We start from the raw sequence: 57,671 nt of genomic DNA, 5'->3' as shown, positions 1-57,671 counted from the left end.
TAACAGCTTTCAAAGTATTGGAAAGTTCCAGCGTAAGACCCTTATCAGAGATTGTTTTAATGTTGGTTTCGTCTCCTTTATACTTAACCTTTAAATTTCCCAGTTTTTGAGAATAGCTGAAAATATCAAAATTTCCGCGGCAAAGGATCGTAATATCAGAGAATTTAAAGCCATTATCCAGACATTCCTGGATATCTTTTTGCATTCTTTCCGAAGTATCAGTATAAAACTCTTCATTCGTAAGATTTTCGATCAGATTTACTTTTACGCGTCCATCCATTTTGGATTTTGGATTTTGCTCAGCATCTGCCCCGAAAATATTCTTATGCTCTTCCAGCAATCCTTCAGAATGAAAACGATACAATTCATTATTGAACTGTACAATATTTCGGGCACTTCTCCAGTTGTCTTTTAATACCAGAAGATCAGCCTCTTTAGGAGAGAACTCTTTTTTGTTGATAATATCCAGCATCAACTTACTTTCTCCACCACGGAAGCGGTAAATACTCTGCTTGGGATCACCCACCAATGTGAATGAAGTATATTCCGAAGAAACACTGTGATCTCTCAGCGGAACAAAATTCTGCCACTGCAGTTCTGATGTATCCTGAAACTCATCAAAAAAATAATGCTGAAACTGTGAACCTACTTTTTCATAAATAAAAGCCGAAGGTTCATTTTTAAGATTTTCATTAATCAGGATATTAAACTTAGAAAGAAGAACAAGATCATTTTCCTCCTCAATTTTTTGAAGCTCATCCTGAATATCTTTATTAACCTTTAAAGGAAGAAGAGCAGATAAAACTTTCTCTTTCTTCTGAGTCTCAATGTACAGAATAATAAGTTTCATCCTATTGTCAAGAAGCTGATCAAGAATCTCCAAAATATCGGACTCTTTATGCTTTGATTTTGAAGAAGCTCCTTTCCTGTAATTGTTAATCACAGATTCTTCCTGGGTGGTTGGAAAAGGAAAACCGGCCCTTTTCTGTTGATAAAAATCGATGACCTTAGTAAAGAAACCTCCGATTCCGTTTTTACCCTGGGCAAAATCTTCAATTTCTATATTTCTTGATTTGAATAATTCAATGGAGTGGGCTGCCAGTTCAGCAGATTGCTTTTTGTTCTGTACGATTTCTCTACGGAGTGTATTCTTTATATTCTCATAATTGGCATCATCAAAACTTTTGTTGCTTTTCAGATGTTCGTAGTGAATATCTTTTACAAATTCCTTAGCCGAATCATAAAGGTTTTTATTAAGATTAATCCTTTCATTGTTTTCAAGACTGTAGTCTACATAATCCATGAAAGAATTGGAAATCTTTTCATTCTCACCGATCTGATCCAGCATTTTATCAACCGCTTCTATCAGAAATGGTTCAGCTTCAATTTCAAGATTGAAATTTTTGGCCAGTCCCAGTTCATAAGAAAAGCTTCTTACCAGCCTTGAATTAAAACGGTCAATCGTTCCGATATTCAATGTGGAATAATTGTGGAGAACATAGTCAAGCAATTTTTTTGAACGGTGGTGAAGTTCATCAATGGTAATTTTTAAACCCTGTTCTTCAAATGCTTTCTGGATATTTTTCAGATCTGTATTCTCTGTATACTCTTTAGATGAAAAATTTCCCAGCCATGATAAAATTCTTTCCTTCATCTCGTTGGCCGCTTTATTGGTAAAAGTCAGGGCGAGAATATTCCTGATTGACTGCTGTTGATTAGGATAGCGGAGACAGATCATCAGAAGCCTTTGTACCAGGGCATAGGTTTTCCCGGATCCGGCAGAAGCATTGATGACTGTGTAAGAATTTTGCATTGTTAAAGGAGAATTGAGACTGCAAGTTAGCTAAAATTTAAAAAAAACTTTAACAATTTAATCAGGCTATTTAACACTTTACCAGGCAAAAATCAAAAAGAAATATTAAAACGCGTTAACTGTGGTTAAACTTATGGGATAAATTAAAAATAATTTTAGCTTTGCTTTATAAAAAATAGCCCGTGAAACTTAAACTATACTTTTTCTTATCCTTTATTCTTTTTATCCATACCCATGCCCAAAGCTATATATTTGGTAAGATTACTTCCGAAAACGGTACTGAAATGCAGGATGTGAATGTAGTTAATATCAGAACGGACGAGATCGTAGTTTCCAACCGGGACGGCCATTTTATGATTTCCGGAAGACAGGGAGATGAATTACGTTTTATAAAAGCAGGTTATGAACGTCTGACAAGAAAAGTTACTCAGGAAAATACCCAGTCTCCTATGAATATAAGTATGGTTCGCCAAACCATAGAGATTCCTGAAGTAGAAGTGAAACAAGGGCTTACCGGAAACCTGAAAATTGATTCAAAACTTTATAATAAACCTAAAAAGGTAGAAAAATTAATCAAAGACATTGATCAGTATATTGCTCAGAAATCAGATCCTAGAATACTGGCCGCAAAACCTGGAGAATTTGTACAGCCTAAAGGGCAGGGATTCTTTATAGGAAAAGCGAAAGACAAATGGGATGATGTAGATCTAATGAAATACATCAGGGCAAGCCTGGGGGACGATTACTTTACCAATCTTAAAATAGAGAAACCTCTGATAGATCATTTTATTTATTATGTTTTTGCAGGCGGCTTCGAAAGAAAGAAAATTCTGAAATACGGATTCTGCAGCGATGCGGATCTGAACAGGTTTCAACGTTTTGTTCTGACAAGGATTTCTTCTTACCGTGCTCCACAAACTCAAAGATAAATGGAAAAAAGATATATCAATAGATTTTTATTTCTCGTACTTTTTTGTATCACTTCAGGATTGTGGGGACAGCAGAAAATATCAGGGAAAGTTATTACAGGAGATGAACTGGATTTTGCTCCTGTACTCATCGTTAATATTTCAGGAAACAAAAGCATATTAAGTGATATGTCCGGAAAATTTGAGATCGAAGCCAAAGAAAATGATGAAATCAGATTTGTCAAAGAAGGATATTACCGGGTTGATAAAAAAATTACGAATGAAGATCTCAGCTCTCCCTTAAATATCATTTTGAAAAAAATGGAGATACAGATCCCTGAAGTGAAAATTAAGTACAGACCTACCGGAAATCTGGCAAAAGATAACCAGCATTTGAATGAATCCAGAAAACTTCAGTCCTTAAAATCAGATATGGAGGAATATATGAGAAGCCCGCTGAATCAACCCTTACCCAATAATACGCTGTCAAAAACTTTTACAGGACATGATTTTAATGTGGGGCAGGTTAATGTGTTCGGTGTATTTAATGCTGTATCAGGTTTAGTAAAGAAAGCAACAAAGCCTAAAATTACTAAAGCAAATTACAATGAAACCCAGGATTTCCTGCGCAGAGTAAGAAATGAAATAAACCTGAGCTTCCTGAAAAAATACGGAATGGATGAGGAACAGATTGATACATTTCTGCTGTATGCCGATAAAACCCGTTCATTGGCAAAAAGATACCGTAAGGATTTTAGTATCGATGTCGTTGAATACGAGCTTAAAATTGCCTTCGGGGAATACAGTAAAACGAACAAATTAGAAGGAACTCAAGATAATACTTATAAAAATTAGAAGTTGGCTTATATCACTGAAAATACTGAAACATTCGGGCAAAGAAAAATTCTTCTCTTCCTGATGCTTCTGTGCAGTACTTTCTTTTTTTCTCAGCAGACTGTGACGGGACGAATAGTGGAAGATAATGGAGAGAATTTGAGTAAAGTAATTGTTATCAATATGTCTACTGACAAGAAGGTATATTCTGATGCAGAAGGAATATTTTCTATTGAAGCCAGGCCTAATGATGAACTGAGATTTGTAAAAGAAGATTTCAACAGAACATCCAGAAGAGTTCTCACTAATGGTACCAATTTACCCCTGTTTATTACTCTTTATCAGATTCCGAAAGATGTGGGTGAAGTGAAGATTGTTAAAAAACTTACCGGAGATCTGGAAGCGGATTCCCGGATTGTAGCCAAAGTAGATAAAGGAGAGCAGGTGAGAGATGCTGTAGGTCTTCCGCAGCCGGTAGGAAAAATGAGAGAAAAACCAGCTGAAGTGAAAAGTGTTCTTTTGCCAATACTCTTAGGAAATCTGAATGTTCAGGGAGTTTATGATCTGATAAGCGGTAAAGCCAGAAGACAGAAAAGACAATATAGATATGACGACCTTCAGGAACATGTTGCCTGGATTCGGGACAGGATAGATGATGATTATTTTATAAAAGCCGGAATTCCAGCCGACAGAATTTCAGAATTTATTCAGTTTTCATTCTTAGCAAAACCTCAGGTGAGAACCTATGTGAAAGCAAAAAATCTTTCAGGCGTAATGTTGAGATTGGAAGAAACAGTGCCGCTTTTTATAGTAAGATTGAAAGAAAATCAAAAGTAGTTTAAATGTTAAATAAATCTTAAAATATTGGAATAGAAATTGATACAGTCTAATGGTAACAACCCAAATTCACAAGTTTTATGAATAAAAATATTTTTGCAGTGGCTATAGCCGCCTTAGGTTTTGTGATTGGTCTTGCATTTTTAGGAAATGCTATAAAGAACAGGAATAAATCTGAAAACACAATTTCCGTAACAGGGCTCGGTACAAAACAGTTTACATCAGACCTGATCACCTGGTCCGGAAGTTTTTCCAAAAATAATGTAGATCTGAAATCTGCCTACGACGAACTGGCGACAGACAGAAAAGTAATCAATGACTATCTGCTTTCAAAAGGGATACAGCAGAAGGAGATTGTATTTTCTTCCGTGGATATTCAAAAACAATTCAGAAGCTATAATGATGCTAACGGAAACTATGTACAGGGAGAATTCTCCGGTTATAATCTTACCCAAAAAGTTTCTATTGAAAGCAAAGAAGTGGGCAAAATAGAAAATCTTTCCAGAAATATTACCGAAATTATCAACCGTGGGATTGAATTCACTTCTTCTTCACCGGCTTATTTTTATACTAAATTGGCTACCGTGAAGCAGGAAATGATTGCGAGTGCAACAAAAGATGCCAAAGAACGCGCTGAAAAAATTGCGGAAAATTCGGGAAGTGATCTGGGAAATCTGAAGAAAGCTACAATGGGAGTGATTCAGATTACAGCACCCAATTCTAATGAAGACTATTCTTATGGCGGAACTTTCAATACTTCATCCAAAGAAAAAGAAGCCAGTATTACGATCAAACTGGAGTATGAAGTAAATTAATATAAAATATCAGTAAAAGAAAAGCGCCGGAAAACTATTCCGGCGTTTTATATTTTAATGATAAATGATATCAAGAATCTCTTTTTTAGCATCCTCCACATTTTCAGGAGTATAATTGGCTAACAGCCATAAATTCAAAGATTTTTTTCCTTCACCATAACTAGGCTGTATATGATTGGTATCAATAAGCGTGAAATTATTTCTCTGATAAAAAGAATAACGTCTTGATGCATCTTCACTCAATTCTGCAGGCTCAATTTCCAGGATAATATGGGGGTAATTTTCTGATAGATGATTCATAATATGAGAACCCAGTTTTTTACTTCGAAATGATTCAAATACTTCGAAATGCTCTACAAAAACAAAAGAACTCAGCTCCCAAAGAATGAGGTAGCCAATAGCTTCTGATTCATGGATAACCGACATGAATTTTACATAGGGATTTGAAAATAAACTTTCAAACTGATCTTTGTCTCTTTGCTCGTCTACAGGAAAAGTGGTGGTATAAGAAGTATAGATTTCCTGAACTCTATGATCTTCAGCAGAAGTAATGGGTGAAAATTCCATAATTTATAAATCAAAGACACTGGGTCTTCTGGTGATAAAAATATCTTTAATCCAAAGTGTAAATGCCAATCCCAGATAGATCAGAAAGAAAAATCCAGCGGTTGCAAAAGTAGAGTAGATGAAGAAAATTCTCAATTTAGAAACAGGAATTCCCAGCTTGGCACCTGTTCTAGTTAGTACACCAAACCATTCTCTTTCCATTTTATGACGGATATTACTCAGCATTTTTAAGATTGTTATTTAACAGTTTTGAATCCAATACTGCAAGTTAAGGATTTTTTTTGACAACGATTTTTGGGTAATTTGAACTTTTCAATACATTCATTCTTTTAAAAGTTTGAACCCAATAGCGCAGGACAAACAGTTCTTCGGCTCACAACAGGTCTTGTGATGATAAATAAGGCTTTGGCTTTGTAAAGCATTATTCACTTCCAAACCCAGCTTTTCCCAGTTTTTAATAACCGTATTTTTTTCAGCAGAAATAGTGCTGTAACGTTCAATGATTTCATCGGCAATTTCTTCGTGGTGATCTTTTTGATAGGCATATTGTAATGGAAGTACAGTGTTTAGAATGAGAAGATCAATAAAATCTTTACTCAATGTTTTAGGCTGTACTTTGGAAATACTTCCGAAATTAAAATGAAAATTCCAGTACTCAGAGGCTTTTACAGATTTGAAAATGTCATACAGCTGCTCTGTGCTTTTCGCTTCCATAATTTTTGAGAATAAATTCTGATGTTTGTAAAGGTCTGTTAATTGTGACAATCGGATGGTAGGGAAATTGGGAGGTCTTAATCTTAAAAATTTAGGATGAAACTTTAAATCAGAAACTGGAAATTTGGCTTTAATGAATTCAAATTCTCTTTTCCATATTTTCATCTGCCCGTCCTGTGGATCATCCAGCCATCCCGAAATTCCGAACAATAAGGCTTCAAGCTGAAGGGGATTCTGACGGATTTTATTAATAATCCTGTACTCTACACTTTCTGCAATCTGCCGGAAAATAAGGGCATTTACTTTTAAGCCAAATGAATAGGCAAAACTGTGAAATAAAACAGCCTCGAAATTATTTTTGTATTGATGTAAACTCTGCTCAATCTCCAAGGATTTTTCATCCAGTTTTTTCAGAATATTTTCTTCATGGAAGTTGAACGGTATTTTTTTTGGATCAAAAATATTTTCACAGGCAATAAATTGATCTCCGTTATTGAGTTTTTCATATCTCCAAAGAATATTTTTATCGATATAGTTTTGCAGCTCCAATGTCGGAACCCGTTTTTCGGTAAGGTCATGAATTTCTATGTCGTGCTGAAAAACAACATGAAGAATGATATTCTGATAATTGGGATCTATGGAATGATGGTGGAAAATCCAGTCTGAGGAACGGACATGCAGTTCTATGTTTCCTGCGAGAAGTAAGCCGTTGATTTTGATTTTAGCGTCCAGAAAATCGGGACCAGCGTTTTTATTCCATTTTCCGAAATGGATGATCTCAACGGAATTTCCTTCAATATCTTTGAAGTCAAAATGTTTGAAAACCTTATAGTTCCAAAGATATTGAAGTAGTTTTTCCGTCATAAGTGTGACGTAAATATAATAGAAATATTATACTTTCGTCAGCTCCTTATTAAAATTTTCTATGGTCGTTCTATACATTTTCTCATAGATAGGAAGAATGTTTTTCAAATCGAATTTTATGGCCTGATCTTTCGCATTTTGCTTCATTTTGGCTAAAAGTTCATCATTGCTCAACAGCTTGATCGTGTAGTTGCTCATGGCTTCTACATTTCCGATTTCAGCAAGATATCCGGTTTCTCCCTGAATATTCACTTCAGGAATTCCTCCTGCATTGGAACTGATTACCGGTGTATAAGCTGCCATCGCTTCCAAAGCTGCCAGACCAAAACTTTCCTGCTCCGATGGAAGAAGAAACACATCCGAAAGCTGTAAGATTTTATACAAATCATTTACCTTTCCTAAAAGACGTATTTTGGAAATAAGCTCCGGGTTTTCTTCTAAAAACTGATTTACTTTTTCCATATCCGGACCTTCACCAATGATGATCAGTTTGGATTTAACCTTTTTCTCCACGTTTTTAAAGATCTGAAGCACCTCGTCCACACGTTTTACAGGACGAAGATTGGATACGTGGATCAGGATTTTTTCATCAGGATTGGCAAACTGCGTTCTCTGGCACTCAGAGCAGTCATCAAATTCAGAATTGTCAATAAAATTGGTAATCACCTGAATTTCCTTTTTGATGTTGAAGAACTGAAGGGTATCTTTTTTCAGGCTTTCAGAAACTGAAGTAATAGCGTCAGACTGATTGATTGAAAACTCTACAGCATGTTTATAACTAGGGTGCTGACCAACAAGGGTAATATCTGTCCCGTGCAATGTTGTTACCAACGGAATATCATTATTGTCTTCTTTAAGCATTTGTTTGGCTGTAAAAGCAGCATATGCATAAGGAATGGCATAATGTGCGTGAAGAAGATCCAGTTTATAAAGATTGACAACCCTGTAAATCATTGAGCTTAGCGCAATATCATAAGGCTGATACTGGAAAAGCGGATAGGTCTGAACATTTACTCTATGAAAGAAAATATTCGGGTTGGTGATATCTAATCTTGCGGGAAGTGCAGAACTGATGAAATGTACTTCATATCCTTTATTGGCAAGAGACATTCCTAATTCTGTTGCTACAATTCCGCTTCCCCCATAAGTGGGATAGCAAAGTATGCCTATTTTCATTAGATTATTGTTGTTTTTGATGTTGTATTATTTGATAGTTGTTGAGGTATTGGTAGTAAGTTCTATACCCATTCCCGGTTTTAGCTGGTCATTTACCAGTACAGGAAGTTTTCCCCATATTTTTGTTTTTCCGTTTAATGCATCAGCTGTCGCATTCATTGAATCATCATTGTTTTCATAAGAAACAAGAACTGTTGAAACTTTTGAAATATCAATATCTTTTAATGCATAAGCACTTCCGAATACATTGAGAATTACATTTTGATTTCTTGTAAGATCGGAAAGTATTTTTTTCGATTCTGCGGATATTTTGTAAGGTTTGTAAGCGGTTGAGTTGTCTTTATGGAAACCTACAATAATGGTAGAGCCTGCCGGAATCGTAGTAATTTCTCCTGCTTTTTTGATCACCACATTATTTCCTAATCTGTTGGCGAAAGTCTGATAAGGAGCTTCTTCAAGAGGAACATAATATATCTGTTTTCCTGTAAGAGGCAGTAATTTCTTTTCATCCTTTAATAAAGTCAATGCGTTGGAATAAAGGTTTTGTACCAATTGGATGTGAGAATCATTATTCAAATCAGCATTGATGTTTTCAGGATTTTTTGGGGTGTATTGAGTTAATCCAAGGAAATATTTGGTCAACAGAATTTTCTTCACGCTTTCTTCTACTCTTGATTGAGGAATTTCTCCTTTATCAATGGCTTTCTGGATGAGTTTTTTCCCTTCAGAAACCCCTTGAGAGAAAAGCATAATATCATTTCCTGCTTTAAAAGCCATGGCATCCAGTTCACCTGGTTTGTATTTATTCGCTACAGCGCCCATATTTAAGGCATCAGTAATGATTAAACCTTTATAACCCAGCTTATCTTTTAGTAATCCTGTAATGATATTTTTAGAAACAGAAGCCGGAATTCCTTTTCCTGATTCTAAGCTCGGGACATATAAATGAGCTACCATTACGCCGCCGATTCCTTTATTCATCAACGCTTTAAATGGTGCCAGTTCTACAGTATTAAGCCTGTCAATAGTGTGGGAAACTACAGGGAGATCAAGGTGAGAATCTGTGCTGGTATCACCATGTCCTGGAAAGTGTTTAATCGCTGCCAGTATATTATTGTCCTGAAGACCATTAGAGTAGGATAGGGCAGAGCTGATTACATTATTTACTTCAGATCCAAAACTTCTGTTACCGATAATCGGATTATTAGGATTGGTGTTTACATCCACTACGGGGGCAAAATCCCAATTGATTCCCATTCTGTGGCAATCTTCTGCAATTTTCGCAGCCATCTGATAGACCAGGTTTTTATCCTGGATGGCTCCTAATGTCATTGCCCATGGAAATTTATGAGCCGTGGCAATTCTCTGGTATAGTCCCCATTCTGCATCCATCCCGATCATCAAAGGAACTTTTGATTTTTGCTGAAATTCATTCACCAGATTGATTTCTCTTGCTGCGTCATCCTGCATTAAAATAAGACCGCCTATTTTATCATTGGCAACAATAGTTCTTACCTGGCTGATATAATCTTCTCCTTTATTGGTATACAGTGCTACAATAAAAAGCTGTCCTAGTTTTTCATCCTGAGAAAGATTCTTGTAGGTTTTATCAACCCATTGCTGAGCTTTTTTCAAATCTTCTTTGGACGCATTTTTGGGCTGATACTGGGCCTTAATCGTAGGGCTTATCAATGCAACAATAAAGAGTGAAGTATATAATAATTTCTTCATGACTTTTTGAATAAGAACAAAAATACAATTAAAAAAATGAGGAAAACAAAGTTTTTGAGATTTTTGGTATATGATTTGAATACGCAATATAAATAATAACTAAACTTTACTAAAAATGAAAAAAATACTTCTCTTTTTATTCCTGGGGGCTGTAGGTTTTACCGCTTATAGCTGTGACAATAGTGATGATGTTGTGGTAGCAAAAGATTATGATACAATAAATCAGTCATTTGATATTAGCCCTAATTTTACAAGAGTTACTGATAATCTTTACAGATGGAGTGATGACTTTAACAGTCCATTAGTACAGTCTGATATGGTGCTTATTTATATGCAGAATGGGACTGACGGAGATTCTCCTGTATGGAAACTTCTTCCTTATACATCGTATGTGGGGAACGCCAATAATGATGCTGTAGATTATATTTTTGATTTCAGCAAGTATGCTGCTACTATTAATATTAACTCTACCAATACATTTAGCTTAACAGCTAACCCAACGTACTATCAGAATAAAAAATTCAGAGTTCTTATCCTTCCTGCAAATGGAACAGGTACAGGTGGTGCGAAAGCTGCTAAAGGTTCTGCTGTAGATTACAACGATTACAAAAGCGTAATTAAATATTACAATATTGACGAGTCTAAAATAAAGACTAAATAATTTAGAATATCTTTTCAGTTTTTTATAATTAAAAAAGCTCCGGGAGAAATATCTCTCGGGGCTTTTGATTTATAAACGTGGATAATGATCACATCATTTGAGTCATGGGTATCGCTGGCGAGAGGATTTCTTGTTAAGAATATTTAGAATGATATTTTATATACAGAAGCTTTTAGGCTAAAGTATGAACTAGATAAATGGCAAAAAAAGCCTCAGAATATTCTGAAGCTTTTCTTTCTATTTTATTTAGTTATCATTGTCATCCAGAAGATGTCCAAAGAAGTCTTTTTTTGTCTGCAGATATCCTTTGCTTATTTCATTGGCCGGAATCTGTAATGGTACTCTTGAATTAAGGTGAATATTGCTGTCTACAACATATTTTACCTTTTCAGGATTATTGGTAAGAAGGTTGATATCTTTTACCTCCAATAGATTAAGGATTTCAATGGCTACGCCAAAGTTTCTGTCATCTGCGGGAAGTCCCAGTTCAAGGTTAGCCTGTACAGTGTCCAGTCCTTTTTCCTGTAGTGAGTATGCCTTCAGTTTGTTGATGATCCCGATGTTTCTTCCTTCCTGTCGAAGGTAGATGATAATTCCACCGTTTTCATGGATATATTTCATTGCAGCATCCAATTGTTGGCCGCATTCACATTTTTTTGAATGGAAAACTTCTCCGGTAATACATTCTGAATGGAAACGAACATTGACTGGTTTTGAGAAATCTGTATTTTCAGCAACGATGGCCATATGAGGCATCCAGTCGTTTTCGTTTTCGGAGAAAGCTATCATTCGGAAAGTGCCGTGCTCTGTGGGAACATTGGCTTCCGCCTGAATTTTAATCATTGATCGTTCAATTAGTTTTTAACTTCCTGGCAAAGTATCTTCAATAACAGAAATATTGGTTTTTAAACGTACAAGATATCTGTTAAGAACTTCATCGTCGTCTCTGTCAAGATTCTGCCTTAGCTTTTGAATTTTTTTGTATGATTTTTCGAAGCTTTTAAGGGCTCTGCTCTTTCCTGCAGAATTGCTGGCATCAATAGCATATAAATAATTCTGAAGGCTGTATTTCAAGCTGGTAATCTCATCATTTAATCCGTTGTTTTTAAACTTGGGAAAAGTAGAGATCATATTTGAAATTTCAGAAGCATTTACATTCTGTTTAATATTGATATTAAAATTCTTCTTTGAGCTTCTGTCTGAATCAGACCCTTTAGCATCACTATAAAAATTATTTGACAACGGAGAAAGATTAAGCTTTTCCGTTGCGCAGGAAGATGTTAATATGATAAGTACTCCAAAGAAAAATAGTCGTTTCATTTCTGTTGCCCTTTTTGATAAAGGATTGGGTTAAGACTTTCATCGTTGTACATTTTCATTTGTTTGTACACTTTCATCTTAACGTTACCGTTTTCAATATCAGTAAGCAACTGATCTATAGAAGTTGATAGGTCTTCTTTCTGAGTAAGCAGAACATCCAGTTTAGCCTGGCAGTTGTTTCTGTGTTCTTCAGAAGCGGATTCTCTATTAGCTTCTAACGACATATGATAAACCTTTAATGCAAGAATTGATAGCCTGTCTACTGCCCAAGCGGGAGTTTCCGTATTTATTTTTGCTTCAGGTTTAGGAGTTATATTTTCAAACGTATTAAGAAACCAGCCGTCAATATATTCTACCAGATCAGTTCTTTTCTGATTGGAGGCGTCTATTGTTCTCTTCAGTTGAAGAGCCTCTGCCGGATCAATATTTTCATCTCTAATTATATCTTCCAAATGCCATTGAACGGTATCAATCCAGTTCTTTGCATACAAAATCCGTTCCAAACTATCTTTTTCGAACGGGTTATTAATTAGAGTGTTAACGTCATCAGACACGTGATAGTCTTCAATAGCTTGATTGAAGACTTTCCATGCAGTCTCAGTAAATTTCATTAATTCTACGGAATTTTAGTTGCTGGAAGAATTGTTATTATTGGAAGCCGATTTATTGTTTTCAGAACCAGGTTTATCTTCTTCTTTTACTGCATCTTTAAATTCCTTGATTCCTGAACCTACTCCTCTCATTAATTCCGGAATTTTCTTTCCTCCAAAAAGTAATACTAGAAGTATTGCTACGATAAGGATGTGCTGCCAAGATAAGGCAAGTATTGTTAGTGTATTCATCTCTTAAAATTTTTGTAAAGTTACACTTTTTTTAATATGAAATCCAACCTAATGGATCAACTGGTGTACTTCCGTTCCATACTTGGAAATCAAGTGTATAAGCGCCATCAAAATCCTGAGCTATTGTACCTACCGGAGTTCCTGATGAAACCTGCTGTCCTTTGGAAACGCTTACATTTCCTAAGTTGGAATAAATGGTAAAATAACCTCCGTGTTTGATGATTACGGTCTTTGTTCCGTCATTGTTGGCCAGTACTGAAGATACTGATCCCGGGAACACAGATTTTGCACGTGTACCTGAAGGAACGGAAATTTTGATACCGTTATTTTCTTCAGTAATATTTTTGAAAACAGGGTGTGGCTGTCTTCCGAAACGGTGAGTGATTTGTCCGGCTCTATCTGCAGGATAACCAAGTCTTCCTCTGTTATCTGCAAAACTGTTTCCTGTAGCAGTGGAAACTCCGTAGCTTGTCATTGCTTTAGCTTCAGCCGCTTTTTTCTCTTCTTCCTTTCTCTTGGTAAGGGCGGCTTCTGCGGCTCTTGCTGCTGTCAATTTATCTGCTGCTTCTTTTGCTTTTGCATTGGCTTCATCTGAAGCTTTTTTAGCGGCTAATCGTCTGGATTCATCTCTTGCACTCGCTTCTGCTTTTGCTGCTTCCTCGTTACGTTTTCTTTCTTCTTCAGCTCTTTTTGCTGCCAGATCTGCTGCTCTCTTAGCTTCTGCTTCTGCCAGTCTTCTTTCTCTTTCAAGGGCTTCTGCTCTTGCTTTAGCTTCAGCTTCGATTCTTGCTTTTTCTCTTTCAGCAGCTAATTTCGCTAAACGAATTTTTTCTGCTTCCGCTTTTTTCCTTGCTTCTTCTTCCGCTTTAGCAATTCTGATTTCCTCCGCAATAATAGCTCTGATCTGTCCTTCCAATGCTTTAGACTGAACTTGTTTTTGTTTAAGTTCAGCAGTCAGCTTAGATTCATTTTTCTTAAATTCTGCTACTAATTGTTCTTTTTGAGTTCTTTCAGTATTGATGGTTGCCAGATCTTTCTGTTGATTTACCAAAAGGGATTCCTTCGCTTTTACAGAGTTTTGTTTTTGTGCGATGGTCTTTTTGATGAGGTTGGCCGCGTCTGTGATTTCAGCCGCTTTTTTATCCTGGTAGTCTGAGTATTGTTTCAGATATTGAACTCTTCGTATGGCTTCTCCTAAATTTTTAGCAGAAAGTATGAAAGTTACTTTGTTCTGTACTCCTTTGTTTTTATAAGCATTCACCAAAACTTCAGCATAGTTTTTTCTCAAAACAGCCAGTTCTTTATTCTGACGGTTGATTTCCAGCTGACGTAAATAGATATCATCCTCGATGAATCTTTTTTCTTTCTGTGTATTATTATAAACCTTTTCTCTTAAAACCAACTTTTGGTTGACGTTAGAAAGATAGGCTACAGAAAGTTTAGATTCACTTCTGGTCTTGGCTAAATCGGTATTTATTTGTGCAATTTGTTTTTTAAGTTCGGCATTCTGCTTCTGCAGCTGTTCTTTGGTCTGCTGTCCCTGGTGCAGTCCGAACATCAAAACACCTATTAAAAAGCTAAATTTTCTAATCATTTAATCTCAATTTTCTTATAACTGGATGGTACAGAATAAGGTGTTTCCATCCTCGAAAAGTCAAATTTCGTGTTTTCCAGTAAAATCTGACTAGATTTTGAGCCTTTTATAATTATTTTAACATTTTTCGGAAGGCGGATTCCTTCGTATTCATTCCAGTCACTATAAGAAACATCCAGTTCGTCTGATGACAGAATATCCTTTAAATTGACAGATAGTAAATCGTAATTGGTATCGTATTGGATAGCAATCTTATATTCCCTGTTTTTTTCATCGGTTACAATTTTCTGGTTGATCGTGGAAACAATATTGAACCCTTGTGCATTTTGAGTCAGGTTAAACTGCTTGTCGTTGATTTTTACAAAGGTTCTTCCCAGTAAAATTTTTTCCAGAGATTTATAATCAATGAAATTAACATTCAGTAGATTATTAAGATAGTCAAAATCAGAGTCGATATAAGTTTTATTGATTTTATCCTGTCCTTTGATTCCTTCCGGAGTGGCAATACCTCTTGCCGCATTGATGAACAAGGCCCGGAGGTTCATCCATACCTTTTTGTCATTTTCAATATAGATGGTTGCATCCAGTGTAGGAACATAGCTTCCTGTTTCTACTTTTACCTTGCTGTCTATTTTGATCTGTTCAAATTTTGGAGGGATCAATACATGCTCATAAAAGGTGTATTTGTCTTTCACCGGTTCATTCACATCTTTTGGATCTCCATTATCTTTTGTAGTATTAATGCTGTCCCGTGTATGATCTGTATCATTTTGAGCAGTGTTACGGGTCTTACAGGACGATAAGGCAAGAAGCAATAAAAGAAAAGGGATCCAATTTTTCATGTATTTATCTTTAATTAAAAAAATACGGTGCAATATTAACGCCAAACCACACAAAACATATTGTGTGGCTTGATGATGTGTTGTTTATGTTAAATGTTTTCTATTCTTATTTAGATAAAAAATCTAAAACTGAATAATCACCTAAAGAAATTTCTCTGGCAACTCCGAAGTACTGTGCAGAATTACCGATCATAGAATTGGAAAGATTTCCATGATTGATTTTTGTGTTTTCCTGGATCAGAGAGTTTTCAATATTAGAGTTTATAACAGTGGTATTGTTTCCTAAAGAAACACCGGGACCTACTTTTGAATTAGAAACTTTTACATTTTCCCCAATAAAGCAAGGCTGAATAATCAGAGAATTTTCAATTACAGCAGAAGCCGGATAATGCATCATTTCCTCTCTTTCATATTCAAGGATTTTACTGTTGGTTTCTACGGTAGCATTTTTGTTACCGCAATCCATCCAGTCGTTTACTTTTCCAAGCGTAAACTTAGCTCCTTTTGCTCTAAGATTTTCAAGGGCTGTTGTCAATTGATATTCACCTCCGTTTTTAATATCATTATCCATGATATAGTTGATCTCTTCCATCAGTTTCTCAGCACTGTTGAAGTAATAAATACCGATAATGGCAAGATCTGAAACGTAAGTCGTTGGTTTTTCAACAAAGTCGGTAATGAAACCGTAATTATCCAATTTTACTACTCCGAAAGCAGATGGATCTTCCACACTTTTCACCCAGATTACACCATCGGAATTTTTATCCAACTGGAAATCTGCACGGAAAAGGGTATCTGCAAAAGCAATAACAATATCTCCCTGCATAGACTGTTCAGCACATTTGATGGCATGAGCGGTTCCAAGAGGATCGTTCTGATAATATATACTTCCTTTTGCTCCCAGCTTTTCAGCAATCTGAATAAGGGATTTTTCGATCTCAGGGCCAAAATCTCCGATGATAAAAGCTACCTCTTCAATATTTTCTCCTGCAACTTTAGCAATATCTTCCACCAACCTCTGTACGATAGGTTTTCCTGCAATAGGAATAAGAGGTTTTGGAACTGTCAGTGTATGTGGACGTAATCTGGAACCACGTCCAGCCATAGGGACAATAATTTTCATAAATTATATGTATAAAAGATGTTTTATTCGTTGTTTTTAATATTTAGGTTAAAGGTAATAATTAAAATCTTTGATAGACTATGATTAATATCTTTTTAAATATTTGTTTAAATTGGAAATAGGTTTGTTTACAAGCAAAATAAAGACCAAAGTTTAATTCTTTCTGATTCTCGATAGAATAAGGTTTTTTTCAGAATAAATCAACATTCCGGTAAAGACCAAAAAGAGAAGATTACTTGTTATAATATTATAGTTAAGGTATTTTACAATGATGAAACTAAAAACGCCAAGCAGGATCAGGAAAAAGGATATTTTCTTCATTCTGTAAGGAATAGGATAGTATTTCTGACCTAGCAGATAAGAGACGATCATCATAATAACATACGCTCCGAAAGTAGCCCATGCAGAACCGATCATGCTGTGATAGTAATTTAAAGCTAAAAGGTTAAGAGCAATGTTGATTCCAGCACCAAGCCATGAAATAACCGTTCCCATACTGGTTCTGTCTGTTACTTTATACCATGTTGAAAAGTTATAATAGATTCCAAAACAAAGGTTGGCAATAACAATAATCGGGATGATATCTATAGCGATCCAATACGATTTATTAGGAATAAAAACGGCTTTCAGCCACGATACATTTGCAATAATTCCTAAGGCAACAGCACAGGCGAAAAAAGCAAAATATTCCGCTACTTTGGCATACGTTTTTTTAGCATCACCTTTATCCATTTGTTTAAAGAAGAAAGGTTCAATACCCATTCGGTAAGCGGTAACAAACAATGTCATCAATACAGCAAGCTTATAGCAGCCTCCATAAGCACCAGCTTCTTCGTCTGAAATATGATTTCTCTGAATGGATTTATCAAAATTTTCATTGACCATGAAAGCCAGACCTGCCAGCATAAGAGGAAAAGAATATTTGATCATGCGTCTGAACAATGAAGTGACAAACTGGAATCTTACTTTTAATATAATTGGAAATAATAATAGAAAGCCCAATGCACTTCCTGCAAGATTGCTGAAGAACGGGTAGTCTACATTTTGATCCAATCCCATACTTTTTGATAGGCTTTCCGGGATCCAAAAGAAGAGTGCAGCTGTGAAAACAGCCTGAAATATGGACTGAACAATTCGTACAGCAGAATATTTGATAGGTTTATTATGAAAACGCAGCCATGCAAAAGGAATCACCAATAGATTGTCGAAAAATGCAATCAGCGCAAACCATTTGATATACTCAGGGTTATCATGATATCCGGCATAATCTGCAATAGGCTGATTAAATAAATAACACAAAGCAAGGAAAAGAGTGGAAGTAGAAAATAAAAACCAGAACGAGGTATTGAAAGTTTTTTTCTCGTTATCTTCTTCAGCTGAAAATCTGAAATAGGCGGTTTCAAAACCAAAAGAAAGAATAATATTAACAAATGAGATCCACGCATAAAGCTGTGTGAAAATTGCAAAACCTTCATTGGGAATCTTATAGATCAAAAGCGGATTAAGGATGAATAGAATGATTCTTGGTGCTATTGCCCCTACTCCGTAGATGATTGTCTGTCCTAATAGTTTCTTATACAAAGTCGAATTTTTTTGCAAATGTAAAACTTTAAGTATTCGTTTTGCGATTTTGGGGTGAATTAAAACTTAAAATATTAATTTTACAGGGAAATAAATTGAAATGAAAGTTCTTATAAAAAATGTAAATATTGTTAACGAAGGAAAAGTCTTTGAAAGTGATATCCTGATAGAAAATGATTTGATAGCTAAAATAGCTGGCGGTATTTCTGAAGATGCCGATCAGATTATTGATGGTTCAGGAAAGTACCTTCTTCCCGGAGTAATAGACGATCAGGTGCATTTCCGAGAGCCAGGGCTTACTCATAAAGGAGATATTGAAAGTGAATCAAGGTCTGCCATTGCAGGTGGAACAACAAGTTTCATTGATCAGCCGAATACGGTTCCTAATGCTGTTACTCAGGAATTATTAGCAGACAAGTATGAGATTGCTTCTCAAAAAGCGTATGCCAACTACGGTTTTATGATGGGAGGAACGAACGATAATCTTGAGGAAGTTTTGAAAACAAATCCAAGAAATGTTCCGGGGATCAAATTATTCTTAGGATCCTCTACAGGAAATATGCTGGTGGATAATCCGGAAACACTGGAGAATATTTTCAGCAATACAAAAATGCTGATTGCCGTTCACTGTGAAGATGAAGCCACCATCAGAGCCAATACTCAGAAATATATGGATGAATACGGGGATGATATTCCTGTAAAATTCCATCACCTGATCAGAAGTGAAGAGGCATGTTATAAATCTTCATCCAAAGCGATTGAGCTTGCAAAAAAAACAGGAGCAAGACTTCACGTTTTCCACCTTTCAACAGCAAAGGAAATGGAGCTTTTCCGAAATGATATTCCTTTAAAAGATAAAAAGATCACGGCTGAAGTATGTGTTCACCACCTTACTTTTACCAATGAAGATTATGAAACAAGAGGGGGCCTTATCAAATGGAATCCGGCGGTAAAAACTCAAAAAGATAAAGATGCTCTTTGGGAGGCATTACTGGATGACAGAATTGATGTGATTGCTACAGACCATGCTCCGCATACAGCAGAAGAGAAGAACAATGTATATACAAAGTGTCCTTCAGGAGCACCCTTGGTACAGCATTCATTAGTTGTGATGTTGGAAAATTATAAAAACGGTAAAATATCCCTTGAGAAAATCGTTGAAAAAATGTGTCATAATCCGGCGATTCTTTTTAAAGTTGAAAAAAGAGGTTTTGTGAGAGAAGGATATAAAGCGGATCTTGTTTTAGTTGATTTAAATGAAAACTGGACAGTTTCCAAAGATAATTTACTCTATAAATGCGGTTGGAGCCCATTAGAAGGGATGAATTTCCATTCAAAAGTTACGCACACCTTTGTCAATGGACATCTGGTGTATGACAATGGTAAAATTGCAGAAGAGAAATTCGGAGAGCGATTACTTTTTGAAGCAAGGGATTAATAAGATATATTCGAAGAATAGTCTTAGATTAACCTGAGATTATCAAGATAAATCAATAGGAGCGGGCTTTAGCCCGCTCTCTTTATTTAGATTCTTCCATTGGCTTTAGCCAAAACTTATTATTTTAATCTTTCGACTTCTTACTTCTTCGCCTTACTCCCCATATAAAATGTAAGCTTTCCTCCCTTCATAATTTCAGAATGTTTCAAAGTAAAATTCTTTATTTCTTTTTCATTCAGAAGAACTTTCTGAACATATACATTTTTCGGACTTTGGTTGATGGCTTCAATTTCAAAAGTTTTTCCATTTTCCAGATTCAGTACAGCGTGGTCAATTGCAGGACTTCCAATTGAATAATCTTCTGAACCGGGAGCTACAGGATAAAAACCTAATGAACTTAGAATATACCAAGCGCTCATTTGCCCTGCATCATCATTTCCTCCCAATCCGTCCGGTGTTGCTTTATACTGCATTTCCAGAATCCGGCGGATCTGTGCCTGTGCTTTCCATGGCTGTCCTGCCCAGTTATAGAAATACGCAACATGGTGAGCAGGTTCATTCCCGTGAACATATCCACCGATAATTCCTTCCCGTGTAATATCTTCAGTGTCTGCAAAGAATTCATCAGGTAAATGCATGGTAAACAGTTCGTCCAGTTTTGATGCAAATTTTTTCTTTCCACCCATCATGGTGATCAGCTCATCCGGATTTTGTGGAACAAAGAAACTATAGTTCCATGAGTTTCCTTCAATAAAGCCTTGTCCATGGGTGCTTAACACATCAAAATCTTTTTTAAAGCTTCCATCTGCCAGACGTGGACGCATAAACCCAATTGTTTTATCAAAATTATTTTTCCAGTTTTCAGATCGCTTGATAAACTGATTGTAGATTTCTGTTTTATTTAAATGCTTTGCCAGCTGGGCAATAGCCCAGTCATCATAGGCGTATTCCAGTGTATTGGAAACTGAAGTTCCGTTTTTTTCTGCCGGAATGTATCCAAGATCAATATATTGCCCAATGCCCTCGTAATTTCTTTTGTTAGCCGTTTCTATACATGCTTTTAAAGCTTCTTCAGGATCACCTTCATAATTCCCTTTAATAATGGCATCAGCAACAACACTTACACTGTGGTAGCCACTCATACACCAGTTATCGTTAGCATAATGTGACCAGATAGGCAGCATTTTCATTGAAAACTGATGATAATGAACCATCATGGATTTTACCATATCCCCATTTCGTTTAGGCTGGATAATATTAAAGAAAGGATGTAGCGTACGGTAGGTATCCCATAAAGAAAAGGTTGTATAATTGGTAAAGCCATCTGCTTGATGAACATTCTGATCCAGACCTTTATATTCTCCATTGATATCCATGTAAGTAGTAGGATTAATAAAGGTATGGTACATTGCGGTATAAAAATTCGTCTTTTCGGTATCAGAACCTTTAATGACAATTTTATTTAATTCTTTATTCCAGTTGTTCTGGGCTTGAGTTTTAGCCTGATCAAAAGTTATATTTCCGGCTTCTTTTTCCAGGTTTTCCAAAGCATTGGTCTGGCTTACCGGAGAAATAGCAAGTTTGACTTCAATGGCTTCATTTTCATTAGTATCAAAGTCAAAATACATTTTCAGGTTCTTACCTGCAATTTCAGGGAAATTCTGATTTTGGTCGAATTTTCTCCAAAACCCTTTGTAAACCTGCTTTTCATCATAATTTTTCTGGCCATAAGATTTAAACGGTTTTGAAAATTTCATTGCAAAATAAACCGTTCTGGTTCTTGCCCAACCGTTGGTCTGGCGATAGCCTGTGATGGTATTTCCGTTTTCTACCCGAACATAGGTCCAGACATTTTTCCCATCATAGTTGTAAATACCGGCCATCAGATCCAGAATAATATGAGCCTGGTCGGATTTTGGGAAAGTATAGCGGTGAATTCCCACTCGTGGTGTTGCCGTAAGCTCTGCCAGAATATTGTGGTCATCCAGTTTTACTTTATAATATCCTGCTTCTGACGTTTCGTTCTGATGAGAAAACCTGCTTCTATAGCCACTTTCAGGGTGGGAAGCCGTTCCCGGATTCAATTGAAGTTTTCCTACAGTAGGCATGATCAGAAAATCTCCGAGGTCGGAATGTCCCGTTCCGCTGAAATGGGTAGAACTGAACCCTACGATGGTTTTATCTTCATAACGGTAGCCGGCGCAGTATTTATAAATTTCACCATTGTACTTCCCGTTAAGCTCATAAGAAATGGAATCCGTTTCAGGGCTTAGCTGTACTGCCCCAAAAGGAACCGTTGCTCCGGGATAAGTATGTCCCATCTTTTCGGTACCGATCAGAGGATTGACATATTGTATTAATTTTTCAAATTTTTGAGCTTTAAATTGTATACTTAAAAATAAAAGAAATAGAAAAACAGTGGGTTTGTGATTTTTCATTAATGACAAATTTTCAAAGTTTAAAATTAATTAAAATCATCATTTGCTGTTGTGTTTTTAAGTGATTCGGTATTATTTATTCTTTTTCAGAAAAACGGAAACCTATTCCATGCAGGTTTTCTATTAAAATATTCTGTTCTTCGGCCAGTACCTTTCGCAATCGGGAAATAAATACATCAAGACTTCGTCCCATAAAATAATCATCATCACCCCAGATAGCCTTTAGAATATCCTGCCTTTTGACTACCAGATTCTTGTGGCGGATAAAATATAAAAGCAGGTCAGATTCTCTTTGTGTAAGCGTGATACTGTTTTCCGTACCCTGCAGAGTATAGTTTTTAGGATCAAAATCATATTTCCCAACTTTATACTTTAGAGGAGTGGTATCTGTTTTCTTGGTACGTTTCAGGAAAACCTCAATTTTCAGCATCAATTCTTCAATACTGAATGGTTTTACCAGATAATCATCAGCGCCTATTTTAAGTCCTTTGATTCTGTCTTCTTTTAAAGCTTTTGCAGAAATAAAGATAATAGGAATTTCAGAATTTTTACTGCGTATCCTTTGGGCCACTTCAAACCCGTTCATTCCGGGCATCATAATATCCAGCAGGCAAATGTCAAAATCTTTGCTGTTAAATGCCTCCAATGCAGATTCACCATCAGAATAACAGCTGATATCATAATAACTTTCCAAGCTGTCCTCCACCAGAAAAGCTATGGTTTTGTCATCTTCGGCATATAAAATTTTAGATTTCTCCATACTTATATTTAATTAAACTGAAAACGGGCAAAAGAGGGTTGTGGTAATTCCTTTGTCTTCATTATTCTCAACAGAAATTTTCCAGTGATGCTGCTGAACTACTTTTTTTACATAAAATAATCCCAACCCGAAACCATTCACTTCTTCACTTCTTTTGGTATGTACCCGATAAAATTTTTCAAAAATATGAGGAATATTTTTAGCCGGAATCCCCATTCCGTTGTCTTTAAACTTTAAATATAATCCTTTTGAGTCTTTATGAGCTGAAATTTTAATAACAGGCTTTGTTTCGCAATACTTTACGGAGTTATCTAAAAGGTTATAGATGATGTTGGTAAAGTGAAATTCATCGGCCATTACCGAAGTGCTGTTTTCAATATCAATCTCGATGCTGAGGTCTTTATTTTTTTGCTGTATAGTGTCTGAAATCTCTTGAATAAAGGGAAGAAGGAGAATTTTCTGAGGCTTTAACGAAAGTCCTGCTGCATCATTCTTAGCAATATTCAGAATTTTCTCAATATGACTATTAAGCTTGTGGCTTTGATTGATGATAATAGAGGTATACGTCTGCAATTTGGAGTTCTCTTGAATCAGATTCTGCTTATTAAGAGCTTCCGATGCCAGAAGTATTGAGGATAAAGGTGTCTTAAACTCGTGGGTCATATTATTGATGAAATCACGTTGCAGCTCCGAAAACTTCTTCTGCTGGATGATCGTATAAATAGAATATACATACACCAGAAGGATGATAATAAGAGCAAATGTAAGAAGATACCAGAACCTTAATGAACTGATCAGATAAGTTGTTTTATCAGGAAAACGGATGGAAAAGTAATAGATCAGATTTTTATGCTTAGGAAAATTGATCACTTTGTTACTGGGGCTTTCCTGATGAGAAGTCATATACTTTCCATATACCATCTTATCGCTGTGGCAGTTGTATAATGCATATACATAGTCTGTATTGATTTGAAAACGGGTAAATTCTGTTTTCAGGTAATATTCCAGAACGACAGGATGAAATTCATTATTAATATTAACCACATAATAGTCATTGGCAATATTTTGTACAGGGTTTTCAGTATAGGACGTCTTTCCTCCGGAGAGTTTTTCCGCAACTTCCATTAAGGCAATATTGACCTTCTGATTGAATTTTTTATCTTCAAGATTATAAGCCTGCCGGGTCCACATCAGCTGTGCTATTAAAATTCCGATAATAGCAATAAATCCCAGCGTTATTATAATATTGAGTCTTTTTATTTTCATTTACTGAGGCAATATTATCCAAAAATATCTATTTATCTTTTATTATTAACAACTCGTTAACAAATGTTTGACAGCGGTTAACAAGTTATCATCATTCTCTGCTTTACATTTGTTACATCGAAAGAAAATAATCAGTTTCAAATATTAAAATTTATACTCATGAAAAAACTAAAAATTACAGCTCTTTTAGCAGTGTTAGCATGCTCTCCTTTTTATGCGAATGTATTGACTACAGATGCTCCATCCATTGTAAAAATGGTAGCTGATGCTATTAAATGGAAATCAGAATCAATAGATGTTGGAAATATCCCTCAGGGAAAACCAAAATTGATCAGATTTGAATTTACCAACACAAGTTCAAAACCAATCATTATTCAGAATGTAGCACCTTCATGCGGATGTACTACAGCTGATTATACAAAAACACCTATCCAGCCAGGAAAAAAAGGATTTGTAGAAGCCAGCTATAACGCAGCAGCGGTAGGACCATTTATGAAGACTGTAAATGTTACGACTAGTGACAGCAAAACTCCTAAGACACTTTCGTTCAAAGGAGTGGTAGCTTCTTAATACATTGTTTTAACAAATGAAAAAATAGCCTGGTAATTGTTATCAGGCTATTTTCTTTTCGAATAGTTTATAAAGACGCCTAAACTTCATAAAACCACAAAAGGCACAAAAGCTTTCATTTTGTCTGCTTAAGTAAGTTTAAAATAATGCTGGAAAAAAGTTCAAATAAGATGAAAATCTTTGATGTACTTATTTACATAAAGTTGGCCTCTGAAAAACTTAAGCACTTAAAACTTTTATGTCTTTTGGGGTTAAAAATCATGAATGTAAAAGTTGAGAGAGCTTCTATGTGAAGAATAATTATTTGTAGCATTATTTATCAATCTATTTTAAGGGATTGCATTTCAATATTTATTATTTTTAAGAAAAAATATTTTATGAGTCTATATACACAACCTATGCTGCGCGAAGGGGCATTAAAAGATAAAGTAGCAATTGTAACAGGAGGCGGAAGCGGTCTTGGAAAAGCAATGACCAAATACTTTCTTGAATTAGGCGCCAAAGTGGTGATTACTTCCAGAAATCTGGAAAAACTACAAACTACAGCTAAGGAACTGGAAGACGAAACAGGTGGTAAAGTTCTTTGTGTAGCTTGTGATGTAAGAAACTGGGATGAAGTGGAAGCCATGAAAGAAGCTACGTTAAAAGAATTCGGGAAGATTGATATTTTGTTGAATAACGCTGCCGGAAACTTTATTTCTCCAACAGAAAAACTGACTCATTCCGCTTTTGATTCTATTCTGGATATTGTTCTGAAAGGAACAAAAAACTGTACTCTTTCCATAGGAAAACACTGGATAGATTCTAAAACTCCGGGAACTGTATTGAATATCGTAACAACCTATGCATGGACAGGTTCTGCCTATGTAGTACCATCTGCCTGTGCAAAAGCCGGAGTTCTGGCTATGACCAGATCATTGGCGGTAGAATGGGCGAAATACGGAATCCGTTTCAATGCTATTGCTCCGGGACCTTTCCCTACAAAAGGGGCTTGGGACAGACTTCTTCCGGGAGATCTTCAGGAAAAATTCGATATGAAAAAGAAAGTTCCGTTGAGAAGAGTAGGAGAACACCAGGAGCTTGCCAACCTTGCCGCTTATCTGGTTTCTGATTATTCAGCGTATATGAATGGTGAAGTAGTAACCATTGATGGCGGAGAATGGCTTCAGGGAGCCGGAGAATTTAATATGCTTGAAGAAATTCCTCGTGAAATGTGGGATGCTTTAGAAGCGATGATTAAAGCAAAAAAATCGAATTAAATAAAACTTATAGTAAAAAAACTCCCGGATGTGTAACAAATCCGGGACTTTTTTTTACCTATACAGTTAAATAATACTTTTTCAAATGAATTTTAAACTTCCAACCCTTGTTTCGACGCTTGCAGTGGTTCTGTTCTCAGGATCTGCATACGCACAACAAACTCCGAAATACGATTACGTAGAAGCATTTAAGCCGTTCTTTTATCCACAGACAGGCACGGCAACCCGTTCTGCAAGCGGACAGCCGGGACATGCTTATTGGCAGAATTCAGCAGATTATCATTTGAATGTCAGCCTGAATGAAAATAAAAAAGAGATTACAGGTACAGCAGAAATTACTTATACCAACAACAGTCCTGACAAATTAGGGTTTCTGTGGCTGCAGCTGGATCAGAATCTGTTTGCAAAAGATTCCAGAGGAAATGGTGTCGTTCCGCTTTCGGGAAGCAGAAATGGAGCACATGGTGAAGAATTTAATGGTGGATATACCATTAAATCAGTAAAGCTAGACGGTAAAAAAGAAGTAAAATATACCATTACCGATACAAGGATGCAGATTGATCTTCCAAAAGAACTGAAAGCCAATGGAGGAGTTGCCAAAATAGAAATTGAATATTCCTTTATTTCTCCTGATTATGGTTCCGACAGAATGGGAATACAGGATACGAAAAACGGTAAAATTTTTACCATGGCACAATGGTATCCCAGAATGTGTGTGTATGATGATGTTATGGGATGGAATACGCTTCCCTATATTGGAGCTTCGGAGTTTTATTTGGAATACGGGAACATTACAGCCAATATTACGGTTCCTGCCAATCATTATGTAGTAGCATCCGGAGAACTTCTGAATGAGAAAGAAGTATACAGCAAAGAAGAGATCAGCAGATGGAACGAGGCAAGAAACAGTGATAAAACGGTAATGATCCGTCCTGAGTCTGAAATCGGTAAAAATAAAGCTTCCGGTACAAAAACCTGGAAATTTAAAATTACGCAGACAAGAGATTTTGCGTGGGCATCTTCTGCCGGATTTATTTTAGATGCTGCAAAAATCAATTTACCTAGTGGAAAAAAATCTCTGGCTATCTCTGCTTACCCTGCAGAAAGTGCCGGTGAGAAAGCATGGGGTAGATCTACAGAATATACGAAGGCTGCCATAGAACATTATTCGAAAAAATGGTACGAATACACTTATCCGGCTGCTACCAATGTTGCAGGAAATGAAGGCGGAATGGAGTATCCGGGAATCGTATTCTGTCATATGGATTCCAAAGGAGAAGACCTTTGGGGCGTTACAGATCACGAGTTTGGACACAACTGGTTTCCTATGATCGTAGGATCTAACGAAAGACTGTTTGCATGGATGGATGAAGGATTTAATACTTTCATTAACGGACTTTCAACAGAGGCTTTCAATAAAGGAGAATATTATAATAAACCCAATCTGGCAAGATCAGGAACATATTTGTTGACTGACAATCTTGAGCCTGTAATGGTAGGTCCGGATAATATGAAAGAAAGAAGTATCGGTGCTTTGGCTTACTATAAGCCTGGAACAGGATTGGATGTTTTAAGAGGAAGCATTCTCGGACCTGAAAAATTTGACAAAGCATTCAGAACGTATATAGACCGCTGGGCTTTTAAACATCCTACACCATGGGATTTCTTCCATACGATGGAAAATGTTTCCGGAGAAGAACTAAACTGGTTCTGGAGAGGATGGTTCTTTAATAAATGGAAAATTGATCAGGCTGTTAAAAACGTAAAATATATCAACGGAGATTTTAAGAACGGAGTTCAGATCACGGTGGAAAATATTGGTCAGCTTCCAATGCCTACAACCGTGCAGATCAAATTCAAAGATGGAACGGCACAGACTATGAAAATCCCTGTTGAGGTCTGGAAAAGAAATACAGAATGGACATTCAAAGTAGATTCTAAAAAGGAAATAAACGAAGTGAGACTGGATCCGGATTCTGTAGTTCCTGATGTCAATCTTGAAAACAACAGTAAAACGCCGGCATAGAAACGTTGAATCTATTTAAATTGGCGACTATATACAATTTTACACCATTGTCATTCTGACGAAGGAAGAATCTCATATAAAACCTGGATTCTTCATTTCACGCGTTATATTCAGAATGACAGAGTCATAATAATAATTAAGATAGCAGATGAATGTAAAATTGTATATAATTACCTTTAAATTTAACGCAAAGATTTAATATCTCATGTTGAATTTTAAGGAGGTAAAGAAGGAATCAATGAAATTGATTCTTTCTAAGCGAACGCATAGCCATGCAGCTTCATCAGCAACTTGTTGCTTTCTTATTCTGCTTAAGAATAAGAAGAATTCATATAATCTTTGCGTTTTATAAAATAAATATCCACAGTGTGCATTACAAAAGCCTGAACTTACAACAGTAAGTTCAGGCTTTTATTTTTTAGGGTGTTTTTCCGGGTGAGGTAGAGGGGTTTTCCTACAATCTTTTGACTGTCAGTGATATAATTTTGTCCCACAATATTAATCAAAAACAAAAAACATGGAAACATTAAAATCAGTGCTTGAAGCAAGCCACGCCAAAAAAACAAAAAATGAATTAATTGATCTCTTATCGGGAGTAGAAAAAGTTCTTACCCCTGCAGTCTATGAAAAAGTATCTGGAATTGAAACTTCAGAACTGAGCTCATTGACGAATAAAGAATTATTAGCTATTGTAGAAGAATTCAAAAAGAATTATGATGAAAAGTGGGAAAAATCTTTTTCAGGTACATCTGCCGAAATTATGAAGCTGATTGCCGGTAAGATGGCTGCCGATGAAGAGATTTTCAGAACTTCCGATGCTGCCAGTGCGGATTTTGCTGCAGAATTGGGAAGTATCGATTTTGCTACTATTATTGGCGGACCTTTGGATGCTTGTGTAAAAGCACAGTCTAATGCCTCTATCGCAACCGTTAATTTCATCAATGAAGTTGGATTCGAACTTACAGATCCTTCCAATGCTGCCAGTCCTAAAAAACTGAGAATGGCAGAATTCAAATACAAAAAAAATATTCCGAATCCGGATTTTAAGGAAGATGAGCCGGTAAGTGCTACCAACCCTAAAACGATTCCGAATGATGTAGAAATCTCAGTGCCTTTTATTGCCCTGCTGAATGTTCCAAGTTTCAGAATTGAAACCTGTGAAGTAGACTTTAATGTGAAGCTTAATTCTACGTACACGAAAGACGTAAGTGATGAGTTTGGTATTAATGCCGGCGTATCCGGTGGTTGGGGACCTGTAAAATTCAAAGTGGATGTATCTTATAAAAGAACTTCCAGCACAGGAATCAAAGTGGAAAAAGAATATTCTCTTGGGGTGAAAGTACGGGCCACCAATGACGAAATGCCTGCAGGATTAGAAAAAGTTCTTGGACTTCTTTCACAATAATATTTTTACGAAAGATGATAAAATTATCAGATTACCTGGATTATCTCAACAACGAGATAATTCAGGCTCGTAAAAAAGCAGACGAGAATGCGGTTCTTATTGCTAAAGAATATGCCCGTCATGAATACCTTAAGTATTTTAAGGTTCCAAGATATGCATTGCCCAGTGTAAAGATGGATATTCCGATCAAAATCACGGATATAGATTCAGACTCTAAATATAATTTTAAACTGAATCAGGATCAGTTTGTCACAGAACTCAATGAGAGAATCCGTCTTGCAAATAAAGAGAAAAGACTGAATATTTCTGAAATCAGCAAAAGACAGCTCCAGACCGAAGAGTTCAAAACACTGTTCAGTAATCTGGAGAAAAATGATCAGAAATTTGGTAAACTCCCTGCGAACGAAGTTCTTAAACTGGATCTCAGAAAGAAAGTTCAGCTTCTTAATTCCGGGATTTTTCGGCCTCAGGATGGAACAACCGAAGAAGAAACAGAGGAGCTGAAAGAGATTTTTTCAAAGGTTTTACTCAACAAATATACACTGGTGAATGCCAAGCTGAACAATATTTACATAGATCCGAATACCAGCGCTGCGGAAGATAAAGATAAACTATTCATCAACCTTCATGTAGAAATGGAGGAAGAAGGAATCAGGATTGTGTCTTACAAAGATAAAGACGGTAACGAAATAGAACAGATAACTTTTGAGTAATGCAGGAACTTATTCACTTTACAGTACAGAAAATTAAGGAACTTCTGGAGCACTTCAATGATGTTCAGGCTTTATATCTTTCCAAATCCTTTGACTTTGATGTGCGGTTTGAGGTATTCCTTAATGAGGTTTTAGAGTATTTCCGTACCAAAGGAAACACCAGCCATGAATCTGAAGTTCTGAAAATTATGAATATGATTTCCACGGTTAAAAGAGGTTTTAACCCTATCAAAATGGAAAAAATAATTACCGGAAGACGGGAAATTCTTGGAGGATTTTCATTCAATGGAATGGAAAGCATGTATGGTATTCTCATGGAGATCTATACTAAGGAAAATAAAAAGCTTGATGATGCGGAAGAGCTTATTTCAGGAATCATAGTTTCATTATATCAAAATGGTATTCTGGATGATGAAAAGCTGAAAGAAATGAATTCTGTTCCCAAAATTGAACGTTTCTGGGCTTCACTGGTTGAACAGAATACAGCCATATCAGGAATTAATAAGAAACTCAGGCTGACCATTATTCCGGAGGATATTTTTCTTATTCTCGAAAAGGTATTTCTGAAATTAATTTAAAAAAGATCATTATGGAAACCGGAAGATATATCGTTCTGCTGCAAGACCAGCAGAAAAATGCACTCAAAAAAATTGAGAAAGAACTGGAAGTGAATATTACTTCTTCAGAATTTCTCTCTAAAGAAAACCGTTCTTATGAAATCATAGATCAGGATAACGGTGTACTTTACAAAAACCTGGGAGTTCTTGTGGTGGATAATATGGATGAAGATCAATTGAAAAGTGCCGTAAAAGATGAATCGAATTCTATTATTTATTATGAAAAAGAACGGGAGTTTTTTCCTGCAGATGAATTGCAGCTGATCAGTGAACTTAAAAAACAATCCGCCGGACTCGCAGAAAAAATTGCAGAACTTGAAAAATATATCATCAGCAAACCCTTGCCTCAAAAATCATTTGTTGAAATGGAATGGGGCCTTAAGGCTGTTGGGCTGGGAAATTCCAACTATACAGGCAAAGGAATTGATATCTGCATTCTCGATACAGGTCTTGAAACTTTCCATCCCGATTTTTCCTCTGAAGAAATTGAAGGCAAATCTTTCATAGATGGCCAGGACTGGAACAGAGATCCCAACGGACATGGCACACACTGTTCAGGAGTGGCAACAGGAAATACCAGAAGTGATAACGGAAACCGCTATGGAATAGCTAAGAATTGCAATCTGAAAATAGCAAAAGTACTCGCCGATAACGGAAGAGGAACTACCAGCAGTGTGATTGATGCCATAGACTGGGCAATTAGTAAAAAATTCAGAATACTGTCTCTTTCGCTGGCATCTCCGGTGAAACTGGATGACCAACCTTCCGTTCTGTTTGAAACCATTGGAGAAAGAGCGCTGGAAAATAACTGTCTTATTATAGCGGCTGCCGGAAATGACAGCAACAGGCCACAGATTCCGCAGCCTGTTTCAATGCCGGCCAATTCAAAATCTATTATGGCGGTAGGAGCTATTGACAGTCAGATGAAGATTGCCAGATTTTCAAACGCAGGGATTAACCCGTCCACAGGAGGAAATATCAATGTCTGTGCTCCCGGAGTAGATATTATCAGTGCCTATCCCAAAAACACAAAGAACAAAAATAATTTGTATTACAGCATGAGTGGTACAAGCATGGCAGCACCGCATGTTTCCGGGCTAGCGGCTTTATACATGGAACAGTTTCCTGATAAATCTGCAAAAGAAATCTGGGAACTGATTGAAAAAAAGGCAAGGCCTATTGAAGGCATAAAATACAGAGATATAGGAAACGGTTTAATACAAGTATACATATGATCACCTATCTGGCAGTTTTAAAGAAAGATATAAATTTAAAGAAGCTTGAAGCATTTCTGAAAAGCAAAGGCATTAAACTGGCTGCTCACTATAAAACCATAGGCGTTATAAAACTTGAAAGTGACAACCCAGTTTCCGAAACCGAATTTCAGGAGTATTTTATATCTATAGAAGAAGAAAAAGATAATTTAACAATATAATCACATCAATAAAGCTTTTCTGTCACAGAGAAGTTTTATTTTTGTCTCTTAATGATAAAATAATAGATGAATTTCAGATTTTCAATGGTGTTTCTGATGTTTTTTGCATTAGGATTCTCACAAGACCTTACCGTAATGAGTTTTAATATCAGACTGAATGTAGAGTCGGATAAAGATAATGCCTGGCCTAAAAGAAAACAGGATGTTGCCGATTTACTAACCTATTATCATCCTGATTATTTCGGAGTACAGGAAGCACTTCCTGAGCAGATGAAAGATATTAAAACGGGATTAAAGAACTATGACTATATAGGCGTAGGAAGAGATGATGGTAAAGAAAAGGGCGAATTTTCTGCTATTTTTTATGATACCAATAAACTTGAAGTGGTAAAATCAGGGACATTCTGGCTGTCTGAAACTCCGGAAAAACCTTCAAAAGGCTGGGATGCTGCATTGAACAGAATCTGTACCTATGCTGTATTTAAAGATAAAAAATCAAAAAAAGAATTCCTTGCCATGAATCTTCACTTTGATCATGTAGGAAATGTAGCCAGAGTAAAATCTTCAGAACTCATTCTGAAAAAAATCAAAGAACTGAATCCAAAGAATCTTCCGGTAGCTTTAAGCGGAGATTTTAACCTGACAGATGATTCGGAACCGATTAAAATTCTTTCCCAGCATATGAAAGATACTTTTTATCATTCCGAAACCAAACATTATGGCCCGGTAGGAACGTTTACAGGCTTCAATGTCAATGAAGTTCCAAAGGATAGAATTGATTATATTTTTACGCAAGGCTTTAGAATAAAATCTCACCGACATATCAATGACAGAAGGGAAAATCTTTTGTATCCATCAGATCATTTCCCTGTGATTGTGAACCTGTCGTTATAAAAAATCAATTGGTTGGAAAATCAATCTCAAATCCAATTCCTCTCAGGGATTGGATTTTTATTTGGGGATCACTATTGAAATATTTACGAAGCCTGCTGATGAACACATCAAGACTTCTTCCGGTAAAATAATCATTGGTTTCCCAAAGATTGTCCAGAATATTATCTCTTGTAATGATCGTACGATTGTGTTTCAGAAGATACAGGAGCAGCTCCTGTTCACGTATGGTTAACCGGTTATTTCCGTTAGGATGTGATAGCAAAAGTTTGGTAGTATCCAGTGAAAATTCTCCAATTCTTATTTGAGTTTCTGTAACAGCCGGAAGGCTTCTCTTCAGGATATTTTTAATCCGTAAAACAAGCTCTTCAGGATCACAGGGTTTGGCAATATAATCGTCTGCACCTATTTTCAATCCGGTAAGGCGGTCTATTTTTTGATTTTTAGCCGTTAAAAATAACAGGGGGAAATTATTTCTCTCCTTTAAAATTATTTTAGCCAGAGAAAAACCATCAATGTTGGGCATCATAACATCCAGAATCCCCATTTGAAAAGAAAAATCAGTTTGAAGTAATGGCACTACATCTTCAGGATTCTGAAACCAGCTGACTTCAAAATCTTCCAATTCAAGATACTGCTTCAGAATCATTCCGAAATCCGGGTCATCTTCAGCCAGAAGGATTTTAGTTTTCATAAGGAATTGATATTGTGAAAGTACTACCCAAATTAAGCTGGCTTGAAACATTTATTTTTCCACCATAATTGGCAATGATTTTCTTCACGAAATAAAGCCCCAGTCCAAGCCCTTTGCTGTTGTGGATATTGTTGTTCTGTATTCTGTAGAATTTTTCAAAAATGTTATTCAGTTCTTTCGTTTCCATGCCTTGTCCGTTATCCGAAACTTTGATTTCCAATTGTTGAGAAGAGCTGCTGATGTTTACTTTAACAGCAGATGCCCCATATTTTACACTGTTTTCACAAAGGTTTTTAATCACTGTTTCCATCAGGTTTTTATCAAAAGGAAGATTTTTTGAGACTGCATTTTCGAGGTTAAAATCAATATCAGGATACGTAACAGAAAGATCCTGAATGAAAAAATTCCAGTCCTCAGGTTGTATTTCAATCATTTCATCAGGTATTTCATCCTTATGAAGCTGAAACATCAGACTTTCAAGCCGTGAAATCTGACGGTCAACCAGAGGAAGTGTTTCGGGATTCCATTCTTTTTTTAATGCCTTTGATGCTATTTTTAACGTAGCGATCGGAGTTTTAAATTCATGCGAAATGTTATCCACAATGGTGTGGAGAAATTCTACCTGCTTTTGCTGCTTAATCAGATTTCTGATCGTGAAAATATAAAGTAAAAGAACTCCTGAAAGCAGTATAATACAACAAATGATCAATAGAGTAAGCTCTTTGAAAACAATACTTTTTATATTTCTGATCTCAAAATCAGTTTGGGTTTTGACAAGAAAAGTATTCCTTTTCTCAACATGGCCCTTATCTGAATCATTTCTTTTGGTGGTAGACGTTTCCCAACTTCCGTTACTGGCAATATGTGGGTTTTTAATCTTATCTTGTGTTTCAAAAATAACAATAGGTTCTGTGATTACTTTAGTGCTGTCCGGAAGATGTACAATAGAAAGGTATCGTATTCTTGAGGAAATCTCATAACCATCTTTCTGGTAGCGGCTTTCGATATAATGGATCAGTCTTTCTCTGGCTGACTTTCTGTTTTCTATGAAATAATGTAAAAAATCTTTTTTGCTGATCTCCTTATTATGATATTGTATAATGATTTCCTGAAGAGAATCATCATTCCTTTCTTTGGCTTCCTGGATATCCTCAAGATTGTCTGTGTAATGGGTGAGTCCGTCATTCACGGATCTGTAGATATCTCTTTCTTTTACCTGATAGGTTTTGTACATAAAATAAACCTGAATTCCCAGTAAAAGCAGGAACAGAGCGGCAAAAACCGAAATCAGAATTTTACTCTTGGCTATCATTAAAACAAAGATAAACCTTTAGGCGTTTTCCGGAAGTGATTATTTTATTATTAACCTTCCATTAACCATCGTTTCAAATCGTAAAAAACAAAGCTTAATTCATTCCTCTGAATTTGGGAATGTTGATATCTGAAAATACATTAACCCATCATTAACCTTCTATTAACCATATTTCTTATAGTCAATATAGAATTTTGTACCCGTAAACAGAATTACTGTTTTGTTAAGTAGGATAAAAAAATAGCCATGTATAAGATTCTTTTTTTACTATGTTTTCCTGTCTTGATTTTTGCCCAGAAACAAAAGCCCGGAGGAACCATTATGAATACCGATAATGAAAAACTCTCATCCATAAAGGTGGAAGTATATAATGCCCAAAATGAATTAATCAAAGAATTAAAAACGGATGATAACGGAAAATTTGTATTGGAAGATATTGCAGAGCAGGATGTAAAACTAGTCGTTAAAAATCAGGGATATTCTTTATTTGAGAAAAAACTTGATCTGAAAGAAGCAGAAGCTCTGAATATCATTCTTAAAAAGGAATCACAGGAAATAGAAGGAGTGGTTATGACGAAACGAAAACCGCTGGTGAAAAGAAAAGTAGACCGCCTGGAATTTAATGTGGAAAACAGCAATATTTCATCACTCAATGCCTGGGAAATTTTAAAAAATACACCAAGTGTCACCATCAATAATAGTGTATTGAGTGTAAAAGGGAGCACTGGAATTCTGGTAACAATTAATGATAAAAAAGTAATGCTGACGGGTGATGAACTCAAGAACCTTCTGGAAAATACACAGGGAGATGAGGTGAAATCAGTAGAAGTAATTACCAATCCGCCCGCAAAATATGAAGCCTCAGGCAGTGCAGTACTGAATATTGTACTGAAAAAGAATAAAATCGAAGGCTACCGTGGAATTCTCTCCTCCAAATATATACAGACACAATATGCGAAAGGCGTTTTTGGTCTTTCCCAATATTATAAAAAAGATAAACTTTCCGTTATGGGAAGCTATTATAGAGGGCTGGGGACGTACTACCGGGAAGGAACAGATTATGTAAACTACCCGGAGAGCCAAACCCGATGGGTAAGTACAATGAACAGGAAGGATAAAAACACTAACCAGAATACCCTGAATTTTAATGCGGAATATGAATTGGATAGTTTAACCAATATCAGTCTCAACTACTCAGGGTATTTTTCTCCAAAATCTTTCGGAATTTATAATGTTCCTACACTCATCTATAACCAACAGGATGCTGTAGAATCTAATTATACCACGATCAATGACCATCGTTCACGTTCCATCAATAACTCTGTAAGTTTTCAGATAGACCGTAAGCTTAATAAGAAAAGCAGCCTTTCGTGGATTAATTATTTTACAGGAAATAATGCAGATAAATATCAGAATGTGATCACCTATCTGAACTTTGCAGGACAGCCGCCAGGAGAAGATAATTTTCTTACCCATAATAAAGCAGATGTTCAGTTATATTCTACCCAGCTGGATTATCAGTGGAAAGCGGATAAACTGGAGTTGGAATCCGGAGCGAAGTATAGTTTTGTAAAGACAAACAGTCAGCTTGATTTCTCAGACAATGAGAATGGAATCCTGCAATACCGTCCTGAAAAGAGTAGTATTTTCGATTATAAAGAACACAATTTTGCACTGTATTCTTCATTGGCTTATAATATTGGAAAATGGAGTTTCAAAGGAGGACTTCGTGCAGAAAGGACAGATCTTGAAGGAATTGTTTCCGAACCCTACGAACTGAATAAAAGTAACTATTGGAAACTGTTTCCTACTTTTTACGCACAGTATACCACAGAAAATAAACAGGAATTCGGGTTCTCCTATGGAAAGAGAATCAGCAGACCTTCCTACTCATGGCTGAATCCTGCGAAATCTTATTATAACCTGTTTTCCTATTATCAGGGAGATCCAAAATTAAAAGCAACCATTACCCATAATCTCAATCTTACCTATTCCTGGAAAGACTGGAACCTGGATTTGTATTACCGAAAAGAAATATATCCCTCTATGGAAATTTCATATCAGGAACCAAGTACCAACAGTCTCATTTATTATTTCACCAATATTGAAAAAGGAGAAGCTTTCGGATTAAGCCTGTATAAAAACTTTCAGGTGAAGCCATGGTGGAATATCATCCTCTCTGAAAATCTGGAACACAATGAAAACTACTTCAAAGGAACGGACGGAATGCTGTATAAAAATCAGGTGTGGAACTGGGTGTCCAATATTTCTACAAGCTTTACTTTGGATAAAAACAGCGATTGGAAAATGGAAATGGGCCACCGCTACTATTCACCCGGTATACAGGGAACCTTTAGAATTTCTTCTCTCTGGTCAGCCTATTTTGTAATGAACAGAAAGTTTTTCAGCAAAAAACTGGAAGCCAGTCTTATTTTTACCGATATTTTCAGATCCACAGGTCAGAAAGTCAGCACAAAATATGCGAATCAGGATAATTATTTTCTTGATTATTCAGATACCCAGGGAATAACCTTTTCATTGAAATTCAACTTTGGAAATCAATCCGTTAAAAATGCAAAAACCATCAAGAAGACAGCCGAACAGGAGAGATTATAGAATATTTTAATATAAAAGTTAATTGCGACAAAATATTGTTACTAAAGAATGATCGCCTGATGTTACATTTTCGCTATTTTTGATACCTATCTTTAAAAAGATCGCTATGAAGAAAATTTTTTCCGGAATGCTGATGGCAGTTTCTTTACTGCAATTGTCAGCTCAGGAATTGTATATGCCGAGGAATATCAAAAAAGCATATGAAACAGGAACACGTGACATATCCGGTGCACCAGGTAAAAACTACTGGCAGAATAAAGGAGTGTATAATGTAGAGGTGAAAGTGGATGCCGGTACAAAGGTGGTTTACGGAAAAGAAACCATTATTTATACCAACAACAGCCCCGATAATCTTAATGAACTTGCTATACGATTTGTGAATAATCTTCACAAGCCACAGTCGCCAAGATCAGGATTTGTATCCAAAGATTTTCTGTCGTCCGGGCTAAAGATTAAATCTTTCATCGTAAACAATGTAAAATATGATATCGACAGTGACGACTGGAGTACCGTTGAAAAAGTAAAATTAAAATCAGCTTTAAAATCTAAGTCGAAAGCTGAGGTTAAAATAGAATGGGAATATCCATTGTCAGTACAGAGTGGGAGAGAAGGGCAGATTGATCCTGAAACATTCTACGTGGCCTATTCTTTTCCAAGAATTTCCGTGTATGATGATTACAATGGGTGGGATATGCTTCAGCACTCGGACAGACAGGAGTTTTATAATGATTTTAATGACTACAGTTTTGCCATCACGGCACCCAAAAATTATGTAGTTTGGGCTACCGGAGATTTTCTGAATCCGGAAGCTGTACTTCAGCCGGAATATTTAAAAAGATATAAAGCTTCCTTAAAAAGCGACAAGCTGATGCATGTTGCTACAGAGCAGGAAATGAAGTCCGGAAAAGTAACAAAGCAGAATAAATGGAATGTCTGGAAGTTTAAAGCCAGTCATATTACAGATTTTTGTTTTGCGATGAGCAACCATTATGTTTGGGATGCTGCCAGTGTGCAGTTAAAAACAAAAAGAGCCAGCGTTCAGGCCGGATATAAATCAGGAGCTAAAGATTTTGAACATTATGTAGACTGGATGCGCTATAATCTGGATTGGTTCTCGAAAAACTGGCCGGGCGTAGAATATCCCTACAATGTAATGACAGCTATTCAGGGATATGCAGATATGGAATATCCAATGATGATCAATGATACCAGTATTCCTGATGACCTTCAGGATGCAAGACTGACTGCAGATCATGAAATTGCCCATACCTATTTCCCTTTTTACATGGGAATCAATGAGACAAGATATGCATTCATGGATGAAGGATGGGCTACCACGTTGGAATATCTGATCGGAATTGATGAAAACGGAGAAGCTGCTGCCAAGGAATTTTATAAAAACTTCCGTGTTAAAAGATGGATTAATGATGCATCTGCAGAACAGGATCAGCCCGTTATTACAATGAGCACCCAGGTGAGTGGAGCAGGATATGGAAACAATTCCTATGTGAAATCTTCTTTGTCTTATCTGGCTCTGAAAGATTATCTGGGAGATGAATTATTCAAAAAAGCATTACATCATTATATGGACAACTGGAATGGAAAGCACCCTGTTCCATGGGATTATTTCAATTCTATGAATACCGGCTCAGGGAAAAATCTGAACTGGTTCTTCCAGAATTGGTTTTATACCAATAATTATATTGATTTAAAAGTAACCGGAGCTTCCCAGATGAATGATATGCTTACTATAAACGTAGCTAATGTTGGGGGATTTGCCATTCCGTTTGATGCTATATTAGCCTATGAAGACGGAACTACAGAGAAACTGCATTTCTCACCTTCTGTCTGGGAAAAAGATCAGAAACTTACTGATCTGGTAATTCCTATTAAAAAGAAAGTAAAGTCTGTACAGTTGGATGGAGATCTGTTTATGGATTATACCCCGGAAGATAACTACAAAAAATTATAAAAGAAAAGCCTTCAGAATTGAAGGCTTTTGTATTTTAAAAATAAGCAGTTAATCGTAAACCTAAGGTGATATAGCTGATTTTTTCTTTGGCAATCATGTTGTTAAGTTCCTGATCCAGTTCATCACTGTCTTTAATCTCATCACTGAACTGGTAGCGGATTGTAGAGTTGATCTGATTATAATCTGTATAAAAGGTAAGGCCTACTCCCGGATTGAATTTGTAGGTCATAGAAGCTCCTGTATTCCAGCGGAAAGCTGGTTTAGGTTTATATCTGGCAATCTGAAGCTCGTGATTTGGAGCATCTATATCATCTCCTTTTACAAATACTTTTCCACTGGCAGTTGCAGCATATCCTCCGGTTAGCTTTACCATGAGCTGCCATTTGTCTGAGAACTCATGAGAGAAATAAGGGCCAATGCCTGCAGACAGGAAGCCCATGGATTGTGTTTTTAATTCATGGTTGCCAAAATCCTGCCCGTCATCAATGGTTATTCTTTGAGATTTAATTGGGAAGCTGCTGAAAGTTATATCTGCACCCACACCCCATTTTTTTGAAAAGAAATAAGCGCCTTCCAATCCGCCCTCAAAACCGTTTTGTTTTTTGTCATCCAGTTCAGATTCTCTCAGGAAGTTGGTTGTACCTAGTGCTATCCCTGACTTTAGAGCAAGAAAGGAAGGATAATCGTTTCCTTGTATCCTGGATAATATACTTAAATTATCACCCTTATTTTTATAAATCTTATCAATAAAAAAATATCCTAGTTCTGTGGATATAATTCCAATACCGGCACCAGCAAGAATATCAGGAACCCAGTGTCTGTTATTTAAATTTCGTCCGAGTCCTGTAATCGTAGCAGAGCCATAGCCTGCAATACTGTAAGCCGGATTTACCATTCCATATTCCTTGTGTAGAAAGCTGGCATTAGTAAATGCCATGGCCGCATGTCCTGAAGGGAAAGAATTGTTTTTAGAGCCATCCGGGCGTTCAACTTTTGTCGTATATTTAATAGAATTGACTAAAATAGCCATAATAGCTAAACTTGTTCCATAAGATAAGGTGGCTCGTCCAAGATTATTCCTTCCTTTTACGCCCGCTAATTTTAATCCATAAACAGCAACTGCCGGAGCATATTGAAGATAATCATCATACTTAACTTTGAAGTTGGGAAGATATCGGTTTCTTACCTCACGAATATTCTCTTTTTCTCCCCATGTTGCAGCGGCCGCTGTAAAAAGAAGAGCCGGAGCTACTGATTTTTTTACCCATTCTTTTTGGAAAAAAGGAGTTTTCTGCTGGATGGGATCAACTGAACTAAGTAATGTGAGATCTTCCTTGAGATTCCGGGCCTGGATAGTATCCTGCGCTTTAATACAGTGTAAGTGCAATAGTATTCCTGATGCTAGTGCTATTTTTTTCATCGTAGTGGTGCTGAAATTTAAATCGGGTAAAAATATTAAAAAAATCTATCCCAAAAATTGAGATAGACTATTTTAATATTTTTATAATATTCGGATGAGGCTGTTGATTATCTTAATCCAGCTCTAGGTCCGGATGCAGCTACTACAGCCTGCATTCTTGTTTTTTGATTAGCCGAGAACATAAACATAGATTTGTCATCTACATAATCCATATAGTTCATGAACATCTGAGAGCGGCTTACTCCTCCACAAACTCTGTTTAGAGGATAGGTAGGATTACCGTAGTTAGGGCCAGGAGATGTAGGAGTGTCATTAGAGTAATCTGTCTGGCATCCTGCATCAGAAGATCCCCAAAGGTGTGGAAGGTTTAGGTAGTGTCCTACTTCGTGAGTTACCGTTCTTCCTAAATTGAACGGAGCAGAAGCACCTGTTTTTCCTATGTACTGGTAACCTATTACAAGACCGTCATACCATTGTCCTGCATTTTCCGGGTAATAAGCGTAGCCTAAAGTTCCAGGTTGGTTGTTTTCGTCAAGTATTGAATTGACAACCCAAATATTCATATTTTTAGTTACATCAGTAGCATCAATCCCTCCTGTACTGGCTTTTTTCATCTGTTCAAGATCAGATCTCCAACCTGTTTTTGTGCTCTGCTTACGGTTGGTTGCCACTAATTTGAAACGGATTTTTACATCGCCTGCTGCTGAAGGCTGAAATGCAGAAGGAATTTTTGTAACGTCAGAATTGGTTCCTCCATAGTCAGCATTGAGTACGGCAATTTGCTCTGCAATTCTTGCATCAGAAACATTTTGCGTAGAAGTGTTATAGATTACATTGAAAACAACCGGGATTTCAACAGTTCCATCTGCAAGAACTTTTCCTACTTTAAGGTCATTGATAAAGCTTTGGGTACGCGATTCTATTTCTTCTGCTTTTAAGCGTAATGAAGGGTCTTTTTGTAACATTTTAGCTCTCAATTCTTCAGAAGGGCAGCTTCTTTTAAGCGCACTTCCGGTAGCAGGCTCCTGAGTGGGCGGAGTTTCATTTTGATTGGTTAAGTTGTCAGTGTTACATGCCGACATAAAGCCCAGAACTAGGGCTCCAAATAGGAATTTTTTCATATCGTTATAATATAATTTGGTTGAGGGTGTGAAATTATATTATTTGAAATTAATATGCAAGGTTTTTCTTAAAATGTTTGATAAATGTTTAAATTATCATTGTTTTGTTTGAATTAAAATCAAATAAAATAACATTGTGTTGAATTTTAGTTAATTTTATTTATTTGTTTTATATTTCACATTTAAGTGTATTTTAAATGTAAATAATTTTATTGTTTTTCTATTATTTATAGAATATTTTTTACATTAAAGCAGGTTATGGATGATCTTTAAAAACGGTAGATTTCTTATCGTATTCTCTTCAGTTCTCCTGTAGGGTTTATGGTTTTAATACCTTTTATTATTATATTCCTGCAGTTTAAGTGGGGTAGAAGCATAAAAAAAATCTATCTCAAAGCTGAGATAGATTTTTTTTATATAAAAATTTTATTTTAGTACACTCTCAATCCTGATCTTGCACCAGAAGAGGCTACAACAGACTGCATTCTTGTTTTTTGTCCTGCAGAGAACATAAACATTGCTGCATCATCTACATAATCCATGTAGTTCATAAACATTACAGATCTTTGTACACCACTACAAGTGTTGTAAAGTGGATAAGAAGGTTTTCCGTAATTGGCAGTAGTCTGTGTAGGAGTATCACTTACCTGGTCATTTCCGCAATTAGCATCTCCCCAGATATGTCTTAAGTTTAAGTAATGACCTACTTCATGAGTTGCTGTTCTTCCCAGGTTGAAAGGAGATGAAGCTCCCGTTTTTCCAAAATATGGAGCGGCTATTACAACACCATCATTCCATAATCCTGAAGATTCCGGGAAAGTGGCATATCCAAGAATAGTGCGTCCCTGACTGGTCATTTTGCCTACAACCCATAAGTTTAGATAATTGGTAGGGTTAGTGGCATCAATTCCTCCTTTAGAAGCTTTTTTCATATCATCATTAGTTGCCCAGCTGGTTTTTGAAGTGGATTTTCTAACGGTGTTTACCAGCCTGAATTTTACTTTTGTATCACCAGAACTTACGGGTTGGAATTCGGTTGGAATTTTATTAACATCACTGTTCGTGCCTGTATAGTCTGCATTCAATACTGCAATTTGCTCAGCAATTCTTGCATCAGAAACGTTTTCAGCTGTAGTTTTGTATATAACATTTACCACCACCGGAATTTCTACAGTACCGTCTGCAAGAACTTTTCCGAATTTCAGATCATTGGCAAATTTCTCTGTATTGGCTTCCAGTGCAGCAAATCTTTGTTGAAGTTCAGGGCTTTTTTTCAATGCTTCCTGTCTGATTTCCTCAGAAGCGCAGCCTCTTTGAGCTAAACTGGCAGAAGTTATGGGTTCGTCAGTTGTGTTTTCGTTTTGATTGGTGATGCTGTCATTGTTACACGCAGCCATTACACTGAGCATAAAAGCTCCAAATAATAGTTTTTTCATATCAAAATCATTTAGGTTGAGGATGTGAAATTATATTATTTGAAATTGATATGCAAGTGTTTTTTAAATTTCTTTAAAGAATCGTTATTTTATATTAATATTTATTGGTTTTAATTCAGTGTTTTTTAAAATGTATTGAATTTTAATCAATTTTACGAAATTTACTAATGTGTTTTTTGATTTTACTTGTTTTACATTGATACTTTTCGCTTAAATTTATTTTTATGAGAATTTTTTCATGACAAAAAACTTAATTTGCAAAACCATTTTTAATGGCAAAAACAGCCAGCCCTACACGCGTTTTCAGATCCAGTTTTTCACAAAGCTGATCACGGTAGCTTTCCACTGTTCTTGGGCTGCAGCACATTCTGTCTGCAATTTCCTTATAGCTGAGTTCCGTTACAGTATATTTCAGGAATTCTTTTTCTCTGTCGGAAATTTTTATGGCAATCTCAGATTCTGTTTCTTTATTAAGGTTAGAGAATATGATTTTGGAAGCCCAGTCCGGATAAAAGAAACCATCACTGTTGAGTCGGGTGAGAGCGGTTTCAAGATCTCTTGGATGGGTATTTTTTAGAAGATAACCTTTTGCGCCGCTTTTGATCATCTTAATCACACTGTTGTCGTCTCCCTGCATACTGAGCGCCATAATTTTAACATCAGGATGATTTTTTGTAAGCCAGACTGCGGTTTCAAAACCATCCATAATCGGCATACTGATATCCAGGAGAATAATATCGGGAATTGCATTGCCTTCTTCAAATTTTTGGATGAGGTCTTTTCCGTTTTCGCTTACATAGATTACTTCAAATTCACTGAAATTACCAATAATCCCTTCCAGGGCTTTTGCAATAAGTATATGGTCGTCAACAATTACAATAGTTTTTTTCATGACTGTTTTTTTAAGATAATATTGATTTGAGTTCCCTTATTTTCCTGGCTTTCCATACGAAAACGTGCTCCTATGATTTCAGCTCTGTTTTTCATGTTGGTCAAACCTATTCCGTTGGATTTGATTTCTGAGGTATCAAACCCGATTCCGTCATCTTGAATATTAAGTTCCCAAAGAATATCTTCGGAAGTATTCAGACTGATAAGAATATTTTTACAGCGGGAATGTTTTATACTGTTCTGAATAAACTCCTGAGTAATTCTCAGAAGGACATTTTTATGAACAAAGCCTAAATCCAGTTGTTTAAAATTGTGCTCAAAACTTACATGACATTTTTTAAAGGAATTGGTGTTATCTACTTCTTCCTGTATCAGCGTTACAATTTCCTTCTGGTTGATATTGTCATCCGTTAATGTTTTAGACAGGCTTCGAAGATCCTGCAGAGATTGATTGATAATCTGGGAAACCTGATCAATTCTTTCACTGGCTTCGGATACTTTATTTTCATACAGCATCTGCTGTATATAGAGACTTACCAGGGTAAGCTTTTGGCCAATGTTGTCATGCAGTTCCCTGCCGATCTGCTGCATGGTAGCCTGCTGGATTTCCAATTGGGTAGCCAGGAGCTCTCTCTGATGAATTTCATTTTTCATCTCGATTTCATTCAGATATTCTTTTTTGCGCTGTCTGTAACTTCGGATATATACCAATACGGCTGTTACAAACATTACAAAAAGTATGTTGAATAGAATGATAACTATTAAGAGCTCTGTTTTCCCCATATAAATGAACTTGCAAATAAGATATACATCACTGAAACTGAGAGTAGAAAATAACTAAAATAAATGTCCCAAATTTCCTTGTATTTTACCAGAAGTGATAAAAATGCCATGAAAGGTAATGTTCCTATATAGGATAGCGTAATCCCAAGATTAATATAAAACATTTTGTTTTTATTGAAATTGAGAATCTCTTGTGAAGTAATTTGTTTGTAATACTCCATTATTACCAAAAGCATCAGAATAAGGCAGCCAAACGTATAGTTGAAGGCAAATACAATTTTACTTTTGGCAAAATATAATTCATTGGGAATAAATGAAAGGAGATATAAAATGGATATTATCCAAAATAATTTGGGCTTTCCTAAAGATTTTGCAGCATATAACCAGTAAAAAAATATAAACTGGATCGGCATTAAAAGGTAGTTATAATACTGAGCTTTGGTAAAATGGACAAAACTTCCCCATTTACCATACGCTTCCCCAAGAAAAATAAATACCAGATAAAACACAAAAAACTTCCAATGTTGTCCTTTTAAACGGTTATAGTGGAAAAGAGCTATGACTGCAGCAAGTCCTTCAGCCCAAAGCAGACTTTTTTGTGCAAATTCCTGGAACTCTGTCATACAGTGTGTTAAGTATATATATTACAATTAGAAAGACTCACCTATAGGTGTTTTGGGTGGAATAAGGACTCCGTTATTCTCTCCGAGAGTATCATCATCATCTTCCCCGGCACCTTTGGCAGAGAGGAAATTTAATGCTAAAGAACTTCCTCCAGCATTCTGGAAAGGATTGAAATCATAATCGTGAAACTCTCCTGTTTCATTTGTTTTTTTCAGAGTAGGAATCATTACCAGTGTATGTTTTCCCGCATATTCCTCAGGAACAGGATGAGAATCCATCATAGACCAGTTTTCAGCTTTCGGATAAGTTGCATAATAAAATCTGATTCCAAGATCTTCTTGAGAAGTTGCCGGATTTACTTTCGCAGCTTCTTCTTCGATTTTTGCAATAAAGCTTTTTAATTTAGGAAGATCAAACCAAATGGAATGTGCGTCTTGTATTCCCAAAGTGGTATTAATAGCACTTAGATGATTTTGACGGTAATTGTCGATCAGAGCCTGGATAAGACTGTTTGACATGATCCCGGGTTGTAATGGGTTGTTTGATTCTGTATTCATAGCTTAGTGTTTTACGGTAAAACTCAATTAATATGCAAATCTCGTAAAAAATATTCTAGAAAATGTATTCATGAATTGGGAATTACCCTGTTATTTTTACCGTGTTTTTACGGATTGTAGGGATGGGATAAAGATTTTGCAGGAGAGAGGCGCTGATTCAGCCAAAAAAACGGAGAAAATCTCCGTTTATATTAATTAAATGCATCCGTAATGTTTTGGATCCCTGCAGATCAGTCCTGCTGTGCAGCAAAGGCCGATGGGGCAGTTCCAGTTCTCGTCACAGGCTATCATGGATTGAATGAGTCCGCCTTCAATTTTCTTTAATTCGTTTCTTTTTAACTTTTTCATTCTGATTTTGTTTGAGTTATTAGTTGATTTGTATCGTAAATATAATAATATTTCACTAATTAAGGATAAAATAGAAAAAATAAGTGCTGCAGATCATTCTACAGCACTTATTCACAAAAATAATGTATATGAAAAAAACTATTTATTGCTCAGTAGGTCTGAAAACCAAACCTGTTTCTACAAAATAATCCAGCGTGATTCTGTCTCCATCGTTTACATTTCCTGCAAGGATTTCTTTAGAAAGTTTATTTAATACTTCCTGTTGGATTACTCTTTTCAATGGTCTTGCTCCAAAAGCAGGATCATATCCTTTCTCCATCAGATAATCTACGGCATCCTGAGTGAACGTCATGATGATGTTTCGTTTAGATAACATTTCATTGAATCCTCTCAACTGATACTGGACGATTTTTCCGATTTCTTTTTTTCTTAAAGGCTGGAACAGTACAATTTCATCAATTCTGTTCAGGAATTCCGGACGTAGGGTTTGTTTTAAAAGATCAAAAACTTCATCTTTTGTTTTATCCACAATTTCATCCTGGTTTTCCTCCGTAAGATTCTCAAAATTTTCCTGAATAAGGTGAGAACCTAAATTCGAGGTCATAATGATAATTGAATTCTTGAAATTCACTACGCGCCCTTTATTATCTGTCAAACGTCCGTCATCCAAAACCTGAAGTAAGGTGTTGAAAACATCCGGATGTGCTTTTTCAATCTCGTCCAGAAGTACTACGGAATAAGGTCTTCTTCTCACGGCTTCAGTCAGCTGTCCGCCTTCATCATATCCTACATATCCCGGAGGCGCTCCTACCAATCTTGAAACACTGTGACGCTCCTGATATTCACTCATATCAATTCTGGTCATATTGTTTTCATCATCGAATAAGAATTCCGCCAATGCTTTTGCCAGCTCGGTTTTACCTACTCCGGTTGTTCCCAGGAATAAGAAGGATCCGATAGGTTTCTTATCATCACTCAATCCCGCTCTGTTTCTTCTGATGGCATCTGCAACCGCCTGAATGGCTTCGTCTTGTCCTACCACTCTGTGATGCAGTTCAGATTCAAGATTCAATAATTTATCTCTTTCAGACTGCAGTAACTTGGTTACAGGAATACCTGTCCATTTACCAATTACTTCAGAGATGTTTTCGGCCGTAACCTCTTCTTTGATCAGCTCATTCTGATGGTTCTGCATTTCCAGCTCCATCTTGGTGAGTTCTTCCTCTTTTTCACGGAGTTTTCCGTATTGGATTTCCGCTACTTTGGCATAATCTCCGGCTCTGGAAGCTCTTTCTGCTTCATGTTTCAGAGATTCAATATCTTTTTTGATCTGGGTAAGATCTTCACTTTTCTGTTTTTCTTTCAGCCATTTGGCATTAATTTCATTTCTTTGTTCAGAAATTTTTGCAATATCTTCCTTCAGGTGATCAATTTTTGTCTGATTTCCTTCTCTTGAAATGGCTGCTAATTCAATTTCCAGCTGCATCAGTTTTCTGTCCAGAACGTCCAGTTCTTCCGGCTTTGAATTGATTTCCATTCTCAGTTTTGCGGAAGCCTCATCAATAAGGTCAATCGCTTTGTCAGGTAAAAAACGATCTGAAATATATCTTTGAGACATTTCCACCGCAGCAATAATTGCTTCATCTTTAATTCTTACTTTGTGGTGGGCTTCATATTTATCTTTAATACCACGAAGGATAGAAATGGCAGATTCAGTATCCGGTTCTTCCACCATTACTTTCTGGAAACGTCTTTCTAAGGCTTTATCTTTTTCAAAATATTTTTGATATTCATTCAGCGTAGTGGCTCCTATCGCTCTTAATTCTCCTCTTGCTAAAGCAGGTTTTAAAATGTTGGCAGCATCCATTGCTCCTTCACCACCACCGGCTCCTACTAAAGTATGGATCTCATCAATGAAAAGAATAATCTGTCCGTCAGATTTGATCACCTCATTCACCACAGATTTCAGACGCTCTTCAAACTCACCTTTGTATTTTGCTCCGGCGATCAATGCTCCCATATCCAATGAGAATAAGGTTTTATCCATAAGGTTTTCCGGAACATCACCACTGATGATTCTGTGGGCAATTCCTTCAGCAATTGCTGTTTTACCTACACCCGGTTCCCCAATTAGGATTGGATTGTTTTTAGTTCTTCTGGAAAGGATCTGTAAAACCCTTCTGATTTCTTCATCTCGCCCGATTACAGGATCCAGTTTCCCTTCTGCTGCCAACTCGTTGAAGTTCTTAGCATATTTATTTAAAGACTGGTAGGTTTCTTCTGAGCTTGCAGAAGTTGCTTTGCTTCCTTTTCTTAATTCTTTGATAGCGCCTTCCAGTAGGTTTTTAGTTACCCCCATATCTTTCAGCATTTTGGATACTTCAGAACTGGTTTCCAGAAGTGATAACCATAAATGTTCAATTGTTACATATTCATCACCCATCTTTTTAGCGATATTGGGGGCATCCAGCAATACTTTGTTGGCTGATTGTGAAAGATAAATGTTGCCTCCCTGTACTTTTGGAAGTTTTTCTAAATTTTCACGGTTGCGCTCTCTTACTAAGTTGGCATCTGCTTCAGATTTCTTTAATAAGAAAGGCGATATATTTTCATCCACCTGGAAAATTCCTTCAAGGAGATGTTGAGGTTCAATACTCTGATTGCCCAGCTCCATAGCAACCTGTTGTGCTGCCTGGATGGCTTCCTGTGATTTTACAGTATATTGGTTTAAGTTCATATCTTTTATATTTTTGGTAATGGTTAATATTAAGTTTAACTTTAAAAAACATCAAGAAACCAAATTTTAAGGCTCAGTTTCTTAATGCCATCAATTATTTAATCATTTATTCGATGACTGTATCGCAAAAACTGTTCAATTATTAAATTTACAAAAAAATAGGACAAATTTTCCGGATATTGTATTTTTAACGGAAATTTAACTTGACAAAATTTCCGATTTCGTAATTATTTCTTTGAAATCCATGAACAAATAGTCATAATCAGGTAAAATAATTACATCATAAAACTGAAATTGAAGAGTCTTTTGCTTTTTATGATCAAAAAATAAGCAGTTTAAATCAGAATAGTTACTTTTGCATTTTACCAGATGGAACTAAAAGAAAAACAGAGAAAAATACTAGACGTAGCAGTAGAACTTTTCAAAGAGAAGGGCTATATGGGAAGCTCGGTAAGAGATCTGGCTACGAAACTCAATATCAAGGCAGCATCACTGTACGCGCATATCCGTTCAAAGGAAGAAATTTTGGAATGGATCTGTTTTGGCATTGCTCAGGAATTTTTTGATGAGCTTCAGGAAGTAAAAAATACGGATATTGCACCCAGAGAAAAACTGAATCTGCTTTTGGATAAACACCTTTCGGTTGTTCTTAAAAACCGTGATGTTACCCATATTTATTCCAATGAGTGGAGGCATCTTGAAGAAAGACTTCCTGAATTTGTAGAATTAAGAAAAAACTACCAGCAGGAAGTTGAAGAACTGATTTCTGAGATCTACAAAGCAGAAAAATGGGAGCTGAAATCACCTTCATTTACTACAAGATTTATTCTTCATACTTTAAATAATTCTTACTTCTGGTTCAAAAGAAGCAGTGATTCTACCGATGAAATTACCGATGAGATCAGAGATAAAATTCTTTTTGGTCTGCTTGGAAATCAGCATTCATAGGCTGTTGGTAAATAGAATCATTGATACATTTTACATTATACGTTTTACAAAATAAGCATTTTAGCTTTTATTCTGTTATTTAGAATCATTCAAAATATGACAAAAGTCATAAAAATTTTGCCAGCTAGCAAAATCTTTTTAAATTTACACCTAACAAATGTTAGTTAGTTTTATGGATTTTTCAGTTGAATATCTGGAGCTGGGTCAGTTGAGACAGCTTCAATCCGACCGGTTGATCAGCCTGATCAGCTATTTGGAAGAGAAGTCGGAATTTTATAAAAAGAAATTTGATGAATTGCAAATATCTCCACAGGATATAAGGTCGATTGAAGATATCGCGAAACTTCCTATTACTTACAAGCAGGATTTAAGAGATAACTATCCGTTCGGATTATTTACCGTTCCAAAAAATGAGCTTCAGCGCATTCATTGTTCAAGCGGAACTACAGGAAAACCGACCGTGGTAGGATATACCAAAGAAGACGTAGATCTTTTTAGTGAAGTAGTGGCAAGATCTTTACATGCGGCAGGCGCAAGACCAGGAATGCAGTTGCATAATGCCTATGGCTACGGGATTTTTACAGGAGGATTAGGTCTTCATTACGGAGCCGAAATGTTGGGAATGAGCGTACTTCCTATTTCCGGAGGCATGACAGCAAGACAGGTAGATCTGATTGTAGACTTTAAACCGGAAGTGATCTGCTGTTCTCCTTCATACGCTTTAACTATAGCCGATGAGTTTGCCAGAAGAGGAATTTCTGCAGACGAAATCAGTCTTAAATATGCGGTACTAGGGTCAGAACCATGGACGGAAATTATCAGAGGCCATATCGAAGAAAGATTAGGTGTTCATGCGACCAATATCTATGGATTGAGTGAAATCATCGGGCCTGGAGTTTCCATGGAGGATTTCGAAGAGAAAGGCGGAGGTTATATCTGGGAAGATCATTTCTATCCTGAAATTTTAGATCCTGTGACCAAACGGCCGGTTCCTTTCGGGGAAGAAGGTGTATTGGTGATCACTACTTTAACGAAAAAAGCAATGCCGCTTTTACGATATTGGACAAATGATATCACAAGCCTTTACTACGATGAAAATGCGAAAAGAACAATGGTGAAAATGAAACCCATTGTCGGCAGAGCAGATGATATGCTGATTGTAAGAGGAGTAAATGTGTATCCAAGTCAGATTGAAGACGCTTTTTCGTATGTAAAAGGAGTGGTTCCCAACTACTATTTGACCCCTGTGGAAAAAGAACATATGTGTATTGCTCTGGACATTGATGTTGAAATAGATGATGAACTGGTGAAATCTCAGAAAATAAACGCCAATACCGATGATTATTTTAATTTTGTCGGGAACTTTGGGAAAAATATAGAAAACGAAATAAAAAAGAGGGTGGGGATTACTACGAAAGTAAAAGTTCATGCCCAGGACAGTTTGCCGAAGTGCGAAGGTGGAAAAATTAATAGAATACTAAAAAAATAATGAATTCATTTTATAAACTTAAAACAGTTAAGGTTCAGAAAGATACCTCCGAGGCAGTGAATGTAGCGGTGGAAATCCCTGAAGAACTGAAAGATAAGTTCAGGTTCAAACAAGGACAGTATCTGAATTTCCGTATGATGATCAACGGAAATGAAGAAAGACGTTCTTATTCTATCTGTAATGCTCCAAGTGAAAAAGGCAATACACTGGAAGTATTGGTGAAATTGCTTGAAGGTGGAAAGGTATCCGGGTATTTCAATGAGCATCTTCATATGGATGAAGTATTGGAAGTGATGCCTCCGATGGGTGGTTTTAATACCTCTTATCACCCGACAAATGTAAAAACTTATGTTGGTCTGGCGGCAGGTAGCGGAATTACTCCTGTATTATCCAATATCAAAGAAAGTCTTTATCAGGAACCTAAAAGTATTGCTTACCTGTTCTATAGTAACAGAAGCATGAATCATGTTTTAAGAAAAGCAGAGATCGACAAACTGGTAGAGCATTTCAACGGAAGATTGAAAGTTGTTTATTTAGTGAGCCGTGAAAAGCATGAAGATCCTGTTTTTGAAGGAAGAATTTCATCAGAAAAGCTGGAGCAGCTATTTGAAAGATATACAGATATTGACATCAGAGAAGCAACTTACTTTATTTGCGGACCTTCAGAAATGATCAAAGGGATTGCTGATTATCTGAAGAAAGATAAAAAAGTACCTGCTATTCAGGTTTTATTTGAATATTTCACCGCTCCGGATGAAGAAAATACGGAGGAAATGAGTGATGAATTCAAGGCAATTGCCAATATTGAAAGTATGGTAACGGTAATCATTGATGATGATGAATATTCATTCCACCTTAATTCTAAAAAAGAGAGTATCTTAGATAAAGCATTGAAAGATCAGCTTCCGGTTCCTTTCGCATGTAAAGGAGGCGTTTGCTGTACGTGTAAAGCGCAGGTTTTAGAAGGAGAAGTTTTCATGGAGAAAAACTATGCACTTACCGAAGAAGAAGTAGCCAGAGGCTTCGTTCTTACCTGCCAATGTCACCCAACAACCAATGTGGTGATGCTTAATTATGATGTTTAATTTTTTGTAAAATGTAAAACGTATAATGTAAAACGTATATCGAAAATACATTGTATAACCGACATTTTACTTTAGTACAAAAGACAAAAAAATGGACTTAGAAAAATTTGTTCAATACGTTCACGAGGAAAATAAAGTAGAACCAAAAGATGTAATGCCGGATGATTACAGAAAATTATTGGTTCGCCAGATTTCACAGCACGCACATTCTGAAATTGTAGGAATGCTGCCGGAAGCTAACTGGATTTCCAGAGCGCCTTCATTGAGAAGAAAAATGGCTCTTCTGGCAAAAGTTCAGGATGAAGCAGGTCATGGTTTATATCTTTATTCTGCCACTGAAACTTTAGGAGACGGAAGCATCAGAGCAGACAGAGATGCTACTTATGATGATATGCTGGAAGGAAAAGCAAAATATTCAAGTATTTTCAATTATCCCACGCTAAGCTGGGCAGATATTGGTGCCATCGGCTGGTTGGTAGATGGTGCTGCTATTATGAATCAGGTAATGCTGATGGGGAATTCTTATGGTCCTTATTCAAGAGCGATGGTGAAAATCTGTAAAGAAGAATCTTTCCACCAAAGACAGGGATATGAGATTTTAATGGCACTGTGCCGTGGTACGAAACAACAGAAAGAAATGGCTCAGGCTTCATTAAACCGTTTCTGGTGGCCGGCTCTGATGATGTTCGGACCAAACGATGACAGCTCTCCGAACTCTAAGATCTCTATGAATTACAGAGTAAAAAGAGAAAGTAATGATAACCTTCGTCAAAGATTTATCGATGTTACCGTTTCTCAGGCTGAATTCTTAGGATTAACTATTCCAGATAAGGATCTGAAATGGAACGAGGAAAGACAACATTACGATTTTGGTCAACTTCCCTGGGATGAATTCATGGAAATCTTAAAAGGAAACGGACCTTGCAACAAGAAGCGTATCGAAACCAAGAGAAAAGCGCAAAGAGAAAACTCCTGGGTAAAAGAGGCAGCGATAGCTTTTGCAGAAAAACAACAAAAAGAAGTAATATAATAATGTAACAATATACCAATGTAGAAATGTAACAATCATTGTCATGCTGAGCTTGTCGAAGCATCTCATTATTAAACTGGTACATTGATACATTGTTAAATTAATTTGACTATGGCAAATTTAGATATGTGGGAAGTGTTTATTCAGACTAAACCGGGATTATCTCACAAACATGTTGGAATTGTACAGGCACCAACAGCAGAAATGGCTTTGCAAAATGCAAGAGACGTTTATACAAGAAGAAAAGAAGGTACTTCTGTTTGGGTTGTTCCAAGCAAATATATTGTGACTTCGGAAGGGATTGATAAAGAAGCTTTCTTTGATCCGGCTGATGATAAATTATATCGTCACCCAACGTTCTACGATATCCCCAACGACGTAAAAAATATGTAATCTTCTGTAAAATGTCCGTTGTAAAAAGTACATTGTACATCCGACATTTTACATTTTACAAAAAATTAAACAATGAACCCATTATATAATTATTTATTAAAACTAGCAGACGACAGTTTCATTATGGGACAGCGTTTGTCTGCATGGTGCGGTGAAGGTCCTTATTTAGAGGAAGATATTGCATTGACAAATATTGCATTGGATGAGCTAGGACAGGCGAACAACTTTTATGTGTACGCTTCAAGAGTGATAGACAATGGTAAAAGTGAAGATGATATTGCATTTTTAAGATACGAACACGAATACGTCAATGCACATTGGGTAGAACTTCCTAATGAAGATTATGCACAGACTATTCTTAAAGTATATGTGTTGGCTGTATATCAGAAACTGATGTATGAAGCGTTATCAAACTCTGCGAATGAAGAGCTGTCAGCGATTGCTCAAAAATCTTTAAAAGAAGTTAGATACCATTACACCCATGCTTCTTCCTGGATGAAAATCTTCGTTCAGGGAACAGAAGAAAGTCGTGAACGTTTGGTAAAAGGGATTGAAAATATCTGGGAGTATACAAAAGGTCTTTTTGCTAAAACAGAAGGCGAAGAGGATCTTGTTGCTTTAAATATTGCTCCCAATGCAGACACTCTTTACGAAGAATTCCTTGCAGTTACCCAAAAAGATTTTGCAGATTTCGGTTTAGAATATCCTGAAAATCCTTTCATGCAGCCAAAATCAAGAACAGGATATCACACGGAATATTTCGGATTTATCCTTTGCGAGCTTCAGTATATGCAGAGAGCGTATCCTGGATGTACCTGGTAGGTTTCGAATGTAACAATGAAACAATTTAATAATCTATCAATATGGATGTTCAGAATAATAATGCAATCATTAATAAGACACTTCAGTTTTCGTTGGACATTATTGAATATTGTGAAAAATTAGATAGTGCTGGAAAATATGTGATATCCAAACAACTATTACGTTCGGGAACAAGTATAGGAGCCAATGCTCATGAAGCTCAAAACCCTTCAAGCAAAAATGATTTTATCCATAAGATGAAAATTGCTGCAAAAGAAGCAGAGGAAACAAAATATTGGCTGTATTTATGTGAACATTCGAAAAATTATCCCTTTGATGATCGATTGAAAAATCAAATATTGGAAATTTCTAAAATTATTTACAAAATTTTAAGTACCAGTCTACAATCGAAATAAGGACAAGGCTATTGGTATATTTTTACATTGCTAAACTGTTAGATTAAAAAAATTGAACAAATTATTAGATTTATTAAAAACCATTCCCGATCCGGAAATTCCCGTGATTGATATTGTAGAATTAGGAATTGTAAGAGAGGCACAGATTACAGGTGAAAATACCTGTGAAGTGATCATTACACCTACTTATTCTGCCTGTCCCGCTATGTTTACCATTGAAGAGGATATTATCAAAATGATGAAAGAAAACGGATGGGAAGCTAAAGTTGTAACCAAGATGTTTCCGATCTGGACAACAGATTGGTTAACAGATGAAGCGAGAGAAAAACTTCGTGCTTACGGAATCACACCTCCGGAAAAAGGGGCAGATGAACATCATATCGGAAAACCAAAAAAATGTCCGCGTTGCGGTTCCGAACATACCAAGCAGATCAGCAGATTTGGGTCTACCCTGTGTAAGGCTTCTTATCAGTGTTTAGACTGCCTGGAGCCATTTGACTATTTTAAATGTCATTGATGAGTTATCCATCTGTCTGCAATATACTTTACGGCTATGCAAAGCATAACGAAGGAATTGTTAGATTGTCAAATTATTAGACGGTTACATTGATTTATATTGTTAAATTAGTGCGTTGTTAAATAATAAATTAATAAAAACTATGTATACACAACTTGATATTGAAACGCATTTTGACGGAAAGCTTAAAATCGCATATCTTAATCAACCGGAAACAATGAACGCTCTTACCAAGCCGGCTTTATCAGATCTTAGAGATTTTGTTAAAGAATGCAGCGATGACGAAACGGTAAGATGTGTTGCTATTTCCGGAAGAGGAAGAGCGTTTTGCTCAGGTCAGAATCTGGATGAAGCATTTGTGGTAGGCAAAGAACACCATGATCATGACATCATCAGAAAAATTGTGGTAGACTACTATAATCCCTTAGTGCTGGAAGTTACCCGTTGCAAAAAACCGGTTATTGCTTTAGTAAACGGCCCTGCAGTAGGTGCCGGAGCTATGTTGGCTTTAATTTCTGATTTCGTTTTAGCGAATGAGAAAGCATATTTTGCTCAGGCATTTTCAAATATTGGTTTAATTCCTGATACAGGAGGAACTTACTTCTTACCGAAGCTTTTAGGTAGACAGTTGGCTAATTATTTAGCATTTACAGGTAAAAAATTATCAGCAGAAGAATCTAAAGTTCACGGTCTTGTAGCAGAAGTGTTCACTGAAGAAGAATTCGTTCCAAAATCTATGGAAATTCTTGAAAGAATGGCAAATATGCCTACCGCAGCAATTAAGCTGACAAAAAAAGCGTTCGCTAATTCTTATACCAATACCCTGAAAGAACAGCTTGAGCTGGAAGGAGATCTTCAGCAGGAAGCGGCAGGCACAGAAGACTTCATTGAAGGAGTAAATGCCTTTTTACAGAAAAGAAAACCTAATTATAAAGGAAAATAAAAAATTGTACAATGTAGAAAGTACAATGTACAACGTACACAATTAAATACTTTTTACATTGTACATTTTACATTGTACAAAATGAAAAATATTGGAATTATCGGTGCCGGAACAATGGGAATCGGCATTGCACAAGTAGCCGCAACGAACGGATGCAAGGTTTGGGTATATGATGCCAATCCAAAACAAGTAGAAACGGCAACGGTAGGTCTGGAAAAAACATTAACGAAATTGGTTGATAAACAGAAAATTTCATCAGAAAAAATGGTTGAAATTTTATCTAACATTTCCATTGCTACAGAATTAAAAGACTTCAAAGATTGTGAACTGATCATTGAAGCGATTATTGAAAATAAGGATATCAAAACCAAAGTATTTACAGAACTTGAAAATTACGTTTCAGAAAGCTGTATCCTTAGTTCCAATACCTCATCTATTTCTATCACCTCTCTCGGTGCAGAACTAAAGAAACCGGAGCGTTTCATCGGAATTCACTTT

55 protein-coding genes (2 of these 55 cut by a window edge) are annotated in these 57,671 nt (G+C 36.3%); 27 read left to right on the top strand and 28 right to left on the bottom strand.

The window, feature by feature from the left end; translation table 11 throughout:
• Positions 1 to 1,813, bottom strand: partial view of a UvrD-helicase domain-containing protein gene (locus ACWPWS_RS24875; protein WP_454048268.1) — the 5' portion only. Its footprint begins 1,328 nt before the window's first position; 1,813 of the gene's 3,141 nt are visible here — the first part of the coding sequence; it begins with the start codon at positions 1,811 to 1,813; its stop codon lies beyond the left edge, outside the window.
• A gap of 182 nt (positions 1,814 to 1,995) precedes the next feature.
• Here ACWPWS_RS24875 and ACWPWS_RS24870 point away from each other — a divergent pair, with 182 nt between their 5' ends.
• The 4 genes from ACWPWS_RS24870 to ACWPWS_RS24855 all read left to right on the top strand — a co-directional run bounded on the left by ACWPWS_RS24870 (position 1,996) and on the right by ACWPWS_RS24855 (position 5,207).
• Positions 1,996 to 2,742: a carboxypeptidase-like regulatory domain-containing protein gene (locus ACWPWS_RS24870; protein ID WP_454048267.1), complete on the top strand. Its 747-nt coding sequence runs from the start codon at positions 1,996 to 1,998 to the stop codon at positions 2,740 to 2,742.
• Positions 2,743 to 3,576, top strand: coding sequence for a hypothetical protein (locus ACWPWS_RS24865; RefSeq protein WP_454048266.1), 834 nt, complete (start codon positions 2,743 to 2,745; stop codon positions 3,574 to 3,576).
• 3 nt (positions 3,577 to 3,579) lie between these two features.
• Complete coding sequence (locus tag ACWPWS_RS24860; RefSeq protein WP_454048265.1) at positions 3,580 to 4,392, top strand: carboxypeptidase regulatory-like domain-containing protein; 813 nt, start codon at positions 3,580 to 3,582, stop codon at positions 4,390 to 4,392.
• A gap of 80 nt (positions 4,393 to 4,472) precedes the next feature.
• The gene (locus tag ACWPWS_RS24855) at positions 4,473 to 5,207 is read left to right on the top strand and encodes an SIMPL domain-containing protein (RefSeq protein WP_309513630.1); all 735 of its coding nucleotides are present in this window, start codon (positions 4,473 to 4,475) and stop codon (positions 5,205 to 5,207) included.
• Positions 5,208 to 5,261: 54 nt separating this feature from the next.
• Here ACWPWS_RS24855 and ACWPWS_RS24850 read toward each other — a convergent pair whose 3' ends face one another.
• The 5 genes from ACWPWS_RS24850 to ACWPWS_RS24830 form a co-directional block, all read right to left on the bottom strand.
• Entirely contained in the window at positions 5,262 to 5,774 is a 513-nt protein-coding gene (locus ACWPWS_RS24850) for a GNAT family N-acetyltransferase (protein ID WP_454048264.1), read from the bottom strand.
• A gap of 3 nt (positions 5,775 to 5,777) precedes the next feature.
• Positions 5,778 to 5,999, bottom strand: coding sequence for a PspC family transcriptional regulator (locus ACWPWS_RS24845; protein ID WP_034695702.1), 222 nt, complete (start codon positions 5,997 to 5,999; stop codon positions 5,778 to 5,780).
• A 96-nt stretch (positions 6,000 to 6,095) separates the two neighbouring features.
• Entirely contained in the window at positions 6,096 to 7,352 is a 1,257-nt protein-coding gene (locus ACWPWS_RS24840) for a DUF2851 family protein (RefSeq protein WP_454048263.1), read from the bottom strand.
• 27 nt (positions 7,353 to 7,379) lie between these two features.
• A complete protein-coding gene (bshA, locus tag ACWPWS_RS24835) occupies positions 7,380 to 8,528 on the bottom strand; it encodes an N-acetyl-alpha-D-glucosaminyl L-malate synthase BshA (RefSeq protein WP_105684577.1) in 1,149 nt (382 codons plus the stop codon).
• A 27-nt stretch (positions 8,529 to 8,555) separates the two neighbouring features.
• Positions 8,556 to 10,259, bottom strand: a complete 1,704-nt coding sequence (locus tag ACWPWS_RS24830; RefSeq protein ID WP_454048262.1) for a glycoside hydrolase family 3 protein — start codon at positions 10,257 to 10,259, stop codon at positions 8,556 to 8,558.
• Between the two features lie 115 nt (positions 10,260 to 10,374).
• Here ACWPWS_RS24830 and ACWPWS_RS24825 point away from each other — a divergent pair, with 115 nt between their 5' ends.
• Positions 10,375 to 10,920 (top strand): hypothetical protein, encoded by a 546-nt coding sequence (locus ACWPWS_RS24825; RefSeq protein ID WP_209786105.1) that lies wholly within the window; start codon positions 10,375 to 10,377, stop codon positions 10,918 to 10,920.
• Between the two features lie 246 nt (positions 10,921 to 11,166).
• On the opposite strand, the gene ribA is transcribed toward ACWPWS_RS24825, so the two are convergent.
• The 8 genes from ribA to ACWPWS_RS24785 form a co-directional block, all read right to left on the bottom strand.
• Complete coding sequence (gene ribA, locus ACWPWS_RS24820; RefSeq protein WP_052198528.1) at positions 11,167 to 11,763, bottom strand: GTP cyclohydrolase II; 597 nt, start codon at positions 11,761 to 11,763, stop codon at positions 11,167 to 11,169.
• Between the two features lie 18 nt (positions 11,764 to 11,781).
• The gene (locus tag ACWPWS_RS24815) at positions 11,782 to 12,240 is read right to left on the bottom strand and encodes a hypothetical protein (RefSeq protein ID WP_079240316.1); all 459 of its coding nucleotides are present in this window, start codon (positions 12,238 to 12,240) and stop codon (positions 11,782 to 11,784) included.
• Positions 12,237 to 12,851 carry a DUF4254 domain-containing protein gene (locus ACWPWS_RS24810; protein ID WP_105684581.1) on the bottom strand — a complete coding sequence of 205 codons (615 nt, stop codon included), beginning with the start codon at positions 12,849 to 12,851 and terminating at the stop codon, positions 12,237 to 12,239. The genes ACWPWS_RS24815 and ACWPWS_RS24810 overlap by 4 nt, the downstream gene beginning before the upstream one ends.
• A 15-nt stretch (positions 12,852 to 12,866) precedes the next feature.
• Positions 12,867 to 13,082 (bottom strand): twin-arginine translocase TatA/TatE family subunit, encoded by a 216-nt coding sequence (locus tag ACWPWS_RS24805; RefSeq protein WP_047429099.1) that lies wholly within the window; start codon positions 13,080 to 13,082, stop codon positions 12,867 to 12,869.
• 31 nt (positions 13,083 to 13,113) lie between these two features.
• Positions 13,114 to 14,676 (bottom strand): peptidoglycan DD-metalloendopeptidase family protein, encoded by a 1,563-nt coding sequence (locus ACWPWS_RS24800; RefSeq protein WP_454048261.1) that lies wholly within the window; start codon positions 14,674 to 14,676, stop codon positions 13,114 to 13,116.
• Positions 14,673 to 15,518 (bottom strand): DUF4292 domain-containing protein, encoded by an 846-nt coding sequence (locus ACWPWS_RS24795; RefSeq protein ID WP_209786103.1) that lies wholly within the window; start codon positions 15,516 to 15,518, stop codon positions 14,673 to 14,675. The genes ACWPWS_RS24800 and ACWPWS_RS24795 overlap by 4 nt, the downstream gene beginning before the upstream one ends.
• Positions 15,519 to 15,624: 106 nt before the next feature.
• Positions 15,625 to 16,641 (bottom strand): sugar phosphate nucleotidyltransferase, encoded by a 1,017-nt coding sequence (locus ACWPWS_RS24790; protein ID WP_209786102.1) that lies wholly within the window; start codon positions 16,639 to 16,641, stop codon positions 15,625 to 15,627.
• Positions 16,642 to 16,794: 153 nt separating this feature from the next.
• Entirely contained in the window at positions 16,795 to 18,222 is a 1,428-nt protein-coding gene (locus ACWPWS_RS24785; RefSeq protein WP_454048260.1) for an oligosaccharide flippase family protein, read from the bottom strand.
• Between the two features lie 100 nt (positions 18,223 to 18,322).
• Here ACWPWS_RS24785 and ACWPWS_RS24780 point away from each other — a divergent pair, with 100 nt between their 5' ends.
• A complete protein-coding gene (locus ACWPWS_RS24780) occupies positions 18,323 to 19,660 on the top strand; it encodes a dihydroorotase (protein ID WP_454048259.1) in 1,338 nt (445 codons plus the stop codon).
• Positions 19,661 to 19,800: 140 nt separating this feature from the next.
• On the opposite strand, the gene ACWPWS_RS24775 is transcribed toward ACWPWS_RS24780, so the two are convergent.
• The 3 genes from ACWPWS_RS24775 to ACWPWS_RS24765 form a co-directional block, all read right to left on the bottom strand.
• Entirely contained in the window at positions 19,801 to 22,098 is a 2,298-nt protein-coding gene (locus ACWPWS_RS24775; RefSeq protein WP_454048258.1) for a GH92 family glycosyl hydrolase, read from the bottom strand.
• Between the two features lie 76 nt (positions 22,099 to 22,174).
• Positions 22,175 to 22,858: a response regulator transcription factor gene (locus tag ACWPWS_RS24770; protein ID WP_105684590.1), complete on the bottom strand. Its 684-nt coding sequence runs from the start codon at positions 22,856 to 22,858 to the stop codon at positions 22,175 to 22,177.
• A gap of 12 nt (positions 22,859 to 22,870) precedes the next feature.
• On the bottom strand, positions 22,871 to 24,124 hold the full coding sequence (locus ACWPWS_RS24765; RefSeq protein WP_309513625.1) for a sensor histidine kinase: 1,254 nt from the start codon (positions 24,122 to 24,124) through the stop codon (positions 22,871 to 22,873).
• Between the two features lie 159 nt (positions 24,125 to 24,283).
• On the opposite strand from ACWPWS_RS24765, the gene ACWPWS_RS24760 reads away from it, so the two are divergent.
• The 9 genes from ACWPWS_RS24760 to ACWPWS_RS24720 all read left to right on the top strand — a co-directional run bounded on the left by ACWPWS_RS24760 (position 24,284) and on the right by ACWPWS_RS24720 (position 33,043).
• Positions 24,284 to 24,694 carry a DUF1573 domain-containing protein gene (locus tag ACWPWS_RS24760; protein ID WP_209786095.1) on the top strand — a complete coding sequence of 137 codons (411 nt, stop codon included), beginning with the start codon at positions 24,284 to 24,286 and terminating at the stop codon, positions 24,692 to 24,694.
• Positions 24,695 to 25,071: 377 nt separating this feature from the next.
• Positions 25,072 to 25,953, top strand: coding sequence for an SDR family oxidoreductase (locus tag ACWPWS_RS24755; RefSeq protein ID WP_454048257.1), 882 nt, complete (start codon positions 25,072 to 25,074; stop codon positions 25,951 to 25,953).
• Between the two features lie 85 nt (positions 25,954 to 26,038).
• Positions 26,039 to 27,979 (top strand): M1 family metallopeptidase, encoded by a 1,941-nt coding sequence (locus tag ACWPWS_RS24750; protein WP_454048256.1) that lies wholly within the window; start codon positions 26,039 to 26,041, stop codon positions 27,977 to 27,979.
• Between the two features lie 517 nt (positions 27,980 to 28,496).
• Entirely contained in the window at positions 28,497 to 29,384 is an 888-nt protein-coding gene (locus tag ACWPWS_RS24745; protein WP_209786092.1) for a DUF2589 domain-containing protein, read from the top strand.
• Positions 29,385 to 29,398: 14 nt separating this feature from the next.
• Positions 29,399 to 30,097: a hypothetical protein gene (locus tag ACWPWS_RS24740; protein WP_209786091.1), complete on the top strand. Its 699-nt coding sequence runs from the start codon at positions 29,399 to 29,401 to the stop codon at positions 30,095 to 30,097.
• A complete protein-coding gene (locus ACWPWS_RS24735; RefSeq protein ID WP_105684596.1) occupies positions 30,097 to 30,675 on the top strand; it encodes a hypothetical protein in 579 nt (192 codons plus the stop codon). The genes ACWPWS_RS24740 and ACWPWS_RS24735 overlap by 1 nt, the downstream gene beginning before the upstream one ends.
• An 11-nt stretch (positions 30,676 to 30,686) precedes the next feature.
• Entirely contained in the window at positions 30,687 to 31,949 is a 1,263-nt protein-coding gene (locus ACWPWS_RS24730) for a S8 family peptidase (RefSeq protein WP_454048255.1), read from the top strand.
• A complete protein-coding gene (locus ACWPWS_RS24725) occupies positions 31,946 to 32,149 on the top strand; it encodes a hypothetical protein (RefSeq protein WP_454048254.1) in 204 nt (67 codons plus the stop codon). Before ACWPWS_RS24730 ends, ACWPWS_RS24725 begins: the two co-directional genes overlap by 4 nt.
• A gap of 66 nt (positions 32,150 to 32,215) precedes the next feature.
• Positions 32,216 to 33,043, top strand: a complete 828-nt coding sequence (locus tag ACWPWS_RS24720) for an endonuclease/exonuclease/phosphatase family protein (protein ID WP_454048253.1) — start codon at positions 32,216 to 32,218, stop codon at positions 33,041 to 33,043.
• Positions 33,044 to 33,047: 4 nt separating this feature from the next.
• Here the strand turns inward: ACWPWS_RS24720 and ACWPWS_RS24715 are convergent, their stop codons facing one another.
• Positions 33,048 to 33,734: a response regulator transcription factor gene (locus ACWPWS_RS24715; RefSeq protein ID WP_309513619.1), complete on the bottom strand. Its 687-nt coding sequence runs from the start codon at positions 33,732 to 33,734 to the stop codon at positions 33,048 to 33,050.
• Positions 33,724 to 35,046, bottom strand: a complete 1,323-nt coding sequence (locus ACWPWS_RS24710; protein WP_454048252.1) for a sensor histidine kinase — start codon at positions 35,044 to 35,046, stop codon at positions 33,724 to 33,726. Before ACWPWS_RS24710 ends, ACWPWS_RS24715 begins: the two co-directional genes overlap by 11 nt.
• Positions 35,047 to 35,292: 246 nt before the next feature.
• Between ACWPWS_RS24710 and ACWPWS_RS24705 the strand changes: the two genes are divergently transcribed.
• Both ACWPWS_RS24705 and ACWPWS_RS24700 read left to right on the top strand, forming a co-directional pair.
• Complete coding sequence (locus ACWPWS_RS24705) at positions 35,293 to 37,662, top strand: outer membrane beta-barrel protein (protein WP_454048251.1); 2,370 nt, start codon at positions 35,293 to 35,295, stop codon at positions 37,660 to 37,662.
• Between the two features lie 106 nt (positions 37,663 to 37,768).
• Positions 37,769 to 39,634, top strand: a complete 1,866-nt coding sequence (locus tag ACWPWS_RS24700) for a M1 family metallopeptidase (protein ID WP_454048250.1) — start codon at positions 37,769 to 37,771, stop codon at positions 39,632 to 39,634.
• Between the two features lie 34 nt (positions 39,635 to 39,668).
• On the opposite strand, the gene ACWPWS_RS24695 is transcribed toward ACWPWS_RS24700, so the two are convergent.
• The 9 genes from ACWPWS_RS24695 to clpB form a co-directional block, all read right to left on the bottom strand.
• Positions 39,669 to 41,054: a phosphatase PAP2 family protein gene (locus ACWPWS_RS24695; RefSeq protein ID WP_454048249.1), complete on the bottom strand. Its 1,386-nt coding sequence runs from the start codon at positions 41,052 to 41,054 to the stop codon at positions 39,669 to 39,671.
• Positions 41,055 to 41,161: 107 nt separating this feature from the next.
• A complete protein-coding gene (locus tag ACWPWS_RS24690) occupies positions 41,162 to 42,175 on the bottom strand; it encodes a zinc metalloprotease (protein WP_209786081.1) in 1,014 nt (337 codons plus the stop codon).
• A 431-nt stretch (positions 42,176 to 42,606) separates the two neighbouring features.
• Positions 42,607 to 43,611, bottom strand: a complete 1,005-nt coding sequence (locus ACWPWS_RS24685) for a zinc metalloprotease (RefSeq protein WP_454048248.1) — start codon at positions 43,609 to 43,611, stop codon at positions 42,607 to 42,609.
• 250 nt (positions 43,612 to 43,861) lie between these two features.
• Positions 43,862 to 44,503, bottom strand: a complete 642-nt coding sequence (locus tag ACWPWS_RS24680; RefSeq protein WP_105684606.1) for a response regulator transcription factor — start codon at positions 44,501 to 44,503, stop codon at positions 43,862 to 43,864.
• A complete protein-coding gene (locus tag ACWPWS_RS24675) occupies positions 44,500 to 45,231 on the bottom strand; it encodes a sensor histidine kinase (RefSeq protein ID WP_245169787.1) in 732 nt (243 codons plus the stop codon). The genes ACWPWS_RS24680 and ACWPWS_RS24675 overlap by 4 nt, the downstream gene beginning before the upstream one ends.
• Before the next feature lie 32 nt (positions 45,232 to 45,263).
• Positions 45,264 to 45,908 carry a hypothetical protein gene (locus tag ACWPWS_RS24670; protein ID WP_209786078.1) on the bottom strand — a complete coding sequence of 215 codons (645 nt, stop codon included), beginning with the start codon at positions 45,906 to 45,908 and terminating at the stop codon, positions 45,264 to 45,266.
• 27 nt (positions 45,909 to 45,935) lie between these two features.
• Complete coding sequence (locus ACWPWS_RS24665; protein ID WP_454048247.1) at positions 45,936 to 46,466, bottom strand: hypothetical protein; 531 nt, start codon at positions 46,464 to 46,466, stop codon at positions 45,936 to 45,938.
• A gap of 195 nt (positions 46,467 to 46,661) precedes the next feature.
• The gene (locus tag ACWPWS_RS24660) at positions 46,662 to 46,814 is read right to left on the bottom strand and encodes a hypothetical protein (protein ID WP_309513612.1); all 153 of its coding nucleotides are present in this window, start codon (positions 46,812 to 46,814) and stop codon (positions 46,662 to 46,664) included.
• A 142-nt stretch (positions 46,815 to 46,956) separates the two neighbouring features.
• Positions 46,957 to 49,551, bottom strand: coding sequence for an ATP-dependent chaperone ClpB (gene clpB, locus ACWPWS_RS24655; RefSeq protein WP_454048246.1), 2,595 nt, complete (start codon positions 49,549 to 49,551; stop codon positions 46,957 to 46,959).
• A 369-nt stretch (positions 49,552 to 49,920) separates the two neighbouring features.
• Here clpB and ACWPWS_RS24650 point away from each other — a divergent pair, with 369 nt between their 5' ends.
• From ACWPWS_RS24650 to ACWPWS_RS24605, 10 genes are all read left to right on the top strand, one after another.
• The gene (locus tag ACWPWS_RS24650; protein WP_105684611.1) at positions 49,921 to 50,499 is read left to right on the top strand and encodes a TetR/AcrR family transcriptional regulator; all 579 of its coding nucleotides are present in this window, start codon (positions 49,921 to 49,923) and stop codon (positions 50,497 to 50,499) included.
• Positions 50,500 to 50,671: 172 nt separating this feature from the next.
• Positions 50,672 to 51,988, top strand: a complete 1,317-nt coding sequence (locus ACWPWS_RS24645) for a phenylacetate--CoA ligase family protein (RefSeq protein ID WP_454048245.1) — start codon at positions 50,672 to 50,674, stop codon at positions 51,986 to 51,988.
• Positions 51,988 to 53,073, top strand: a complete 1,086-nt coding sequence (locus tag ACWPWS_RS24640; protein WP_454048244.1) for a 2Fe-2S iron-sulfur cluster-binding protein — start codon at positions 51,988 to 51,990, stop codon at positions 53,071 to 53,073. The genes ACWPWS_RS24645 and ACWPWS_RS24640 overlap by 1 nt, the downstream gene beginning before the upstream one ends.
• Positions 53,074 to 53,164: 91 nt before the next feature.
• Positions 53,165 to 54,103 carry a 1,2-phenylacetyl-CoA epoxidase subunit PaaA gene (gene paaA / locus ACWPWS_RS24635; protein WP_454048243.1) on the top strand — a complete coding sequence of 313 codons (939 nt, stop codon included), beginning with the start codon at positions 53,165 to 53,167 and terminating at the stop codon, positions 54,101 to 54,103.
• Between the two features lie 111 nt (positions 54,104 to 54,214).
• Positions 54,215 to 54,496 (top strand): 1,2-phenylacetyl-CoA epoxidase subunit PaaB, encoded by a 282-nt coding sequence (paaB, locus tag ACWPWS_RS24630; protein WP_034679196.1) that lies wholly within the window; start codon positions 54,215 to 54,217, stop codon positions 54,494 to 54,496.
• A gap of 72 nt (positions 54,497 to 54,568) precedes the next feature.
• Positions 54,569 to 55,318, top strand: a complete 750-nt coding sequence (paaC, locus tag ACWPWS_RS24625) for a 1,2-phenylacetyl-CoA epoxidase subunit PaaC (protein WP_454048242.1) — start codon at positions 54,569 to 54,571, stop codon at positions 55,316 to 55,318.
• 41 nt (positions 55,319 to 55,359) lie between these two features.
• On the top strand, positions 55,360 to 55,713 hold the full coding sequence (locus tag ACWPWS_RS24620) for a four helix bundle protein (RefSeq protein WP_454048241.1): 354 nt from the start codon (positions 55,360 to 55,362) through the stop codon (positions 55,711 to 55,713).
• Between the two features lie 52 nt (positions 55,714 to 55,765).
• Positions 55,766 to 56,230 (top strand): 1,2-phenylacetyl-CoA epoxidase subunit PaaD, encoded by a 465-nt coding sequence (gene paaD, locus ACWPWS_RS24615; RefSeq protein ID WP_209786069.1) that lies wholly within the window; start codon positions 55,766 to 55,768, stop codon positions 56,228 to 56,230.
• Positions 56,231 to 56,372: 142 nt separating this feature from the next.
• On the top strand, positions 56,373 to 57,173 hold the full coding sequence (locus ACWPWS_RS24610; protein WP_105684618.1) for an enoyl-CoA hydratase/isomerase family protein: 801 nt from the start codon (positions 56,373 to 56,375) through the stop codon (positions 57,171 to 57,173).
• An 81-nt stretch (positions 57,174 to 57,254) separates the two neighbouring features.
• Positions 57,255 to 57,671 carry the start of a 3-hydroxyacyl-CoA dehydrogenase NAD-binding domain-containing protein gene (locus ACWPWS_RS24605; protein WP_454048240.1) on the top strand. It continues 717 nt past the right edge of the window, so the window shows 417 of its 1,134 coding nt (coding positions 1–417); its start codon is at positions 57,255 to 57,257; the stop codon falls past the right edge of the window.

It is taken from the genome of Chryseobacterium sp. Marseille-Q8038 (assembly GCF_965111995.1).
The sequence above is the reverse complement of the archived record's forward strand: the minus strand, read 5'-3'. Positions and strand labels throughout refer to the sequence as shown.

What these genes read in the sequence shown, in the direction of transcription:
- ACWPWS_RS24865 (WP_454048266.1), top strand. Translation starts at nt 2,743, where the DNA reads ATGGAAAAAAGATATATCAATAGATTTTTATTTCTCGTACTTTTTTGT.
- ACWPWS_RS24855 (WP_309513630.1), top strand. Translation starts at nt 4,473, where the DNA reads ATGAATAAAAATATTTTTGCAGTGGCTATAGCCGCCTTAGGTTTTGTG.
- ACWPWS_RS24850 (WP_454048264.1), bottom strand. Translation starts at nt 5,774, where the DNA reads ATGGAATTTTCACCCATTACTTCTGCTGAAGATCATAGAGTTCAGGAA.
- ACWPWS_RS24845 (WP_034695702.1), bottom strand. Translation starts at nt 5,999, where the DNA reads ATGCTGAGTAATATCCGTCATAAAATGGAAAGAGAATGGTTTGGTGTA.
- ACWPWS_RS24840 (WP_454048263.1), bottom strand. Translation starts at nt 7,352, where the DNA reads ATGACGGAAAAACTACTTCAATATCTTTGGAACTATAAGGTTTTCAAA.
- bshA (WP_105684577.1), bottom strand. Translation starts at nt 8,528, where the DNA reads ATGAAAATAGGCATACTTTGCTATCCCACTTATGGGGGAAGCGGAATT.
- ACWPWS_RS24830 (WP_454048262.1), bottom strand. Translation starts at nt 10,259, where the DNA reads ATGAAGAAATTATTATATACTTCACTCTTTATTGTTGCATTGATAAGC.
- ACWPWS_RS24825 (WP_209786105.1), top strand. Translation starts at nt 10,375, where the DNA reads ATGAAAAAAATACTTCTCTTTTTATTCCTGGGGGCTGTAGGTTTTACC.
- ribA (WP_052198528.1), bottom strand. Translation starts at nt 11,763, where the DNA reads ATGATTAAAATTCAGGCGGAAGCCAATGTTCCCACAGAGCACGGCACT.
- ACWPWS_RS24815 (WP_079240316.1), bottom strand. Translation starts at nt 12,240, where the DNA reads ATGAAACGACTATTTTTCTTTGGAGTACTTATCATATTAACATCTTCC.
- ACWPWS_RS24810 (WP_105684581.1), bottom strand. Translation starts at nt 12,851, where the DNA reads ATGAAATTTACTGAGACTGCATGGAAAGTCTTCAATCAAGCTATTGAA.
- ACWPWS_RS24805 (WP_047429099.1), bottom strand. Translation starts at nt 13,082, where the DNA reads ATGAATACACTAACAATACTTGCCTTATCTTGGCAGCACATCCTTATC.
- ACWPWS_RS24800 (WP_454048261.1), bottom strand. Translation starts at nt 14,676, where the DNA reads ATGATTAGAAAATTTAGCTTTTTAATAGGTGTTTTGATGTTCGGACTG.
- ACWPWS_RS24795 (WP_209786103.1), bottom strand. Translation starts at nt 15,518, where the DNA reads ATGAAAAATTGGATCCCTTTTCTTTTATTGCTTCTTGCCTTATCGTCC.
- ACWPWS_RS24790 (WP_209786102.1), bottom strand. Translation starts at nt 16,641, where the DNA reads ATGAAAATTATTGTCCCTATGGCTGGACGTGGTTCCAGATTACGTCCA.
- ACWPWS_RS24780 (WP_454048259.1), top strand. Translation starts at nt 18,323, where the DNA reads ATGAAAGTTCTTATAAAAAATGTAAATATTGTTAACGAAGGAAAAGTC.
- ACWPWS_RS24775 (WP_454048258.1), bottom strand. Translation starts at nt 22,098, where the DNA reads ATGAAAAATCACAAACCCACTGTTTTTCTATTTCTTTTATTTTTAAGT.
- ACWPWS_RS24770 (WP_105684590.1), bottom strand. Translation starts at nt 22,858, where the DNA reads ATGGAGAAATCTAAAATTTTATATGCCGAAGATGACAAAACCATAGCT.
- ACWPWS_RS24765 (WP_309513625.1), bottom strand. Translation starts at nt 24,124, where the DNA reads ATGAAAATAAAAAGACTCAATATTATAATAACGCTGGGATTTATTGCT.
- ACWPWS_RS24760 (WP_209786095.1), top strand. Translation starts at nt 24,284, where the DNA reads ATGAAAAAACTAAAAATTACAGCTCTTTTAGCAGTGTTAGCATGCTCT.
- ACWPWS_RS24755 (WP_454048257.1), top strand. Translation starts at nt 25,072, where the DNA reads ATGAGTCTATATACACAACCTATGCTGCGCGAAGGGGCATTAAAAGAT.
- ACWPWS_RS24750 (WP_454048256.1), top strand. Translation starts at nt 26,039, where the DNA reads ATGAATTTTAAACTTCCAACCCTTGTTTCGACGCTTGCAGTGGTTCTG.
- ACWPWS_RS24745 (WP_209786092.1), top strand. Translation starts at nt 28,497, where the DNA reads ATGGAAACATTAAAATCAGTGCTTGAAGCAAGCCACGCCAAAAAAACA.
- ACWPWS_RS24740 (WP_209786091.1), top strand. Translation starts at nt 29,399, where the DNA reads ATGATAAAATTATCAGATTACCTGGATTATCTCAACAACGAGATAATT.
- ACWPWS_RS24735 (WP_105684596.1), top strand. Translation starts at nt 30,097, where the DNA reads ATGCAGGAACTTATTCACTTTACAGTACAGAAAATTAAGGAACTTCTG.
- ACWPWS_RS24730 (WP_454048255.1), top strand. Translation starts at nt 30,687, where the DNA reads ATGGAAACCGGAAGATATATCGTTCTGCTGCAAGACCAGCAGAAAAAT.
- ACWPWS_RS24725 (WP_454048254.1), top strand. Translation starts at nt 31,946, where the DNA reads ATGATCACCTATCTGGCAGTTTTAAAGAAAGATATAAATTTAAAGAAG.
- ACWPWS_RS24720 (WP_454048253.1), top strand. Translation starts at nt 32,216, where the DNA reads ATGAATTTCAGATTTTCAATGGTGTTTCTGATGTTTTTTGCATTAGGA.
- ACWPWS_RS24715 (WP_309513619.1), bottom strand. Translation starts at nt 33,734, where the DNA reads ATGAAAACTAAAATCCTTCTGGCTGAAGATGACCCGGATTTCGGAATG.
- ACWPWS_RS24710 (WP_454048252.1), bottom strand. Translation starts at nt 35,046, where the DNA reads ATGATAGCCAAGAGTAAAATTCTGATTTCGGTTTTTGCCGCTCTGTTC.
- ACWPWS_RS24705 (WP_454048251.1), top strand. Translation starts at nt 35,293, where the DNA reads ATGTATAAGATTCTTTTTTTACTATGTTTTCCTGTCTTGATTTTTGCC.
- ACWPWS_RS24700 (WP_454048250.1), top strand. Translation starts at nt 37,769, where the DNA reads ATGAAGAAAATTTTTTCCGGAATGCTGATGGCAGTTTCTTTACTGCAA.
- ACWPWS_RS24695 (WP_454048249.1), bottom strand. Translation starts at nt 41,054, where the DNA reads ATGAAAAAAATAGCACTAGCATCAGGAATACTATTGCACTTACACTGT.
- ACWPWS_RS24690 (WP_209786081.1), bottom strand. Translation starts at nt 42,175, where the DNA reads ATGAAAAAATTCCTATTTGGAGCCCTAGTTCTGGGCTTTATGTCGGCA.
- ACWPWS_RS24685 (WP_454048248.1), bottom strand. Translation starts at nt 43,611, where the DNA reads ATGAAAAAACTATTATTTGGAGCTTTTATGCTCAGTGTAATGGCTGCG.
- ACWPWS_RS24680 (WP_105684606.1), bottom strand. Translation starts at nt 44,503, where the DNA reads ATGAAAAAAACTATTGTAATTGTTGACGACCATATACTTATTGCAAAA.
- ACWPWS_RS24675 (WP_245169787.1), bottom strand. Translation starts at nt 45,231, where the DNA reads ATGTTTGTAACAGCCGTATTGGTATATATCCGAAGTTACAGACAGCGC.
- ACWPWS_RS24670 (WP_209786078.1), bottom strand. Translation starts at nt 45,908, where the DNA reads ATGACAGAGTTCCAGGAATTTGCACAAAAAAGTCTGCTTTGGGCTGAA.
- ACWPWS_RS24665 (WP_454048247.1), bottom strand. Translation starts at nt 46,466, where the DNA reads ATGAATACAGAATCAAACAACCCATTACAACCCGGGATCATGTCAAAC.
- ACWPWS_RS24660 (WP_309513612.1), bottom strand. Translation starts at nt 46,814, where the DNA reads ATGAAAAAGTTAAAAAGAAACGAATTAAAGAAAATTGAAGGCGGACTC.
- clpB (WP_454048246.1), bottom strand. Translation starts at nt 49,551, where the DNA reads ATGAACTTAAACCAATATACTGTAAAATCACAGGAAGCCATCCAGGCA.
- ACWPWS_RS24650 (WP_105684611.1), top strand. Translation starts at nt 49,921, where the DNA reads ATGGAACTAAAAGAAAAACAGAGAAAAATACTAGACGTAGCAGTAGAA.
- ACWPWS_RS24645 (WP_454048245.1), top strand. Translation starts at nt 50,672, where the DNA reads ATGGATTTTTCAGTTGAATATCTGGAGCTGGGTCAGTTGAGACAGCTT.
- ACWPWS_RS24640 (WP_454048244.1), top strand. Translation starts at nt 51,988, where the DNA reads ATGAATTCATTTTATAAACTTAAAACAGTTAAGGTTCAGAAAGATACC.
- paaA (WP_454048243.1), top strand. Translation starts at nt 53,165, where the DNA reads ATGGACTTAGAAAAATTTGTTCAATACGTTCACGAGGAAAATAAAGTA.
- paaB (WP_034679196.1), top strand. Translation starts at nt 54,215, where the DNA reads ATGGCAAATTTAGATATGTGGGAAGTGTTTATTCAGACTAAACCGGGA.
- paaC (WP_454048242.1), top strand. Translation starts at nt 54,569, where the DNA reads ATGAACCCATTATATAATTATTTATTAAAACTAGCAGACGACAGTTTC.
- ACWPWS_RS24620 (WP_454048241.1), top strand. Translation starts at nt 55,360, where the DNA reads ATGGATGTTCAGAATAATAATGCAATCATTAATAAGACACTTCAGTTT.
- ACWPWS_RS24610 (WP_105684618.1), top strand. Translation starts at nt 56,373, where the DNA reads ATGTATACACAACTTGATATTGAAACGCATTTTGACGGAAAGCTTAAA.